The 43,520-nt window shown below is 45.1% G+C and carries 51 protein-coding genes and 4 tRNA genes; 44 read left to right on the plus strand and 11 right to left on the minus strand.

The features are described 5' to 3' along the window. The 6 genes from K0A89_08025 to K0A89_08050 form a co-directional block, all read left to right on the plus strand. Window positions 1-197 (plus strand): hypothetical protein (locus tag K0A89_08025; GenBank protein MBW6518434.1); only part of this gene is annotated, 197 nt, incomplete at its 5' end. Between the two features lie 4 nt (window positions 198-201). Beyond that, window positions 202-666, plus strand: a complete 465-nt coding sequence (locus tag K0A89_08030) for a hypothetical protein (GenBank protein MBW6518435.1) — start codon at window positions 202-204, stop codon at window positions 664-666. Beyond that, window positions 654-1,178 carry a YeeE/YedE family protein gene (locus tag K0A89_08035; GenBank protein ID MBW6518436.1) on the plus strand — a complete coding sequence of 175 codons (525 nt, stop codon included), beginning with the start codon at window positions 654-656 and terminating at the stop codon, window positions 1,176-1,178. Before K0A89_08030 ends, K0A89_08035 begins: the two co-directional genes overlap by 13 nt. A gap of 13 nt (window positions 1,179-1,191) precedes the next feature. Continuing rightward, the gene (locus tag K0A89_08040; GenBank protein ID MBW6518437.1) at window positions 1,192-1,716 is read left to right on the plus strand and encodes a DUF3343 domain-containing protein; all 525 of its coding nucleotides are present in this window, start codon (window positions 1,192-1,194) and stop codon (window positions 1,714-1,716) included. Then, complete coding sequence (locus K0A89_08045; protein MBW6518438.1) at window positions 1,710-2,582, plus strand: hypothetical protein; 873 nt, start codon at window positions 1,710-1,712, stop codon at window positions 2,580-2,582. Before K0A89_08040 ends, K0A89_08045 begins: the two co-directional genes overlap by 7 nt. Continuing rightward, complete coding sequence (locus K0A89_08050) at window positions 2,575-3,579, plus strand: DPP IV N-terminal domain-containing protein (protein ID MBW6518439.1); 1,005 nt, start codon at window positions 2,575-2,577, stop codon at window positions 3,577-3,579. The genes K0A89_08045 and K0A89_08050 overlap by 8 nt, the downstream gene beginning before the upstream one ends. On the opposite strand, the gene K0A89_08055 is transcribed toward K0A89_08050, so the two are convergent. Then, on the minus strand, window positions 3,576-5,189 hold the full coding sequence (locus tag K0A89_08055; GenBank protein ID MBW6518440.1) for a glycosyltransferase family 39 protein: 1,614 nt from the start codon (window positions 5,187-5,189) through the stop codon (window positions 3,576-3,578). The two genes, K0A89_08050 and K0A89_08055, sit on opposite strands and share 4 nt — an antisense overlap. Window positions 5,190-5,283: 94 nt before the next feature. Here K0A89_08055 and K0A89_08060 point away from each other — a divergent pair, with 94 nt between their 5' ends. Beyond that, complete coding sequence (locus tag K0A89_08060; GenBank protein ID MBW6518441.1) at window positions 5,284-6,297, plus strand: DPP IV N-terminal domain-containing protein; 1,014 nt, start codon at window positions 5,284-5,286, stop codon at window positions 6,295-6,297. Here the strand turns inward: K0A89_08060 and ccsA are convergent. Next, a complete protein-coding gene (gene ccsA, locus K0A89_08065) occupies window positions 6,227-8,185 on the minus strand; it encodes a cytochrome c biogenesis protein CcsA (protein ID MBW6518442.1) in 1,959 nt (652 codons plus the stop codon). The genes K0A89_08060 and ccsA overlap by 71 nt on opposite strands. 147 nt (window positions 8,186-8,332) lie before the next feature. Between ccsA and K0A89_08070 the strand changes: the two genes are divergently transcribed. The 11 genes from K0A89_08070 (at window position 8,333) to K0A89_08120 (ending at window position 17,436) form a co-directional block, all read left to right on the plus strand. Beyond that, window positions 8,333-9,343, plus strand: coding sequence for a radical SAM protein (locus tag K0A89_08070; protein MBW6518443.1), 1,011 nt, complete (start codon window positions 8,333-8,335; stop codon window positions 9,341-9,343). Window positions 9,344-9,507: 164 nt separating this feature from the next. After that, a complete protein-coding gene (locus tag K0A89_08075; GenBank protein ID MBW6518444.1) occupies window positions 9,508-9,978 on the plus strand; it encodes a 30S ribosomal protein S13 in 471 nt (156 codons plus the stop codon). A gap of 12 nt (window positions 9,979-9,990) precedes the next feature. Further along, window positions 9,991-10,596 (plus strand): 30S ribosomal protein S4, encoded by a 606-nt coding sequence (locus K0A89_08080; protein MBW6518445.1) that lies wholly within the window; start codon window positions 9,991-9,993, stop codon window positions 10,594-10,596. A 30-nt stretch (window positions 10,597-10,626) separates the two neighbouring features. Continuing rightward, a complete protein-coding gene (locus K0A89_08085; GenBank protein MBW6518446.1) occupies window positions 10,627-11,016 on the plus strand; it encodes a 30S ribosomal protein S11 in 390 nt (129 codons plus the stop codon). Window positions 11,017-11,028: 12 nt separating this feature from the next. Further along, window positions 11,029-11,820, plus strand: a complete 792-nt coding sequence (locus K0A89_08090; GenBank protein MBW6518447.1) for a DNA-directed RNA polymerase subunit D — start codon at window positions 11,029-11,031, stop codon at window positions 11,818-11,820. 81 nt (window positions 11,821-11,901) lie between these two features. After that, window positions 11,902-11,986, plus strand: a tRNA-Leu gene (locus K0A89_08095). 246 nt (window positions 11,987-12,232) lie between these two features. Beyond that, window positions 12,233-13,417: a PAS domain S-box protein gene (locus K0A89_08100; GenBank protein ID MBW6518448.1), complete on the plus strand. Its 1,185-nt coding sequence runs from the start codon at window positions 12,233-12,235 to the stop codon at window positions 13,415-13,417. A gap of 106 nt (window positions 13,418-13,523) precedes the next feature. After that, complete coding sequence (locus tag K0A89_08105; GenBank protein MBW6518449.1) at window positions 13,524-13,844, plus strand: DUF167 domain-containing protein; 321 nt, start codon at window positions 13,524-13,526, stop codon at window positions 13,842-13,844. A gap of 26 nt (window positions 13,845-13,870) precedes the next feature. Continuing rightward, window positions 13,871-14,296, plus strand: a complete 426-nt coding sequence (locus K0A89_08110) for a toprim domain-containing protein (GenBank protein MBW6518450.1) — start codon at window positions 13,871-13,873, stop codon at window positions 14,294-14,296. Between the two features lie 488 nt (window positions 14,297-14,784). Further along, window positions 14,785-16,059 carry a DNA primase gene (locus K0A89_08115; GenBank protein MBW6518451.1) on the plus strand — a complete coding sequence of 425 codons (1,275 nt, stop codon included), beginning with the start codon at window positions 14,785-14,787 and terminating at the stop codon, window positions 16,057-16,059. A gap of 3 nt (window positions 16,060-16,062) precedes the next feature. After that, on the plus strand, window positions 16,063-17,436 hold the full coding sequence (locus tag K0A89_08120; GenBank protein ID MBW6518452.1) for a DHH family phosphoesterase: 1,374 nt from the start codon (window positions 16,063-16,065) through the stop codon (window positions 17,434-17,436). A 12-nt stretch (window positions 17,437-17,448) separates the two neighbouring features. On the opposite strand, the gene K0A89_08125 is transcribed toward K0A89_08120, so the two are convergent. Next, window positions 17,449-18,225, minus strand: a complete 777-nt coding sequence (locus tag K0A89_08125) for a DUF128 domain-containing protein (protein MBW6518453.1) — start codon at window positions 18,223-18,225, stop codon at window positions 17,449-17,451. 221 nt (window positions 18,226-18,446) lie between these two features. Between K0A89_08125 and K0A89_08130 the strand changes: the two genes are divergently transcribed. Next, window positions 18,447-19,544, plus strand: coding sequence for a hypothetical protein (locus tag K0A89_08130; protein MBW6518454.1), 1,098 nt, complete (start codon window positions 18,447-18,449; stop codon window positions 19,542-19,544). Between the two features lie 7 nt (window positions 19,545-19,551). Here the strand turns inward: K0A89_08130 and K0A89_08135 are convergent, their stop codons facing one another. Continuing rightward, complete coding sequence (locus tag K0A89_08135) at window positions 19,552-20,220, minus strand: undecaprenyl diphosphate synthase family protein (protein MBW6518455.1); 669 nt, start codon at window positions 20,218-20,220, stop codon at window positions 19,552-19,554. A gap of 57 nt (window positions 20,221-20,277) precedes the next feature. Here K0A89_08135 and K0A89_08140 point away from each other — a divergent pair, with 57 nt between their 5' ends. Then, complete coding sequence (locus K0A89_08140) at window positions 20,278-21,654, plus strand: TIGR00297 family protein (protein MBW6518456.1); 1,377 nt, start codon at window positions 20,278-20,280, stop codon at window positions 21,652-21,654. After that, window positions 21,640-21,711 (plus strand) — tRNA-Arg (locus K0A89_08145). The genes K0A89_08140 and K0A89_08145 overlap by 15 nt, the downstream gene beginning before the upstream one ends. Before the next feature lie 107 nt (window positions 21,712-21,818). Here K0A89_08145 and K0A89_08150 read toward each other — a convergent pair. Then, window positions 21,819-22,109: a non-histone chromosomal MC1 family protein gene (locus K0A89_08150; GenBank protein ID MBW6518457.1), complete on the minus strand. Its 291-nt coding sequence runs from the start codon at window positions 22,107-22,109 to the stop codon at window positions 21,819-21,821. Between the two features lie 364 nt (window positions 22,110-22,473). Here K0A89_08150 and K0A89_08155 point away from each other — a divergent pair. Next, a tRNA-Glu gene (locus tag K0A89_08155) sits at window positions 22,474-22,548 on the plus strand. 285 nt (window positions 22,549-22,833) lie between these two features. After that, complete coding sequence (locus K0A89_08160) at window positions 22,834-23,730, plus strand: DUF362 domain-containing protein (GenBank protein MBW6518458.1); 897 nt, start codon at window positions 22,834-22,836, stop codon at window positions 23,728-23,730. A gap of 277 nt (window positions 23,731-24,007) precedes the next feature. Here the strand turns inward: K0A89_08160 and K0A89_08165 are convergent, their stop codons facing one another. Further along, window positions 24,008-24,265: a DUF4386 domain-containing protein gene (locus K0A89_08165; protein MBW6518459.1), complete on the minus strand. Its 258-nt coding sequence runs from the start codon at window positions 24,263-24,265 to the stop codon at window positions 24,008-24,010. A gap of 152 nt (window positions 24,266-24,417) precedes the next feature. Between K0A89_08165 and K0A89_08170 the strand changes: the two genes are divergently transcribed. The 4 genes from K0A89_08170 to K0A89_08185 all read left to right on the plus strand — a co-directional run bounded on the left by K0A89_08170 (window position 24,418) and on the right by K0A89_08185 (window position 25,798). Continuing rightward, a complete protein-coding gene (locus K0A89_08170; GenBank protein MBW6518460.1) occupies window positions 24,418-24,651 on the plus strand; it encodes a hypothetical protein in 234 nt (77 codons plus the stop codon). Window positions 24,652-24,925: 274 nt separating this feature from the next. Continuing rightward, window positions 24,926-25,111, plus strand: a complete 186-nt coding sequence (locus K0A89_08175; protein ID MBW6518461.1) for a hypothetical protein — start codon at window positions 24,926-24,928, stop codon at window positions 25,109-25,111. A gap of 220 nt (window positions 25,112-25,331) precedes the next feature. After that, complete coding sequence (locus K0A89_08180; GenBank protein MBW6518462.1) at window positions 25,332-25,538, plus strand: hypothetical protein; 207 nt, start codon at window positions 25,332-25,334, stop codon at window positions 25,536-25,538. Further along, window positions 25,535-25,798, plus strand: coding sequence for a type II toxin-antitoxin system RelE/ParE family toxin (locus K0A89_08185; protein ID MBW6518463.1), 264 nt, complete (start codon window positions 25,535-25,537; stop codon window positions 25,796-25,798). The genes K0A89_08180 and K0A89_08185 overlap by 4 nt, the downstream gene beginning before the upstream one ends. Here K0A89_08185 and K0A89_08190 read toward each other — a convergent pair. Beyond that, window positions 25,795-25,938: a hypothetical protein gene (locus K0A89_08190; protein ID MBW6518464.1), complete on the minus strand. Its 144-nt coding sequence runs from the start codon at window positions 25,936-25,938 to the stop codon at window positions 25,795-25,797. The genes K0A89_08185 and K0A89_08190 overlap by 4 nt on opposite strands. Next, window positions 25,919-26,056, minus strand: coding sequence for a hypothetical protein (locus K0A89_08195; GenBank protein ID MBW6518465.1), 138 nt, complete (start codon window positions 26,054-26,056; stop codon window positions 25,919-25,921). The genes K0A89_08190 and K0A89_08195 overlap by 20 nt, the downstream gene beginning before the upstream one ends. Before the next feature lie 754 nt (window positions 26,057-26,810). On the opposite strand from K0A89_08195, the gene K0A89_08200 reads away from it, so the two are divergent. The 16 genes from K0A89_08200 (at window position 26,811) to K0A89_08275 (ending at window position 38,137) form a co-directional block, all read left to right on the plus strand. After that, window positions 26,811-26,885: transfer RNA gene (locus tag K0A89_08200), tRNA-Met, on the plus strand. A gap of 106 nt (window positions 26,886-26,991) precedes the next feature. Continuing rightward, entirely contained in the window at window positions 26,992-28,035 is a 1,044-nt protein-coding gene (locus tag K0A89_08205) for a DUF21 domain-containing protein (protein MBW6518466.1), read from the plus strand. A 98-nt stretch (window positions 28,036-28,133) separates the two neighbouring features. After that, the gene (locus K0A89_08210; GenBank protein ID MBW6518467.1) at window positions 28,134-28,901 is read left to right on the plus strand and encodes a lipoate--protein ligase family protein; all 768 of its coding nucleotides are present in this window, start codon (window positions 28,134-28,136) and stop codon (window positions 28,899-28,901) included. A gap of 46 nt (window positions 28,902-28,947) precedes the next feature. Beyond that, window positions 28,948-29,241 (plus strand): hypothetical protein, encoded by a 294-nt coding sequence (locus tag K0A89_08215; protein ID MBW6518468.1) that lies wholly within the window; start codon window positions 28,948-28,950, stop codon window positions 29,239-29,241. Beyond that, the gene (locus K0A89_08220; protein MBW6518469.1) at window positions 29,242-29,988 is read left to right on the plus strand and encodes a lipoate--protein ligase family protein; all 747 of its coding nucleotides are present in this window, start codon (window positions 29,242-29,244) and stop codon (window positions 29,986-29,988) included. Window positions 29,989-29,995: 7 nt separating this feature from the next. Next, window positions 29,996-31,033: a hypothetical protein gene (locus K0A89_08225; GenBank protein MBW6518470.1), complete on the plus strand. Its 1,038-nt coding sequence runs from the start codon at window positions 29,996-29,998 to the stop codon at window positions 31,031-31,033. Next, window positions 31,030-32,007, plus strand: coding sequence for a radical SAM protein (locus K0A89_08230; GenBank protein MBW6518471.1), 978 nt, complete (start codon window positions 31,030-31,032; stop codon window positions 32,005-32,007). Before K0A89_08225 ends, K0A89_08230 begins: the two co-directional genes overlap by 4 nt. A 55-nt stretch (window positions 32,008-32,062) precedes the next feature. Next, window positions 32,063-33,019, plus strand: a complete 957-nt coding sequence (locus tag K0A89_08235) for a radical SAM protein (protein ID MBW6518472.1) — start codon at window positions 32,063-32,065, stop codon at window positions 33,017-33,019. Further along, entirely contained in the window at window positions 33,020-33,937 is a 918-nt protein-coding gene (locus K0A89_08240; protein ID MBW6518473.1) for a M23 family metallopeptidase, read from the plus strand. It begins immediately after the preceding gene. Between the two features lie 17 nt (window positions 33,938-33,954). Then, the gene (locus K0A89_08245; protein ID MBW6518474.1) at window positions 33,955-34,380 is read left to right on the plus strand and encodes a hypothetical protein; all 426 of its coding nucleotides are present in this window, start codon (window positions 33,955-33,957) and stop codon (window positions 34,378-34,380) included. A 76-nt stretch (window positions 34,381-34,456) separates the two neighbouring features. Further along, on the plus strand, window positions 34,457-34,879 hold the full coding sequence (locus K0A89_08250) for a glycine cleavage system protein H (protein ID MBW6518475.1): 423 nt from the start codon (window positions 34,457-34,459) through the stop codon (window positions 34,877-34,879). A 65-nt stretch (window positions 34,880-34,944) separates the two neighbouring features. After that, entirely contained in the window at window positions 34,945-35,235 is a 291-nt protein-coding gene (locus K0A89_08255; protein MBW6518476.1) for a DUF357 domain-containing protein, read from the plus strand. A 78-nt stretch (window positions 35,236-35,313) separates the two neighbouring features. Continuing rightward, complete coding sequence (locus tag K0A89_08260; GenBank protein MBW6518477.1) at window positions 35,314-35,667, plus strand: DUF555 domain-containing protein; 354 nt, start codon at window positions 35,314-35,316, stop codon at window positions 35,665-35,667. Window positions 35,668-35,689: 22 nt separating this feature from the next. Then, window positions 35,690-36,583 (plus strand): carbohydrate kinase family protein, encoded by an 894-nt coding sequence (locus tag K0A89_08265; protein MBW6518478.1) that lies wholly within the window; start codon window positions 35,690-35,692, stop codon window positions 36,581-36,583. Further along, window positions 36,580-37,047, plus strand: coding sequence for a hypothetical protein (locus K0A89_08270; GenBank protein ID MBW6518479.1), 468 nt, complete (start codon window positions 36,580-36,582; stop codon window positions 37,045-37,047). The genes K0A89_08265 and K0A89_08270 overlap by 4 nt, the downstream gene beginning before the upstream one ends. After that, on the plus strand, window positions 37,010-38,137 hold the full coding sequence (locus K0A89_08275; GenBank protein MBW6518480.1) for a sulfite exporter TauE/SafE family protein: 1,128 nt from the start codon (window positions 37,010-37,012) through the stop codon (window positions 38,135-38,137). Before K0A89_08270 ends, K0A89_08275 begins: the two co-directional genes overlap by 38 nt. Before the next feature lie 322 nt (window positions 38,138-38,459). Here the strand turns inward: K0A89_08275 and K0A89_08280 are convergent, their stop codons facing one another. From K0A89_08280 to ilvD, 3 genes are all read right to left on the minus strand, one after another. Then, window positions 38,460-38,834 (minus strand): hypothetical protein, encoded by a 375-nt coding sequence (locus K0A89_08280; GenBank protein ID MBW6518481.1) that lies wholly within the window; start codon window positions 38,832-38,834, stop codon window positions 38,460-38,462. Between the two features lie 21 nt (window positions 38,835-38,855). Next, window positions 38,856-39,428 carry an FKBP-type peptidyl-prolyl cis-trans isomerase gene (locus K0A89_08285; protein ID MBW6518482.1) on the minus strand — a complete coding sequence of 191 codons (573 nt, stop codon included), beginning with the start codon at window positions 39,426-39,428 and terminating at the stop codon, window positions 38,856-38,858. A gap of 86 nt (window positions 39,429-39,514) precedes the next feature. Next, entirely contained in the window at window positions 39,515-41,185 is a 1,671-nt protein-coding gene (ilvD, locus tag K0A89_08290) for a dihydroxy-acid dehydratase (GenBank protein ID MBW6518483.1), read from the minus strand. A gap of 326 nt (window positions 41,186-41,511) precedes the next feature. Between ilvD and K0A89_08295 the strand changes: the two genes are divergently transcribed. Continuing rightward, complete coding sequence (locus K0A89_08295; protein MBW6518484.1) at window positions 41,512-43,275, plus strand: glycosyltransferase family 39 protein; 1,764 nt, start codon at window positions 41,512-41,514, stop codon at window positions 43,273-43,275. The last annotated feature ends 245 nt before the right edge of the window (window positions 43,276-43,520 follow it).

The raw sequence follows: 43,520 nt of genomic DNA on the forward strand, positions 1-43,520 counted from the left end.
TGGTACATACATCATGTACGAAATACCATGCATGGAAGGATATAGGGCTATCGGCTGACATGGTCAGGGAAACATGCAGGCTTTACTTCAAAGCCACAGAGTCCCTTTTTTTCGAATTATTCCCTGATGCGAAAATGGTCAAAGAGACCTTGATACCGAATGGGGATGATGTCTGCAGGATACGGTTCAAAAGGTAGGTACATGAGCAGGATAACACCGGTCATGACAGGAACAGCCATAGGATTGCTGGCCGTGGCAGCACAGTGGTTATTTACCTGGTCAAGCCCCCAGGCTTATGGTATCTGTGTAGCATGTCATAGCCGAGATATGCTGGGGTGGATAGTAAACAATCTTGTATCTTCAACTGTTATAGAAGTAACAAGTGCAGGAGCATTTACCCCATTGTTAACTGTGGTAGGCATTATGGTCGGGGCGCACCTGGCTGCCCGCAGGCATTCTGTCCGGCCAAAAAGTGGAATTAATAGCAATACCAGGATGTTCCTGCTGGGATTTCTGGTTATGACCTTTGCCCTCCTGCTTGCCGCATGCCCCATCCGCCTGCTGCTCAGGATAGCATATGGCGACCCACTGGCATTGTTCGGCGGTTTGTGGATGGTTGCCGGCGTTATGGGAGGGATTGCAATTCTCAGGAGGTGGGGTTCATAGACGTAATGATCTCTGCCGGAACATTCATTGTCGGGATGGTTATCGGTTATATGGGACAACGCTCGGGTTTTTGCACCATTGGAGGGATAAGGGACTTCACCCTTATGCGGGATACGCGTCTGTTGAAAGGAGTTATTGCCGTTATCGTGGCTGCATTTGGAGGTTTCTTGCTGTTGCACCTGGCTGCTTTGGGAGGTGCGCAGGATTTTTTGGCCTTTAGGGGAGGGTTGAGCGGGAACATTGAAACTCTGTATAATCCATGTACTGACCTTTCAGGAAATAGCGATACTGGCAGCAGTAAAACAGTGTATGGAATTGTGTTCCTTACAATAATAGGCGGGGCTGGTGTTGGATTGTTCTCTGTCATGGCCGACGGATGTCCCTTCAGGCAGCATATCAGAGCATCGGAAGGTGATATGGGTTCACTTGTATTTATTGCAGGATTCTATGTAGCAGCTCTTACCTTTGGGTTCATAGTAAAGCCAATCATTTCTGTACTATTTGGGATATAACCAGGAAATAGCTATGAAAAAGAACAGCAGACCACAAACCAGTGCGATACTATTATTTGAACACTCACGAAGTGCAATACGTGCTGAATATATCCTGAAAAAGCACGGGTTTGAGGTGATCCTGACCACACCACCTCCCGATATCCGGAAAGGATGCGACCTGTCAGTAATGGTAGACGCCGGACAGCAGATAGACGCCATGAGACTGCTGGATAGAGAATGTATATCCTATATTGACCTGGTAGCTTTCACGGGAGGGCAAAAACCCGTCGAACTGAGCACACAAAAAGAGATTGACGGTTTTATCATGGTAAAATCTGGCAACATGAAGCTGACATTCTCAAGAACAAGTGGTGTTATCGTGAACATTTCGGGAGGGGGATGCCCGGATATACCCTCAATTTCAAAGCAACTGATAAACACCAACCTGGCCACTGCCGTCAGACCACTTGACATCGGATATTCCATGTGTGCTTATCTTCTGGACCGTGCAATGTTTGAAGCAAAAAGAAGTTTTATGGAGCAAAGCACATGCTGATAGTTACAGGTACGTATCCTGACATCGATGGCGGAATTATCAGGGGCAATGGCGAGATTATCGATGGTACGCTGGTTATTCGGGGAAAACATATTGAAGTATGTGCCGGTACACCAGCAATGGTAGCAGCTGCCATATCGGCCTGTTCAGGACCTGGTATTGACCCGCCCTATTGCATCCTTGCAGGTGATACAGGCAGAGAAGATGGCAGCATAAACCTTTACACATATCTGAGGGATGAACTATTATCCCTTAAACCTGAAGTTATCACCATGCATTATATGGCACCACGTATTGAAGGAATGGTGGATTTCGGTTTTGCTCTCGAAGATAGTGCCCAAAAACCAATACTGATAGCAGATGCCGGAGCTATGTACGGGGCAAAAATATCAGGACTTGGACATATATTTGACCTGTTCACTCCGGACAGGGGAGAACTGGCATTCCTGGCGGATGAGCATGCTGCTCATCCCATGTTCGTCAATGAGAACCTTTACGATTATGGAGATGACCGTTTACCTGAACTGATAAAAAAAACATTCGACAATGGCTTATCACCCGGTACTATGCTGGTAAAGGGCAGTACAGATTATATCGTTCGAAATGGCACTATTATCCGGAAAGTAGACTCGCCGGATATCCCTGCCATGGAAGCAGTCGGGGGTACCGGTGATACCCTGACAGGTATTGTATCAGCACTGGTATATCAGGGAGAACCGTTAGAGAATGCGTGCTATCTGGCTGCCAGGACCAATAGACTGGCCGGACAGTATGCTGATGTCAGGCCTGATTCATCAATAGTAAGCTTGATTGAAAAGATCCCTCAGGCCATGAAAGCAGTTATGGAAGGAATGGACATTGAATAGAATACTACTGGTGTGTCTCTTAGTATACCTGGGTCTTGTCGGGACGGTTTTGGCCGGATACCAGACTGAACAGCTGACCAACGATCCGGTTCCCGATTCAAAACCTGACTGGAGTCCTGACGGTGGTAAGATAGCTTTCCAGTCAGACAGGGGTGAAAGTGCTGATATCTGGATCATGGGTGCTGAGGGGGGTAATCTGACACAACTGACCACCGACCGTTCATTGGACCTGTATGCATCCTTCAGTCCGGACAGCAACAGCATTGTTTTTTATTCTGACAGGACCGGGAATTCTGAAATATGGGCAATAGAGGTAGATGGAACCAATGAACGGCAGATTACCGATGATCCGGCATGGGATGGAAATCCGGCATGGGGGCCCGACGGCAGGATCGCTTTTTCCTCGACCCGGTCAGGTTCAATGAAACTTTGGATAATGGACCCAGATGGGGCCAACCAGATACAGCTTTCCACAGGCGACGGTGATGATGATGTTGCGGCATGGAGCCCCGATGGCAGGTATATCGTCTTTGAATCCACACGGTCAGGCGACCAGCAGCTATGGAAACTGGAAATTGATACGGGAGAATATACCCGGTTGACCTATGATGCACATTATGAACGGTCCTATCCGGATAATTTCTGCCCCAACCAGATGTCTGCATCATGGAGTCCGGACGGGACTACAATAGCATACCACGCATATACCCGGGGAAGCGGTGATATCTGGATAATGGATGCAGATGGTTCCAATCAGACCGTAATGTTATCTGGCAACGCGAATATTGATTATTATTCCCCTGCATGGAGTCCGGACGGTACAAAGATAGCATTCCAGGACAAGGTAATTGACAGGGACAGCGACCGATATATGGGGTCTGACATTTGGTTATTGCATTTGAACGGGAAGAGAAGTATCCCGGCATCCAACCTGGTAATGTCCGGTCTTGCATTATTCATATCTTTTCTTTTGATGAGCAGGCGAAGAATTCCCTAGGTTCGCTCGAAAATAATAATATCCACTTCTCCGCGATATTCATCACTGGTCAATGCAACCAATCCAAACGTAATGGTTCTTTGCCGTGCAGTTTCAGTGCGCTTGAAACTCGCTACGGGTTTATAGCTGGTTCTTCCGTCAAGCACATTTTTGAAAAACAGTGACTCAACCGGATAGGTATCAGGGGAGTCAAGATATCGCTCGTAGTCCCACGAGGATAGGATAATGTAATCATACCCCGGGTTTTCCAGAAGAGCTGCATCTGTGGGAAGAAATGAAACATCAATAAATCCATCAGGTACATAGACAAAAAGGGTGGTGGCAATCTTTGCATTTACGGGAACATTATTGGTAAGCCACTCTGCAGCATAGTATCGATTATCATTCGCACTGCTTATAATACCCGAAGCTGCGTAGGTGAAAATGAGCAGGACAATGACGCTTCCTAGTATTCGCTTCAGATGAATGTTCGGTAATGCGTTCAACAGGGCAGCAAATCCATATCCTGATACGATCATGGCCGCAGGGGTCATTATCATCATCTGGTTGCCCATTTTGACCTTTATCATGAACCCAAAGACCAGCACGGTCAGAACTATCCAGCCTGTGATACAATACCAGGCAAATCTCTCTGACCTATCCGGTGTTCTCCTCAACCTTGAAATGAGCAAACCTATTCCGGCCAAGAACAGAATAAGGATAAGACCATATCCGTTCTTGCCCCAGATATTGGCTGCATCCCAGAGTCCGGTTATGGTCTGTACATGCACGAACCAGGTAAAATGTTCAAAACCCGGGTGCCCTGTTGTATAATGTCCCAGCTCACCCAGAGAGCCTTGTATGAATTCCCGAAATGATAATACTGAAAAGGGTGTGCCAATGACAAACGCGCCTGCATAGAGTACGATGGATTTGCTGATAGTCTCAAGTCGTTCTTTGACAGGTTCGGTTTGATCTGACAGGAAATACCATGCCGGCAGGAAAAAGAGCATCATCCCCGCGGGATATTTCGTGGAAACAGCCAGGCCGGCAGAAACCATCGAAATGAAATAATCTCTCCTGTCATTCTCTCTCAAATACCTGACAAAGAAGTACAGCGACAGGGTAAGGAAAAATACCATCATAGGGTCTTCTTTTGCCAGGGAAGAGAACCACAGGTAATATGGATTTATTGACATGAAAAGTGCGGCGTAGAGCCCCACCTTCCTGCCGCATATCTGATTAGCGGTAAGGTAGGTCAAAAACACCACTCCTACGGTCAGGAGGATGGTCATTAACCGCGCAATCCTGATATATTCCACAAACGACAATGGTCCCAGAATGCCTGAAGTAACTGAAAAGACAACATACATTGAATTATAGAACAGGCTTGGCTCGTCGAAAAAGTGCGGGTTCATGTCACCTGTCTGCATCATTTGAACAGGTATATGGACAAGAGTTGGTTCAATGATATGAAAGGCGCCAAGCCCGTTCATTCCTATGGTATCAGTGACCAGTCCCCAGTTTAATGTATACCATTGCAGAACAAAGGATAATACCAGGATCAACGATAATTGGATATGGTGCATTTTGATCGCACGCAATTTCACTTTTCCTGCATCCACCTGCATAAATATTTAAATGGAGTCAAATATAATATAAATGTTGTTGATACGATACTATACAGAGTATAGTATAAATCAGATAATATAATTGAGAAGGTACATGAGAACATTGTGGATTTCCAATATAACACGTATGGTCGCGATTGTATCAATATTCTTAATACTCTCAATATTCGCCATTTTAAGCGTCAATATAGTATCCGGTACTGGCATCGCTTCTGCAGCATCCGATGGTGCGCTCAGGATCACTTTTACCGATAGTTTTGAGCGGGCACCCAGTTTCAGTCCTGACGGGCAATATATTGCCTTTGAATCTACACTGGGTGAAAATGCAGACATCTGGATAGTCAATATCACTTCCCTTGAAACCACCCGGCTTACCACTCACCCTGCAGAAGATTCCCTGCCAAAAGGGTGGAGCCCTGATGGCAGGACCATCACGTTCACGTCAAAGCGTTCAGGCAACATGGATATCTGGAAAATAGATGTCGATGGCACCAATCTCACCCAGCTGACCACCAATCCGACATATGATTTTTATTCCTCGTTCAGCCCCGACGGTACAAAGATAGTGTTCACATCAGACCAGTCAGGAAATTCAGATATCTGGGTAATTGATGCTGACGGTTCGAACCGGACACAGGTCACTACATCCACAGCCGAGGATATGATCCCATCCTGGGCGCCGGATAGCAGAAGAATCCTGTTCCGCTCCCTGCGCACCGGAAACGGTGATGTATGGATGGTCGATTATGACGGGACCAATCTCACGCAGATAACAGACCATCCTGCTGAGGATTGGGGTGCATCGTTCAGTCATGATGGAAAATATATTACCTTCGATTCTGAGCGCTCTGGCAACATGGAAATATGGATAATGGATGCCGATGGTGGTAACCTCAGGCAGGTGACCCATTATAATGGTATCGATATGTGTAATATCTGGAGCCCAGATAACAGGACAATAGCATTCTGGTCAGACAGATCTGGTAGCGGTGACATATTTATCATGGATACGACCACGTCAACGCAATCCTATGACGCTATTGTGGCTGGCCTGCTTCTGGTGGCGATCCTGGGATTCCTGTTCTATCTGGGCAGGAAAAAACGATAAATGCGCCAAGACCAATGGCTGCCATCCCCGCCCATAGCAGATTTATCAACGGGACCACGCTGATGGTAACAGGTATGGTGGGTGCTTCACCTTTTTTCGGGTCCAATCCATGATATTCTATCTTGATATCATGAACAAGACCCCTGATAATAGATGGCAGGATATACTCTGTTCCACCTGCATCCCGCATATAGGTTGCATCTTTTGAGCCGATAATCCTGCCATTCTTATGGATATCGAAAGTAGCAGTCTGCAACCAGCTGTCCTTTTCACTTTCGCTCACAATGAAATGAGATACGCTCACTGAATATTCGCCAATAGTATGTCTTACCTGCCCTATCTCAGTTATATTGAATTCAAGGACATATTGTTCCTGGAACTGGGTGCTTATCACACCTCCTGTAAGTGCCAGTATGATCCCGAAATGGATGATATGTATACCGAACTGGCGGGCAGTTATCCCTTTTCCAAGGTCGAGATTTATCCGCCTGAATATGCCATATGAAGCAAAAACCAAAGCAGGGACCAGACCCAGGATAGACAGGTGATTCCCAAGACTGCTGAAAAAGGACGTTGCCTGGCCACTTCCTGGCGACATGAACTGGAAATTCGTGGACGGGACAATAAAGGCCAGAATACCTGATGTTAGTATAATTATCCCCACAGTTTTTTGAAGAACATGCTGTTCCATACTCCTGGAGAGGCTGCACAGACCCAGCAGAACAAGCAATATTATTACCAGTGGATAGCACCAGAGATTATAAAAATCAGCGGTGATGGTCAGATCAGGTGAGACCAATACGGGCAGTAACAGGCCGATCAACAATATCAGGGTAAATAGTATGAAAATGGCTGCTGAATATATGAACACGTTGTCGCCTTTTGTATATTTGGCATACTTGGGTGTTGGCCATTTTTTTATTGAAAGATACAGTATTGCAGCAGTTGACAGGACCAGGGCTCCAATTAACAGGATATTATTAGAGGTTTGGGTAAATTCATGAACAGACCCCCACAGCCCACTTCTGGTAATGAACGTCGCGAGGATGACCACGATAAAAGACGCTGACGTAAGGGGTGGCAGCAGCCTGTCAAACAGGGGATTCTGCTTCCGGGATGCGGCATGCAGAACAGTAGTTATGATAAACACCGGAATGATAGATGCTGTCTGGACCGGGTCCCATGCCCAGATCCCCCAACCAGCTTCATAGGTCCAGAGTCCACCGATAAGTCCTACACCTACGGCAAAAAAAAGCCATGACAACCTGAGCCAGGGTAATGAAAACATGATCCAGCGTCGGTCCTGGTGCCACATGTGGGCAAAGGAGAATGCAAATGGCATGGTAAGGAGTGCGTATGCAATGAAGGTCATGGGTGGATGAATGGTATTCCAGAAATTGAGCAATACAGGATCAAGTCCGTTACCTTGTGAAATCTCCATCGCCGGGTAGTAATATTTGTGATCGTATATGGATTTAAAAGGCGATGCATTCATTGAAACTATCAGGAAGAATATACCAACCAGTACCCCGGTCGTCAATACCTTTTTCATGAATTCATCATCGGTTCGATATTTCCTTGCAGTCAACAGAAGGGATAAAAAAATAATCCATACCCATAGCAGGAACGTCCCTTCCTGCCCTGACCATACACCGGCTACCCGGTAGATAAATGAAGTTGCAGAGTTACTGTAAAGCCATACATAGTAGACCGTAAATTCCCCGGTAATAAAAAAGTATGTTAGCATGCCTACTGCAAGACTCAAAAGAAAAAATACAAGGTATAGAAGCTTTAATGTCAGGTTTCGTTTCAGCAAGAACATGTCCAGAAGGATTGTTGTTGATACTATCAGACTGGAAATCAGTAGATAATCACCGGATGTGAACATTGTTATTCTATAGCTCCGTTAAATAATATCCCATATTACTAATAAGATAATGTTATGATATGTTACCTGCAATAATGGATATCCATGGAGAGTAGTATATATAAAAATGGATATACTATTCATAGCACATCATTTTCTTACAGGACCATGCCAATAAAAAAATCGATTTCCAATCCGATACTTGTTACATTTTCAATTACACAACAGTGTAACCTCAAATGCAAACACTGTTACAGCAAATCCTCAGCAACTCCCGGTTTGAACGAATTGTCTACAAAAGAAGCTTTACAGGTCATCGACCAGGTAAAAGAAGCAGGTACAAAATTGATTATTTTCGATGGTGGAGAACCTACTCTCAGGTCTGACCTGTTGCGGTTGATAGAACACGCTAACAATATCGGGCTTATCCCCCTCCTGGGTACGAATGGCACGACCTTAACACGAAAGATGGCAAAGGACATGAAAAATGCAGGTATCAGGATGTGCGCGGTCAGTCTTGACGGCGCAAATGCAAAGACCCATGATAGTTTCAGATGTGTCAACGGATGTTTTGATGATGCAATAAGAGGTATAGGATACCTGAAGGATGAAGGGATACCATTCCAGGTCAATCCATGTATCCACAGGACAAATTATCGTGAACTTTCCGGTTTGCTCGATGTTGCCAGAAATCTGGGTGCCAGGGGTATGGAAGCGTTTGAATTCGTAATGACCGGACGCGGCAGTTCCGGGTATGAGCTGGATACACCGATTCGAAAGCATGTGGTCGATGAGATGCTTGGGATGACGTCAAGTGATATGCCTGTCAGAATGATAGGTGCACCGCAGTTCGATGTACTGTTAAGAAGAAATGGGAATTATCATCGCAGCAGCAGTTGCTGTGGCGCAGGAAAGACAATTGCATGCATATTCAACGATGGGACTGTGTTCCCATGCATGCTGCTGCCAAAGTCTGCGGGAAATGTAAGGGAACAGGATTTCAACGATATCTGGAATAACTCTGAAGTATTCAATGAACTCAGGGACCGCAGCAATCTTACCGGTACCTGTGGGAACTGTTTGATGAGGGACGAATGTGGGGGGGCCAGGTGTCGGGCATATGCAGAGGGTGACATCTTCCGGGGAGATACAGAATGCTGGATATACCAGCCGGGTTGATGGGATTATTTACTGGTTGCCGTCAATGGGAAGATACACAAGGTTTTTTAAGGAGCAATGCATCTAGGGGGTGTAATCCAAATACCGCACCCTCAGTATAGTGGGTGGCGCCGGACAGATGGTTCGAGGCTATGGGAAAATCGATTCCTGTCGGAGGATAATATATGGCAAAACAAAAAGAAAATACACAAACAGATGAAATTAAACATATTGTACGCATCGCTAATACTGACCTTGATGGAAAGAAGAGCGTACAATATTCACTTACTGGCATAAAGGGTATCAATCGGCGTTCTGCGCGCATTATTTGTGACATGTCCGGCGTTGACCCCACGGCAACGATCGGTTATCTGGAAGATGAAAAGATCGAGGCCCTGAAAACAACTGTCGATGATATTGAAAATATCCTTCCTACCTGGATGATGAACAGGCGCAAGGATCCTTTGACTGGTGATGATAAACATATTTACGCCACCGATGTATTGCTTGTTAAAAGGGAAGACCTGAACACACTCAAAAAGACCCGTTCATATAAAGGTATACGGCACGAGCGCGGGCTTAAAGTGAGAGGTCAGAGAACCCGGTCCACTGGCAGAAAGGGACTCAGTGTGGGTGTTAAGAGGAAAACACGATAGGCGGTGACAAGCATGGGATATCCAGGTAAGAACACAAAATCATACGAGACCCCCAAGCATCCATGGCAATCTGTCAGGATGACGGAAGAACTTGAATATTTAAAGTCATACGGGCTGAGAAATAAACGTGAGGTATGGAAAGCCCAGAGTATTCTTCGAAATTACCGCCGTTCAGCAATGGAACTGCTGGCCGAGACCACTGAAGGCGAATTGACTGGCCATAATCTGCGCAAGAGTGAGGATATCCTGAACAGGCTTAAACGGTATGGTATTCTCTCAGCAGACGCTGAACTTGATAATATCCTGGCACTCAATACCAGGAGTTTCCTGGACCGCAGACTCCAGACCCAGGTATACAGGCAGGGCCTTGCCAACAGCCTGAAACAGGCACGTCAGTTCATTACACACGGCCATATCACCGTAGCTGAAAAGAAGATAACAATTCCCAGCTATCTGGTGACGAAGGATGAGGAACTGAACATAGGATACTATGTGAACTCACCCATGCAAAAAGAAAATCATCCGGAACGTCCGGTGGAGATCGTCAAGCGCGAGATCCAGCAGATAAAGGCAGTGCAGGATGAACGCAAAAGAGGCAGGCGCAAAGGTCGCCGGTAAGCCTTAATTTAATTATTGGAGTACGAGATTATGTCAGACGGAAAATGGGGAGTTGCCCATATACAAGCATCATTCAACAATACCATAATCACCATAACCGACGTGACCGGAGCTGAGACCATCGCCAAGATAAGTGGAGGAATGGTGGTCAAGGCAGCCCGGGATGAGAGTTCACCGTATACTGCGATGCAGATGGCGAACCAGCTGGCTGAAAAGCTTATTGACAAGGGTATATTGGGTATCCATGTCAAGGTCAGGGCACCTGGTGGTAACAAGCAGAGAAGTCCGGGTCCCGGAGCCCAGGCAGCCATACGGGCATTTGCCAGGGCGGGTATCAGGATAGGTCGGATTGAAGATGTCACACCGATTCCACACGATGGAACCAAGGTCAAAGGCGGACGCAGGGGCCGGAGAGTATAAGAGAGGCAAAGGATGGAAGTAGATATTATAGAGTTATCTGATGACAAAGCCAGGTTTGTGCTAAAAGGTGTGAATCCTGCTATTGCCAACGGACTTCGCAAAAGCATGCTCTCTGAAGTCCCTACAATGGCGATAGATTATATTAACATCTATGACAACACGTCTGTGCTTTTCGATGAGCAGCTTGGTCTGCGCATGGGGCTTATTCCCCTCAGAACTGACCTTGACTCGTATGTGTTGCCTGAAGATTGCGACTGCCATGGCGAGGGTTGTACGAAATGCCAGCTTACCCTGACGCTGAGCTCAGAAGGCCCCATCATGGTGTATTCAGGTGATATTCAATCCAGTGACCCTGACGTTGGTGTTGCAGAAGATAGGATTCCAATCGTCGAATTGAAAGAGCGTCAAAAGCTGGTGCTTGAGGCAATTGCCAAACTTGGTACCGGACGCAAACATGTCAAATACCAGGCAGGTGTAGCATGCGGTTATAAGAACATGCCTGTGATAACATTCAATGAAAGCTGTGATGCATGCGGCAAGTGCGTGGAAGAATGTCCCAGGGAAATACTGAGGCTTGAAAACAATGAGGTTATTGTAAAGGATCCATTACAGTGTATCCTGTGCAAACTTTGCGTGGATTCCTGTGATATCAGGGCTATCAATGTTGATGAAGATACTAGTGCCTACATATTTACAGCTGAATCGGACGGTTCATACCCTGCCAGAGAATTGATACTCAGGAGTGCTGATACCATCATTGAAAAGGCAATACGGTTGAACGAGATTCTCAAATCCATAGAATGAGCCATGGGTTAAACCGGATGCAGCTATATTGCATTCGAAACTCATATTTTAATACAGTTAAAGTAAAATACACACCCTAAAGCGGGGGTCGCCCAGCCAGGTCAAAGGCGCAAGGTTGAGGGCCTTGTCTCGTAGGAGTTCGCGTGTTCGAATCACGTCCCCCGCATACTTTTCATTTTATAGGACCATCTACTTAATTGCTGGAAAAGAACAATATTTTCCATCTGTAAAATATTATATATCTGTAAGGTTTTATCAATACTCTATGTCCTCAATAGGTTTAGGCAACTGTATAACTAATCCAATAGCAGGTGTTAATCAAAACCACATACCATCATACGATGAGGGCGATATTTTACGAATACTGGATATTTTTAATGAAAATTGTTTAATCTTAAATGAAGACATTACCTTGGAGCAGAAACTCACTTCTATACTCGAACAAGTCCTGATATTATCAAACATGGAGAAAGGTGGAATTTACCTTAAGGACAGGACGAACGGTGATTACGTACTTACTGTCCACAGCCCCATCAGTGAAGAGTTCAGGCAAAAACACGGCAGGATCACTCATGAATGGAAATCATTATATCCGGTCTTTATTGAAGGAAAGGTCGTGGTAGTATCAGATACCTGTACTGCCGATATTACTCCCGAAAGAAAAAGGTCGACCATCAAAGAAGGTTTCCGTAGCTATATTAGTATACCATTGAAAAGGAATAACCTGGTTGACGGTATTATTATGGCAAGTGGTTCACAGGTCAGGGAATATTCCGAATTCCAGAAAAAACTATTTTCAACCATCGGGCAGCAGGTAAGCATAGCAATGAAAAATCTCAGGTCAATTGAAGAATTGAAACGTTCCCGCGATTGGTATCGCGAGCTTTTCAGTAATGCAGCTGATGGAATGTACACCAACGACCTTGATGGTACTTTTCTTTCCATGAACCAGGCAGGTGCTGATATGCTGGGACTGACCATAGAAAAAGCTGTTGGGACGAAAATAAGGGATTATCTGACTGAGGAAGGTCTTGAGATCGCCAGTGCTGTACATGCACAGATACTGAATGGTTTGACTTTTTTCCTGCCTCCTGTACTTGAGATAGTCAGGACAGATGGAAAAAAAGTATTTTTTGAGATCAATATGAGACCCTTAATGGAAGATGGGAAGGTTGTGGGACTACACGGAGTTGCCAGGGATATTGACAAGCGGTTCAATGCAGAAAAGAACATGCTGGTATTTTCAAAGGCGTTAAGTAAATCTATTGATGGCATTAATATTTCTGATGGTGACCATACTATCACTTTCATTAACGAGGCCGGAGCTAAGATATTCGGGTATAGCAGGTCAGAATTGATCGGACAATCAGCGAGTATCTTTTATACCGAAGAGGACCTACCCGATTTTTATGAGAATGTAATTCCTGCAATAGAGAAATATGGATATTACAATGGGCTTATATTGGCCAGGAAAAAAAGTGGAACAGCATTTTCCTTAGAAGTAACGTTGACTTCGGTATTCGATAAGAACAAAAAGGCCATCGCAAATTTTGCGGTTTTTCGAGAGAGAAAACAGCAAAGACCCCCAAAACCATAACAACCACATTAACAATGTGAACTATGTATATACCCTGTATACCACGCAAACAACGTATGTACCAATCTTTTGCACTATTACAACATCAGCACCTATTGTGATAACATTGCCAGTATCTGATGCAGTTAGAAAATCTCCAGACGGGGTGGTCATTGATATTGAAGTTACTCCCGGTACCAAGACCGCCAGGGTTCCCAGTGGTTACAATACCTGGCGAAAGCGCATTGAGGTCAGGCTCTCAGAACCCGCCCAAAAAGGCAAGGCAAACCAGCAGTTGTTAGAGTTGATGGCTGTTGTGCTGGGTATAAAGATCTCTGAAGTTACCCTTATTTCGGGCCTCACATCCCATAGAAAGACAATCCATGTTAGCGGAATGGATGTGGAACAGGTGATAGAGTTACTTTCCCCGCCCGGGGATAAGGATTAACTGTGCCTGGGGCGTTTCATTAGGTGATGTCAGTAATAGAAGACATGGAACGTCTGGAACAGCTCGAAGAGCTGGTACAGGAACTCTTGCAGCAGTCTGAGGAGGGTGCCGCAATAATCGTTGAAGGGAAGCGGGACCGCAGGGCATTAAGGGAGCTGGGTATTACCGGACCGGTAAAATTGGGGACTCAAAAGTCATTGCTTGAACTCTGTGAAGAGGTGGCCAGGGAATATAATAAGGTGATAGTACTGACCGACTGGGATGAAAATGGGGATAAACTTGCACGGCTCATGGCGGAATTTTTATACAATGCTGGCGCGACAGTGAATACTGATATTAGGCAAAAGATAAAGGCACTGGTCAAGAAAAGGATAAAGGACATTGAAAGCCTGAACACACATATAGTTAACCTGAGAGTGGAACTGAAAACCACAACTCATAATAGTATATGAATAAACGTCATATTATGAGTATAATACCATAACTTTATCATGTCTTCCAAACAATTGGGGTATGTAAAAATCACGTTAATCATGAATATGATTAACCATCAATAATAATTGGTAAATAGTTAAACAAATCACAAATCCAACATTCCCATTTTCCCGGAATCAAGCATACATCACGAATGCAACAGGGTCGGGTATGGGACAGGTTATTTCGAGGGATGGATTAATAGTACATCGGTAAACCAGAGTTAAATGGGTTAATTTCATTCAATACGATAACATCACAGGATAATTACCAGATAGAGGTCGGTGTAGAGGAACATTATATATTGAAATTCCGGGTTAGTATTTATACTAACATGTAAGTATATCTGTCTGAGAGCTGGCATTAATCGGATAACAATATAAATGTGAACATTACTGACCAGGTTAAACCAATCTGGTTATAACTGATTTTTTTAGCTATTGTAAAATACGTGAGGTATACTCATATGCAAAACACAGACACTACAAAGTATATAGTTCATGCTAAAATAAGAGCCGATGGCGTTGTTGAAAGACCTGATGTGGTAGGCGCCATATTCGGTCAGACCGAAGGGTTGCTTGGCAACGACCTTGACCTGCGCGACCTCCAGAAGACCGGGCGTATTGGCAGGATAGAGGTCAATATCAAGTCAACAGCAGGCAAGTCCAATGGTATGATAGATATTCCATCGAGTCTTGACAAGGCTGAGACAGCCATACTGGCAGCTTCCCTGGAGACCATTGACCGGATAGGGCCATGCATGGCAAATATTGAAATAATCAAGGTTGAGGATATCCGTGCTTCTAAACGGCAGCATATCGTGAATCGGGCAAAGCACATCCTCACAGATATGTTCGACGAGAACGTACCTGAAAGCCAGGAGATAACTGATGAGGTCAAGCAATCCATAAGGGTGGAGGAAATGACCTATTACGGAAAGGATAATATCCCGTGTGGTCCCAATGTAATGGACTCTGATGCCATTATTGTTGTGGAAGGACGGGCCGATGTGCTCAACCTGTTGCGATATGGTATTAAGAATGCAATCGCAGTTGGTGGTACCAATGTTCCACAGGCAGTTGCAGAACTGTGCAAGAAAAAGAAGGTCACGGCATTTACTGACGGCGACCGTGGCGGCGAACTCATCATCAAGGAACTTCTGCAGGTGACAGAGATTGATTTTATTGCACGTGCTCCTGACGGCAAGGGTGTGGAAGAACTGGTACAAAAGGAAATAGTAAGGTCTCTGCGCCAGAAGATACCTGTTGAGCAGGCAATGGAAAGGTACCAGATAGGTGGGAACAGGCAGAGGTCATCTTCGCAGCAACCGGTTCGCAGGCAGGAACGTAGAGAGGTCAAGCCCAGAGTTGTGAAAGCTCCTGCTCCTACCGTGAAGCCCCGTGCTATCGAAAGGCCGCACAGGAACAGTAGAAGGGACGAATCGGTCAAGACCCTTGCCACAGAGTTCAAGGAACACATGGACGAATTGAATGGTACGTTAAGTGGAAGGTTACTGGACGACAATAAAAAAATCATTAAAGAAGTGACTGTGAAGGATCTTGCCAATTCAATAAAGGATGTGGACAGCAATGTTAAAAGCGTTGTGTTCGATGGGGTCATAACCCAGAGACTGGTGGACATTGCATCAGAAAAAGATATCAGGGATATTATCGGTGCAAAGATCGGAAACGTGACCAAGGCACCGGCAAACCTGCGTATCGCTTCCACGGGCCAGTTATAACTTATGCATCGTCTGGACAAAAGGGCAGGACTCTGTGCAGATGCCATCTCAAAAGCAGGGGATATCCATGTTGTATCCCATATCGATGCGGATGGACTCACATCTGCCGCTATTATCTGTACTGCCCTGGAGAGGGCGGGCAGGGAATATACTGTAGAGTTTGCCCGCCAGCTTGATGTATCGATCCTTGAGAGGATTGCAGATAGTAATCCTGGCCTGACGGTCTTTACTGACCTGGGCAGCGGGATGATTGACAGGATACTTGCACTGGATATAGATGCGGTCATATCAGACCACCACATCCCAGCAGGGGATTGTCCCACGCACTTGAATCCCCACGTGTTCAATATCAATGGCGCATACGAAATAAGCGGCGCAGGTACTACTTTTTTGCTGGCCCGTGCTTTAGGGGATAACAATGACCTGGCCGGGCTGGCAGTGGTAGGTGCGGTGGGAGACCTGCAGCATGTCAAGCAGGGCGAGCTCACAGGTTTAAACCGGCAGATCATGAGTGTAGGCCAAAACAGCGGTGTATTGCAGTGCCAGCGTGACCTGGCAATGTTCGGGAAGCAGACCAGGCCCATCTACAAGATGCTGCAATATTCATCCGACCCGTACATACCAGGGCTTTCAGGAAATGAAGATGCGTGTATCAATTTTTTAAAGGGCGTAGGGTTGCGTTTCCAGGGCGAAGGATGGCTCAAATGGATAGACCTCACAGATGAGGACAAAAAGCACGTTGTTTCCGGACTGATACAATATTGCATAGGCGCGGGTATCCCGGCTTATAAGATCGAGCGCATGGTAGGAGAGGTATATACCCTTTTGCTGGAGCGGGAGGGTACCGAGACCAGGGACGCATCTGAATATTCCACCCTGCTCAATGCAACAGCCAGGTATGACAGAGCAAAGACCGGCCTTGCTGTATGCATGGGTGACAGGGAAAAGGAATATGAAAATGCGATCCATTTACTGGCAGAGCACAGGCGCAATCTTGTTGAGGGTATAAACCTGGTGAAGTCACAGGGTATGGTTACCCTTAATAACTTCCAGTATTTTGATGCAGGCTCGAAGATCAAGGATACTATTGTCGGTATAGTGGCAGGTATGAGTACCAGTGCAGTAGGTAACAGGAACCTGCCTGTAATAGCCTTCGCAGATACTGATGACGGCGTGAAGGTATCGGGCAGGGGTAATTATGACCTGGTACGTAAGGGCCTGAACCTTGGAGTCTCATTAAATACTGCCGCACAGGCCGTGGGAGGTATGGGGGGAGGACATGATATTGCTGCCGGTGCAACTATCCCGGAGGCGGCAAAATCTGAATTTATCAAGCATCTTGACCAGATAATCGGCTGCCAGTTAAAAAAGTCTTGAAGAGTGTTCCGGTCATATCAACCTGTCAATGGGTACCATTTCATTAACATCCATGAGTGTGGACATGGCATGCGTATCTATCTTGAATCCCTGTTCCTGTGCCACAGCTTCTGCATTTGTGCCTCCCACGACAACAACTCCAAAGTGGTCCCGCTCCAGGCTGATGCCGAGTATATCTGAGTTGGGCTCGCCCACTTCCAGTATGCCGCCAAATCCTGCAGATACCAGTTCGTCCAGCGCTTCCTCTACTGTTTCCCGTGCTGTCATGGTAATCTCCCGCAAATTGGCGAGTATCTTGCCTGAACCGCTGGTGAGCATATCGCTTACAGAAGTGAGGGACTGGGACATAAGTATCTCAAGCGGGTCCAGGGTGGTACTGTCGTACATGACCAGGTCAGTGAAACGCAACGGTACTCCATTCCTGATCTCTACCAGACCTCCGAACCGTGGTTTAATGGGAATTCCGTGTTTCAAAAGCACGCCGTCGACAGTGATACTGCATACTGTGGCGATGCCGTGCATGCTAGGGGGGATGGTCAAATCTCCAATCGATTCTCCCGGAGACAGTAATTTTATCAGGGGGCTGACAGTCAGGCCGCTTAACATAACATCACGGAATATCGGGAGAACATCATTGATGTGTTCGCTGTTTATCAGTGAGATATTGATCACTAACTTACCAGTATACGTGGATGGATCGAAGGTCACCCTGTACATAAGGTCTTCAATACGCGATAGCGTGAATATAATAGGTTCACCTGATGGGTTTGTACCTTTTTTTATTTGCATCCTTCCACCTGAAAATGTTCGCAGATTCTTAAGATTCTAAAATATTGGATGTGGTATATAAATGTCTGCCTATTCCTTTATGACAGGATAAGAGATTGTTCACCGATACTGCTTAACACTTGTTAATACTTGTAATTAACCGGATTAATAAAATCAAATAATTATACTATTTAGTCGATTTTAAAAAAAGTATATTAACCATAAATTCATGTTTAGAAGACATGCTTCCCGCAAAGGTCAAAGACTGGATGGTGGCACCCCAATGGGGTACAATGGACGAGGCGATATATTCCACAAACAAGTTAAAACGCTTGAACGGTGGGTACTGGTTCTGGCTCATGTCAGATTATGATCCTGAAAATCCCCGCATGCTTCAGGTACTTATCAGCCAGGGAGCTATTGATTATAATCTGAACAGCAAGCGTTTTACGAACCGGTACATCGATGCGGAAACATTTTCCTGTTATTGTGGGATATGGCAGTACAGGGATGGGAAAGTATCTGACCTGGTGCATGACAATTGTACATGTACCGTGAAACCCGGCCAGTTTACCTGTGAGACCGATTCGGGATATATGATATCCATATCCGGGTCATTCCCTTATTATGAAATGCTGGTACAGGATGAACATGGTGAAGTCACCAGGTTCGGTTCCACGTCCTCAAAATTCGATTGTGAATATTTGCAGAACCCCCTGGTCAAATATCCTTCATTGATATCGTACAGTGATGAGTTTGATGCTTATGCCCGAAATAGCCGGGGATTCCAGTATTTCATTGCCAGCAAGATGAGTGACCTGTTCGGCACCTGTAAGGGTGAGGTATTTGAGCAGGATTTCTATGGAAGTTTCTGGCTGGAGAGAGCATTAGGTTTTGGTTCTACGATACCGTGGAAGATAGTAATGGTCAATTTCAACGACCGCTCGCGGATGTGGTATCGTTATTTCCCGTCAAAGATATTTAATTACGGTACGCCTCTGGAGTTCATATTTGACGATATGGTATCCAAAAAGCGGTACCATTTCTATGACATGACCTTCTTTTACACAGCGAACGGCACATCAACCAAAATGAAATTCGGCCCCCGTGTGGATACTATTCATGTGACTGGCAAGGGAAAGGAAGGTGAAACCCTGACCCTTACTGCCAGGATACTGGGCAGGCACCTGTACCAGTACGATGTGGCGAAGGTGAAGTTCAATTATTTCCAGCTGGTACTGGCTATTGAGAAGGCTGTTGTGGAAGTGAATGGTACTGACCTGGTACAGGGCAAAGAGCCGACCCTCAGTTACGGTGAGGATGCCCATTTCAGTTTGTAGAAGTCAATTATTTCCCAAACCTGCGCTGGCGTTTCTGGAAATCCCGTATCGCCCGCAGCAGGTCGAGTTTCCTGAAATTCATCCAGCTTACATCAGTGAAATAGATCTCTGAGTAGACGGACTGCCATATCAGGAAATCTGCAAGGCGTTTTCCGCCAGAACGTATGACAAGGTCGGGTTCATATTTAATAAGAAGGTTTTGCTCTATTACCGAGCCATCTATTTGTCCGGGTGTTAATTCACCCGAGTCTATCTTTGACATAATATCCCTGAATGCTTCAGTCAGTTCTTTTTTGCCTCCGTATCCCAGAGATACGTTTATGTGCATATTCCTGCCTTTTGCAGTCTTCAGATGATGATTCAAACCGTCAATGGTAATGAGGTTGATTGTGGCATCTACTTCTTTTAACGTGTCTGTTATCTTCATTTGGAGTTCACGATAAATCTTGTCAGAGATGTCGGGGTCCACATCGATCAAACTGATATAGATAGTCAGAATATTGATGCTGTATTCCCGGCACCATTCGATGAACTCATTGAGACGCCTGGAAAAGTCCGCATCCAGCAGGTCACTTTCTGTAAGGATAAGCACAATACTGGTGGGGAGTGATGTTTTGTGGTCCTTGAGTATGTCCTGTTCAAGTCTGAGCTGGTATAATCTGGAGAATAATCCCATTGCACTTAGGTTATATCTTAAGGATAAATTATTTGCCCTTATATGCTATCTTACCTTATGGTATCAATGCTTATGGTTCTTGAAAAGAATGCACATTCAGGTTATTTTTTGTTTGTTATGCTCATAGCTGTATTATTGCCGTTCATACCTGGACCATATGTGGCAGCGTTGTTTTTTGCAATAACGCTTATCCTTGCTATAGGGCCACACAAGAATATAGTACCTGCATTTTCATTATGGGGTTTTTCTTTTGCGATATTCATCATGAGTTTTTTGAGCGTTATTCTTGGATACACTGATTATGAATTTCCTGCATACATCCTGGGCGCGTCTATTTTCATCACTGCAGCTGGCAGTTTAGGGGCCGTGTCTGTTAGGAACAGAGGTGTAAGAAAACCCCGCCTGGATAGTAAGTTCATTTCAGCCACTTCAAGTATTGCCCTGATACTATTTGGTGCCCTGTCTGCTTGTGCTGCAGCTTACTGGATCACTGCCTGGATGAATATACCGATTTCATTGAGCCAGCTGTTCTTTCTCACATTGATAGGCGGAGTGACCTGTGCATTACTGGAATCTATACCATCGAGGGCTGATAAATATCTCACACTGATGATGGGCACGGGTATGGTTATGTGGTTATTTGCAAGTTTTGGCTATTATGTGAACTTTTCACATTTATCCGCAACCTTCATTTTCTCATTGTTTTTGGCGTACCTGGCGTACCGCATGGATATTGCTGATGTGTCTGCCATGCTGGCGGCAACACTGCTTGGCGTATTGATAATAGTGTTCACGAACTTGAACTGGTACCTGATCCTCATCATGTTCTTCCTGCTGGGCGGTGCTTTTACCAAATATCAGTATAACTACAAGGTAATGAGGGGGATCGCACAGGGTAAGGGTGGGGTGAGAAGTTATGAGAATGTGCTGAGCAATTCCATTACTGCATTAATACTGGCTGTGGTGTACGGTGTGTACCACGAATTATATCCTGCTCTGGCTCCTGTACTGCTGTTTGCGTACCTGGGTGCAGTAGCCACGGCCACAGGTGATACCCTGGCCAGCGAAATCGGGGAGACCAATAGGGGTAAACCTATTCTTATCACTACGTTAAAGCCGGTTAAACCGGGTACCGATGGTGGAGTGACACGGCTGGGTGAAGCTGTGTGTATAGGAGGTTCCGTTGTTATTGGGGTACTTGCACTGGTACTTGGCGTGATCGACATACATCCGGGCAGTGCTGTTACGTATGTTGTATGGCTTTTGGTAGTGGTACTGGGCGGATTTGGCGGGACTAATTTTGACAGCTTGCTGGGTGCCACGTTGCAGCAAAAGGGTTGGCTTTCCAACAGTGGTGTAAATCTTATAGCTACTATGGGCGGCGCATTTATATCAGGGGCTGCCTATTATGTGCTGTGCGGGCATGTAGTGTAGAGGATATCATTCTGGCCTCCGGAGCCTGGAACCCGGGTTCGAATCCCGGCATGCCCGTTTTTTAGTACCTTTGGAAGGAAACAATAACAAGTATCCATTCAACATGAATGGGTATTAATAAGTATTAATTTAAAAAAAAGAAGGCCCCGCGGGGCCAGATTTGATTATACTTTGTCTATTAATTCAATGTTGATCTTTTTCACATTTGGTTTTTTGATCTTGTCAGGCATCCAGCTTGGCTTGTTCTTTGGAGCTGCTACTTCTTCTCTCCATCCTTCATACACGTGAAGCTTTTTGGTGCCTCTTTCCCTCAGGATAATTGTATCTGGCTTCTTCTTGGTTCCTTTGCCCCTGTTGGCTGCCTTCAGGGCTGCCTGTCTGGGCTGTTTGCCAGTAAACACTCCATGCTCATTACCTTTTTTGTCCCTTAATACAAAGTTTCTTGTTCCTGTCATATTTAAATACCCCGTAAGAGTATACTGTTACCGATTATGTTTTCACCTAATAATATATAAACCTTTTTCATAATTTGGCTCGAAGCATACTGATTTTTCGTTATAGATTATTTTTCAATAATTCATAAATTAACCGGGTCAGTAGGGCTAAAAATCGTGTCTGCTATTGATTTTGGCACAGAATTGTTAATATAGTGTGTAAAATCTATCATTATAAAATAAAGAATAGTTTTATTCAAATATATAATCTAAGTTCATCAAAAGGCCTCCCAGGGCATCCAGTTATCAGGATTGACGGAAATCGTTCATTGAACAACAAAAAGGTTAAATGTATAAACAAGTATTTAGAACATCCTTACGAATCGCTCCGATAGTGTAGCACGGCCAATCATGCAGGACTCTCACTCCTGCGACTGGGGTTCAAATCCCCATCGGAGCACTTAACATTTTTTTATACTTTTAGCTTATAATGTTGGTTTTTATGAAAATCTCGTTAATCGTTAATACTTTTGGGCAGGTCTTAAAATACAGTTATCAAGCATCGTAATCCTGACAAAGCTTAAGGGTCTCGCGGACCATCTTTTTACATAAGGGGGATAACAGATTGGATCGTGCATTGAAGAGAAGACAGTTTCTTAGCCTGTTAGTAAGTTTATTCTCGTTTATCTTTTTAGGGTGTATTGATAAAAAAGGAAAAGATGACATAATAAAAGAAGGATTAGATTTGGCAAATTCGAAAGTATACCTTATAAAGACCAATGACCGAAGAAGTGGCATACAGGAATTGTTGCGGCAATTTGATCTTGGGATACTGTCTGGTAAAAGAATTGGCATAAAGGCTAATTATAACAGCGCTGATCCATTTCCGGCCTCCACACATATTGATACATTATCCACGATAACTGAGAGCTTGCAGGAGCATGGGGCAGAGGTAGTACTGGCAGAAAGAAGTGGAATGGGGAACACGGGAAATGTGCTTAGACAAATGGGTGTATCAGGACTAGCAGCAGAGCTGGATTTTGATATTGTGGTGCTGGACGGTGGTACCGGCGGTGAATGGGTCAGGCAGACCGGCAGTCACTGGAAGAGGGGATTCCTGTTTCCCAGGGTATTCAGGGATGTTGATGCGATCATCCAGACCTGCTGTCTTAAGACCCACAGGTATGGGGGTCATTTCACCATGTCTCTTAAGAACAGTGTGGGTATGGTGGCAAAATTCGATCCTGAGGATGGTTATAATTACATGTCCGAACTCCATTCATCCAGGCACCAGAGGAAGATGATCGCAGAGATCAATACGGCATATGAACCTGAGTTCGTAATAATGGACGCTCTACAGGGTTTTTCAAAAGATGGCCCTGATACCGGGACCCTGATCGATCCCGGGATAATGATAGCCAGTAAGGACAGGGTGGCTCTGGATGCAGTGGGAGTGAGCCTCCTCAGGATATACGGGACTACAGATGAGGTTTCCAAAGGAGCTATATTCCAGCAGGAACAGATAGCAAGGGCGGTGGAACTTGGGCTGGGTGCTTCCGGTCCTGATAAGATTGATGTGGTTTCGATCAATCCCGAGGCTCAGGAGATCTGTTCCAGGATAGAAATGATGTTGAAAGAGTGACCATGATGGATATACTGGGCACCACTTGCAGATGGAATGGGAGACTTCGACGTACCACGTCCCCTGATGTAATTGTGGTCGCATATATTCTTATCAGTACTTCATCCTCCTTGGGGTAGGCTTTTCTACCTCTTTGAGCTGATGAACCACAGGTGGTCCATATTTTTCATATATAACTGCTTTCATTTCGGGATATTCTTATCGTTTTAGATGTGTTCGAAACGGTTTGTCATTTCAATTCCTCCCAATTTACTTTGACTTGTTCATTTTATCTCGTTTATTCCTGTTTCAGCAGCCTGGAAGCGATTGCAGATGGATTGAATCCTTTGACTATAAGCCATACCGCTAGAAATAGTTCATTCGATATTACCGGAAGATGAGAGAAGATGAACGGAATTACTGTACTACCAACTATCATATGTATCAAGGTTACCACTATTATCATTGTGGAGCCAATAATACTCCATACGGATATTAATCGTGGAACGAGTTTTGATTGATACGAGCCTGTGGCAAACTTGATGATATTCCCTATTTTCTAAATATTTATGCCAGACTAACTTATATTACTAATTAATTTGATAAACTAGAGTTATATTGAAATTCGATTAAAATAATAATGATTATGCCTTATTAAAGTAATATTAGTGTTGCTAAACAAAAAACACCTCTAATGGGGGCATAACCATGATTAAGATAGTAGGCAAGGGATATAAATATTTCATCAAACAATTTGATGATTTTTTAGGTGTCAACAGTCTGACTGTAGTAAGTCTCAAGAGTGTCAATGGCGGTGTGTGGGGTTTGAAGATGGGGCGGTTATGCAGGGAAGTGCCGGACCTAGTTGATTGGGTCGCAGTGATGGGACGTTATATACAGTTGTTATGTCGGTGGAGTGTCGCCATAGCTGTTAAAATATAATTTCAATGTAATACATTGCAACAAAGAGTTCGTACTAGTTCGCACGAGTTAGTTGCTAATTTTTATTAACCCCTCACCCCTCTTTCTCTTGTACAAATACCTGTGTATGCTCCTTACCTTAGTCAACAGAAACAAGTTCGGCGAAGCGGTGGCGACCCTGGCAGACGTGAATTCCGAGCCGCAGAACTAATACATACGGACGGGAGCAAAAAGCAAGACCTGGACTGAGCGCAAGATCTATACCATCGAGTTTATCTAAAATGTAGGCCGGGATATGAAGCTGCTCCCCTGTGTCGACAAGTTGGCAAATCTACGGGATATCATCAGGGATTATGACAGGCTGGGGGAAGGTGTGTGGGATATCTTCAATGTCTCAAAGACTTCGGTTGCATGGTATTACACTTCTATGCTGGATGCTTTTGGTGATGGAGATGAGGGGATAAGTGATATGCCTGGGTAAGGAGTTCGGGAAATGTATTGGTGAGATGTTTGGGGATGGGTGAGAGGGCGGTGTGTAGGGATTTGAAGATGGTGGGGTGGTATGTTGGGAAGTGCCGGAACCAGTATATATAACAATAACTGAATAAATACAGAGCAAGTTCAGATTAACTGAGTTTAATATACTTACTACGATAATGATATTATCTATCCCGACGAAATAAAAAATGTGGAGATATTATATGCTTGAAGCTGAATTATTAGAAAAAATTGTTTCCGACCTCGATTTCTTAAAAATTAAAATAATGTCCATCGAAGAAACCATAGAGGATCTCGATAACGATTTGCATCATGTTAAGCCAGAGTATATCCGAAAGCTTGAATTAATAAAAAAAGAAGGAACAATTTCCAGTGCAGATTTTGAACAGAAATTTGGTGTCCGTCTTTGAAATACAATTACGAAGTCAGCAGGCAGCTTGAAAGGGAATTGGATAAACTCAGACGAAAAAATAAAAAGCAATATGGAATAATTTTGAAAAAGATGAGTGAAATACTGGAAAATCCTCTACATTACAAGGCGCTTCAACATGACATGAAAGGATTACGAAGAGTCCATATTGATAAATCCTTTGTACTAATTTTTGAAATTGTTGAAACAGAAAACAAAGTGATTTTTCAGGATTTTGACCACCATGACAATATTTACTAAATGACGGCGCGTTGCTGGAAAATCGATATTCCACTCTGAATTTGATTCCTGCCCCCTCCTGCGCTGCTGCCTGCGCCCCCCTCAGTACTTAAGAGAACAGCCTTCGCAGACACATCAGGATCACCGCCACTGCAGATCATGGTGCCTCTCTCCTGCCTCCCTCAGTCCCATTAACGGGATCAGATGATATTCCCTGCCGCTGGGCTTGATGGATTGCAGTTTCCGGATGTTCAGCAGCCCGGCCCACTTGTCGTTCATCTTCTCAAAATGCCGCAGGGTGGTACATTCCTCCAGCCACGCTCACGGGACACCAGGTACGTCAGGTTATCTGTCATCAACGCGTTTCGAATACCGAAAAGTATCACAGGCGGTTCGCCCGACTTTCGTGCCAAAGCAGCATGATGGTCCAGTACCTGTCAAGCCACCAGGAGCCGATTTATCATAAAATCCGTTCTGTGAGGCTTTTCTCGTCCTAGAGTTTCCAGATCACGCCGTTGTCACCGAGAACACGGATCATATCATTTAACTCACTGACATTGGGTTCCCTGAAGTACTCCATTGCGAAAATATCTAATATGGCACTGAATGTACAATGTAGCCTGTCACTTCTTAATCGTTTTGATATTCGAGTCATTTTCCCCTCAATTATCGTTTTAATTAACTGTTATTATATATCCTACAAATTATATGTCTGCAGTAATAATAATTAAATGTTTTGGTTGAGTGGAAATAAATTATGCTTCATTAACCAGTTATTCACTATCATGATGCATATTTACTCTATTCCAGGATACAAATGATATCCAAATCCTGTACAAAAGAATCAAACAGAAAATAATTCCTGAAAATGAAATCAGGATTATCCAATATGAAAAAAAGGTCCAATGACAATACATCTAACCACTACATCCATCAGAGAGGTGATAGACCTCATTATACTTTGAACACCGAAGGCTTTATGACTAATAATAACTATTTAAAGCCTTTACCCATCCGTATTTTATAACAGTCTAGCGGGGTGGGGTAGTCAGGAAATCCCGACGGGCTCATAACCCGTAGATCCATGGTTCGAATCCATGCCCCGCTATCATTTTTATTTCAATTGGTAAAGTATTGATTGTACGTCTGCAGGTAGTATGGTCGAAATATTTTTAACCCCCTCATACCCTATAGCAACTGGAGTTAACAGATAAGTGATAGACCTGATAACATCAATTGAACTAATAATAGTCATGATCCTGGTAAGTCTTTCAGCCTTTTTTTCGTCTTCTGAGACTGCTTTTATTGGAGCTAACCGAATCAAGATGCTTCACCTGGCTGAGAAAGGTGACCGGAGGGCCAGGATAATTCATGATGAACTGCAGGATCCGGAGAAGTTCATCACCACCATCCTTGTTGGCAATAATATAGTAAATATAGCATCTTCAGTACTTGTTACCGTGATCGTGCTGAGATATTTCGGCAATGCCGGCATTGCTGTAGCTACAGGAGTAATGACCGTGGTCATTCTGGTATTTGGTGAGATTGTTCCCAAGACCTTTGCAACACGTCATGCTGATTCCTATGCTCTCAGAATTGCCTTTATACTGGAGCTTCTCACCAAACTGCTATTTCCACTGGTAGTGGTCTTTGTCGAGATAACAAATATTGTGCTGCACATATTTGGCGTTAAGGAAAAGATAAAGAATCCATTTATCACAGAAGACCAGATAAAACTCATTTTGAAATTAGGGGTAGAAGAAGGGGTGATCAGACACCAGGATAAGCAGTACATCCAGAACGTGCTTGATTTCAGTGATGAAAAGGCAAAGACAGCTATGACCTATAAAAGTCACATGGTCACTGTTGAGAATTCCAAGACCCTTATTGAAGCTCTGGAAAAAATAAATGAATCCGGTCATTCAAGGCTGCCTGTGTGGGAGGGTCATTTTGATAATGTAATTGGAATGATATTTGCCAAAGACCTGCTCAGATACCGTGATGAAGAACTTGAAACAAAGACCGTTCAAGAGATACTGCGGCCAATACTGATAGTAAAAAAGGACCGCACGATCGCCTCAATTTTCAGGGAATTACAGTCTCGAAAGGTACAGATAGCGGTTGTAGTGGATGAAGATGAAAAAGTAGTTGGGTTGTTGTCTATCGAAGATATTCTTGAGGAAATAGTGGGCGAGATACTTGATGAATATGACATAGAAGTGATGAGTAGCGGTATACTGCCCAGGCCTAAACAATAACGATCATGAACCGTCAACAGTCTTATGCTCCGTTAAGAAAAACTATTTAGCTGGTCTCTTCCATGAGAAATCAGGAGACAGGTATCATGTGGCGGTTTATGGATGCAGATTTAAGAGATGGGGCGTACAGTGCTGCCCTGTTCCATTCCATCGGGCGCCATGTAGGCTCTGGCGACAGTGACGAAACCATACTTTTCTGGAGGGCCAAACGTCCAACTCTTTATGTGGGCTACCACCAGTATGTGGAAGATGAGGTCCATGAAGACTATTGCCAGGAGTATAATATTGACATCGTGCGCAGGATACTGGGGGGAGGATGCGGATACTGTGACCAGGACCAGGTGTTGTTCTCAGTCATAGGCACACAGGACGGGCTAATGCCTGGTAATGTCCAGGCTGCATACAATAAGGTGCTATCAGGCATGATGCTGGCGCTTGAAGCTTTTGGTCTGGAAGGTGAAGTGGACACGACACGAAATGGTGTCTTCGTCCAGGGGCGTAAAATATCAGGTAATGCCCAGGGGCGGTTCGATGGTGCTGTAATGGTCAATGGCAGTTTTTTGCTCGATTTTGATTTTGATACCATGGATCGTGTACTGAAACATCCTACCAGAAATCTGCGACCCGAAGTGAAGACTGCCAGGGAGGGAATGGTCACCCTGTCCGACCTGATGGAACTACCGCCAGTTGATATAATAAAACAGACACTGCGTTCAGGTTTTGAAGAGGCACTGGACATCGGTACTTATGAGGGGACGATATCGGGTGAGGAAGAACGGCTGGCTGTTGGGTTGACCCGGCAGTATGCATCATTGGAATGGACGTACCGGATGGATCAAAAGAGGGCAAAACGAAAAAAAGGATAATGAAGGTAGACCAATCATAACAATAATTGAGAAAGGAGAAAAGAGTATGGTACTGGAAGAATACCGAAAAGGCATTCACAAATCAAAGGGCGGAGTCATCCGTTCGTTTTTAAAAGTGGATGGAGGGACCATTACAGACATTACATTTTCAGGAGATTTTTTTATGTACCCTGAAGATGCGATCGATAGTATCGAAGAAAGATTGAAAGGCACGGCTGCTAACACTGATGCAGTCCTGCTGGCAGTGGAACAGGTGTATGAATCAGAGCATATCCAGTCCCCAGGCACCACTCCCGGGGATTTCACCCTTTCCATAATGCAGGCAATAGGAGGTGAGTAGATGGAACAGTGGAGATGTATTGATTTTGGCAAGGTGGATATCAGGGACATGATGGCCATCAACGAAGCTATACACCGCAGTGATGAGGGCAATACCCTGTTCTTCTGGGCGCCCACAAAATCCATCATTCTTGGTTATTTCCAGAAAGCAGCAGTGGAACTTGACCTTGAGAAGTGTAAAGATTATACCCTTGTCAGGCGCACCAGCGGCGGAGGTATTGCATTTTCAGATGACCTTGACAGGCAGATAAACTACGGTGTCGTAGGGACCATAGATGACGACAAGTTCCCGCTGGATATTGTGGAGTCATATAAGCAGATATGCGGTATGCTCATAGATACCCTGAAAGAGTACGGATTGAGTGCAGGTTTCCGTCCTATCAATGATGTGACTGTGGATAACAAGAAAATATCGGGTAATGCCATGACCCGGCGGGACAACAAGACCCTTCAGCACGGCACCCTGCTGCTTGACTTCGATATCAGGGAAATGCTGTGCATTTCCAATATTCCCAAGGAGAAGTACATGGATAAACAGATACAGTCAATTGAACAGGGTATGACATGGATGGATAGGGAACTGGGCTATCAATTGGACATTGATGAGGTCAAGGGGAATATCCGCAAGAACTTTGAGAGACGGTTCAGTGTTGATTTGACAGATTCCACATTGTCAGGGAAGGAAAAGGCCATGGTCAGGGAACTGCTGCCTAAATACTATTCAGACGAATGGACATACAAGCGATAAGGAGGAATTGGAGGTTAGAGAGTTCGACCTTGAACAGATAGTGCTCCCTCAATTACGGGAACGTATGGAGGGAGCAAGGACCCGCACTATCGCACGGTCCGGCAGACGGTTGAACTTCTATATCACATCCAACCTTTTCCCCTCTATTTCCATTACTGGCAGCCAGTGCAGTCTCCATTGTAAACACTGCGGCGGAAAACTGCTGGAGCGCCTCATACCCTGTACGACACCGGACGACCTGGTGTCTACTGCATTAGTGGCAGAGATGCAGGGGGCAAAAGGTATTCTCGTAACCGGTGGATGTGATCCAAAGGGCAGGGTACCTGTTCCTGCCATATCTGCTGCCATTGCGACCATCAAGGAACGTACAGACCTGAGAGTGATAGCGCATACAGGTTTCATAACGCCGGACGAAGCCGGACTGTTGCAGGATTCCGGTCTGGATGGTGCGGGTTTTGATGTCGTGGGCGATATGACGGTTGTTCGTGAGGTGTATGGTCTGGACCTTTCAGAGCAGGACTACATCTCAAGCCTGGATGCCCTCTCGGATGCAGGTATCATGTTATTCCCCCATGTTTGCGTAGGGTTGAATGCGGGCCGAGCAGGAGGTGAACTCCATGCCCTTGAGATGATAAGGGGACGCACGGTGAGCACTGTGGTGATAACCGGCCTGATGCCGATTGAAGGTACTCCCTTTTCAGGCGCTAAACCTGATCCCATGGACTTTGCAAGGGTGATAACAGCAGCAGTGGAATTGTTTCCTGATACGCCAATCACCCTGGGTTGCGCCCGCTCATCGGGCCGGGACCGTGAACTCATTGATTATCTGGCCATCGAAAGCGGAGTTGAGAATATTGCCATTCCCACCAGGTATGCTGTGGAATATGCAAAGCGCAATGGTTATTCGACTGATTACTACGGCACTTGTTGCGGCTTGCCGCCCAGTGACGATACCAGGATCGATACGCCTTTATATGATACCAGAGCGTCTGCGCCATTGTATGATACTGGTAACGCTTCAGCACTGCATGGAGGCGGGACATGAGCCTGGTCAGAGCATCACTGGGTACGCTGGCGGTACTGGGCATGGAACTGATGCTCATGGATGCGCCCCCCACCACTGCATACCTGCAGATATACACTGAGCAGCGCTGCCGGGCCAATTGCCTGTTCTGTTCCCAGGCTAAGGATTCGGAGGGTGAGTTGAAGCACATCGCCAGGGGCCAGTACATGCCTGCAGACCTGGAAGAAGTAGTGAGGCGGCTGGGAATCGCTTTTGAGAACGGTTACCTCCACAGGGCATGCATCCAGACGGCTATGTACCCTGGCATGTGGGAGGACACCCTGTACCTGATAGGGCGCATCAGGGAATCATGCAGCATTCCTATTTCATTATCCGTATTCCCTCTTGATACTGATAAATATCAAACACTGTCAGGGATGAGCGTGGACCAGCTGGTAATTCCCCTTGATGCTTCAACCCCGGAATTGTTCCACAGGATAAAAGGTAAGGAGGCAGGGGGTCCATTTACCTGGGACAGCCATCTGGACGGTCTTAAACGTGCAGCAGCTGTATTCCCGCATGTGGGCACTCATATTATCGTTGGCATGGGCGAGACCGACAAAGAAGTTGTGGAACTGGTGGGCAGGTTGCACGGGATGGGTATTCATACTGCCCTGTTTGCATATACCAGGCTTCCTGGAACAAGGAAGTTGGATGTTGTGGAAGCGGCGCCTGATATCGGACATTACCGCAGGGTACAGATTGCTTCATACCTGTTACGACATGACCTGGTGCGGCTGGATGACATAGAGTTCGAGGGTGGGGATCTCACTCATTTCGGAGTTGGTGGACATGAATTGGAATCAATAATAGAAAAGGGCGAGGCTTTCATGACTACGGGCTGTGCCAACTGCAACCGTCCCTATGCAACTGAAACCCACGACCCGGTGTACAATTATCCTGCTGCCCCGGGTGTCGGCGAGATAGATAAGATAAAACGGCAGATAAAGAAATAGATGCAGATGTAGATAGAGATGAAGGTGAAGATCGTAATTGAGGTGAATGGCGCGCATGAGTTTTGATATCTACAAAGTGCATCATCGCATTATGGATATGCAGGACATAAAACCCGGTCAGAAGGATGCTATGAAATCCGCTTTTGATGTACGCTTCCATAATTTTTCAAACAGGGTGCAATTTTTCCCGCAACCGTTCTTACCTGTATCGGTCACAGGTACACATTGTGACCTCAACTGCAAACATTGTTCAACCCACTATCTGGAGCACATGGCAGATGCCGCATCCAATGATCTGCAACATATCGCAGGTGACCTTGCCAGGCGTGGCGAAAACGGTATACTTCTCTCGGGAGGCAGTATGCACGACGGGTCAGTACCAACGTATGAACAGGGGGATGCCATCAGATCATTGAAGTCGGCCTTTGGCCTGAAGATAAGTGCCCATACCGGGCTGGTCAATAGAGAACAGGCATCATTTTTTCGGGAATATGGGCTGGACATGGCCCTTGTGGATGTGATAGGCAGTGAAAGTACCATTCATGACGTGTACGGGCTGGACAGGACACCTGAGGATTATGATACTACCCTTTCCTATCTTGCCGATGAGGGCATCCCACTGGCACCCCATATCATAGTGGGCCTCCATGGCGGTAAACTTGACCACGAGTTCAGGGCACTTGAGATGGTACGGCAGTATGACCCTGAAGTAGTGGTCATCGTTGTATTCATACCTACAGATGGCACAGATTATAGAACCGCCCAGAAACCTGACATCAATGACGTAGTTGAAGTGATGACCGCAGCCAGGGAGATGTTCCCGTCCACGCCTTTATCGCTCAGCTGCGTGCGTCCGGGCGGCAGGTATCGTTCACTACTTGATGAATGTGCGCTGCTCTGCGGGCTGGACAGGATTGCAGTACCCAGCAGGCACTGTTACCGCGCGGCAGGGGAGATGGGGCTGGACATCATGGAAGTGGATAGGATGTGCTGCTCGTACGGAGGCGCTTAGATGCCACAGACATCGTTAGAACCGGTAGCAGAGTCCAGGGGTGTTACTATCTTTGCACCAACGAGCGGCAAATTCTCGTTCATGAAAAGCCCGTTTGCCGCCCACACCACCTTAAGCGCCGTTGATATCTATCCGGGCGGGGCGTTCGGGGATATGGCGTTATCACCTGTGGAAGGTACCGTTATAGACATCAGGGAATATCTTACACCTACGCCGTTCAAGTCCCGGGACTTCAGGGAGTATATCACTGCTGTCAGGCAGGGGGGCAGCGTGGTCAAAATATTACATGTGAAACCTGCCGTAAAGGTAGGGGATACCATATCTGCCGGTGACCCACTGGGCACCCTGATACATAATGGGTATTTTTATTTCTGGAATGATCCACCCCTGCACGTTGAGGTCAGGCCGCAGGAAAATTATGTCCGTGCCAGTAATCATAATCCGCTAAAGTCATGTTTTGAATATTCCAGTAATGATACTTCACCTGAATCCACCATTCTATGCAGGGTGGTGTTTTCAGATGAGAGATTTGCGCTGCTTGAGGGTAGATATGAGGGACAGCAGGTAAAGGGATACAGGCTCGGAGGCTGCCTGCTGGATGGTCTGGTCCCGGTGGCACAGGTTGATGACATTGATTATTTCGGGCTTATCGGATTGCACCCGCCATGCTCTGTTATAAGGTCAGAGGGAAACCGGCACATGGTGTCAACTGACAAGGTAAAGGCCAGAGTGCAGACCAGTGTACAGGGCAAAGTGCAGACCAGGTCACAAGCAGGAGGACAAGTGGATTGCCTGGCACTCGCGTTCTCCCTATCACATTCTGTCCCTACAATTAAAGTGATACCAAAACGGTACGGCCAGAAACTTTTTAGTATGGGAGATGAAGTGATTATCAGATTATCAATATATGAGGATTGAAGAGGTGAAATTGCGAAATGCAGGTAGAAGATTTTGAATTCCCTGAAGATAGACTGTATCTGAAGAACCATGTATGGTTACTTGAGGGTGAATCATTGACCATTGGAATAACCCAGCTGGGCCAGAGCCTTTCCAAGGAGATCGTGCATATTGACCTGCCCGATGAGGGCGAGACTGTGCATGCCCATGACCTGCTTGTAGCCTATGAGACCATTAAGGCTGTAAGCCAGATATCCCTGCCTTTTGATTGTGTGGTTGAGATGGTGAATGATGTGCTCTGGGATAAGCCCAACCTGATAAATGATGACCCGTATACGGTCTGGATGGTCAAGGTCAGTGGAGAGCTTGACCGCAATGCTCTGATGGATGTTGAGACTGCATGCAATTACTACGGCAAACTGGTAAAGAAAGAACGTGAGAGGTATGCAGGTTACCGGGACTGATGAAGAGGGATTGAGAAAACAGATATACAAATATATGTGAAAGAAATAATGATAAGATACATTTGAGTGGATCGAAATGGTAGATATTGAAGGATATGAGATGCCTGATGAACTGTACTATACGAAAGACCATACCTGGGCCAGGGTAGAGGACGATGGTACGGTTATCGTAGGTATTGACGCGTATGGCGGCACAGCAGCGGGTGAGATCGAATTTATCGACCTGCCCCTGATAGATGATGAGTTTCATGCAGGAGAGGCCTTTGGTTCGATGGAGTCAGCCAAATGGGTAGGCGGGCTGATCATGCCCACATCAGGCAAAGTAATTGAGGTCAACTCGGATATTGAGGACAATCTGGAACAATTGGCAGATGACCCGTATGGTGAAGGCTGGATGATCAGGGTGGAACCTTCCAACCTTGAAACCGACCTGTCCGGGTTGTACCACGGCAATGCTCTGGTGGAATGGTTTACTAAGGATCTTGAAGAGAGGGGTTGAAATATCCTCTCTGTCATCAGGGATCTATAACAACATTTACGTATTTTCCCGACAAAACTACACTGATGCAGCCACAACCTGCTAATCTTTGTGAGAAGACAAACCGATACAGGGTCATGCTTGAAAGTGCCCTGGAAGATATCGATATCTCGATCGGGGAAAATTCCTACCTGGCTGGTGTGGCAGATGATTATCTCAATATGGCGCGGTCATATTTCAAGGACGGCGTACATTTTGTCAAAAACGAAGACCTGGTAAATGCCCTGGTCTGCTTCAGTTATGGTCATGCCTGGCTGGATGCAGGAGTGAGGTTGGGAGTATTTGCGGTAAGTAAAGACAAATTATTTGCCATATGATCATAGGGCAAAAAGTGATTGGAAACTATTAATTTGATAAATATGAAATAAAATAAATGTGAGGATAGATGTTGGATGTTGAATAATTACAGAGTAACTCTTGAAGCGGCCTGGCTGGTAAAGGATATCAATACTGTTGATGATGCCATGGGCGTGGCTGTAGCTGAAGCAGGAAAACGGCTGAATCCCGGACTGGAATATGTTGAGATAGAGGTGGGAAGCACACAATGTCCGGCTTGCAGGGAACCTTTTGACAGTGTGTTCATGGCTGCCAATACTGCATTGGTGGGTCTGGCATTGGAAATGAAGGTGTTTGATGCTGAAACAGAAGAGCATGCTGCAAGAATCGCGAAGTCGGTCATTGGAAAAGCCTTAAAGAATATCCCTCTCAATGTGGTAGAGGTATTAGAACTTGAATATTTAGAAGAGTAGTGCTGGTTCTGGGGTATTTGACTTGGATAAAACAATTTCGATAGTAGGTCATACTGCACTGGACCACCTGTTTGATGTGACAAATTTCCCGCAACCGAATGCCTCCGCCCCGATAAACGATTATAATATCTATTACGGGGGCGGTGCTGCAAACATTGCAGCCGGGATAGCCCGTCTTGGTGGCAGCAGCCAGTTGATCTCCCCGGTAGGAGGCGATTTCAAGGGGTCTGAGTACTGCCAGCACCTGGAAAGCCTGGGTGTGGATACCAGTCTTATGTTCGGGTTGGAGCAGGAAAAGACAGCATCAGCATTCATATATACTGATGTGGACCATAACCAGATAACGTATTTTTACTGGGGCGCGTCAAAGCATTTCCCTGAGCTGGAACCCCCCTACCTTGATTTTGTCCACCTTGCCACGGCCGACCCCGTATTCAACAGCCGGGCAGCAAAGCATGCGGATTTTGTGTCATTTGACCCCGGGCAGGACCTGGTGGTATATTCAAAGGAATGCCTGGAGACCATACTGTCACATACTGATATTCTGTTCACGAACCGCCATGAGATAGAGCGGCTGAGCCAGATGACGGGCTGCACCCGGGAAGAACTGGAAGAGGAAATAGGGGTAGTGGTGGTCACACTGGATAAGGATGGCAGTGAAATATACAGGGATGGCGAGCGTATATTCATTCCTGCCATTCAGGTTGAGGCATCAGATCCCACCGGTGCCGGAGATGCTCACCGTGCAGGTTTTTTGCTGGCATATACCAGGGGGTATCCCCTGGAAATATGCGGGCGGGTAGGGTCTACGACTGCATCCTTTGTTGTTGAGAAAGTGGGATGCCAGACAAACCTACCCACCTGGGAACAAATGCAGCAAAGGTTTAATAAATATTTCAAGGATTTTGAACTATGAGCTATAAAGGGAAATCCTGGACATTAACTTTACTGGCCATACTTATTCTGGTTTGCATAATCGCGGTGGTAACAGTTTTGGTGGTGTATTCCGGGCAACCGGGTACACATAATGGATCATATCTTAAGGTGGATAGCCAGCAGGCTGTGGAAATTGTAACCCAGGATTCGGTTGCTCAACAATATTTATCTGAAAATTTCAAAAGACCTGAATGGCGGGTAGTGAAAACTACATTGGTAAATGACTCATCACATGATTTGAACGGTAGCATAATACAGGAAGATGAGCCTTACTGGAAGGTCGAAATGATGGAGCGGACATGTTCCTGCAGTACGGTAAAGGACCTGTTTGTGGTTGAAGGCCATGTCTCCACCCAAACCGGTGAATTAATGAACCTGACAACCGCTCAGGTGATAGAGAGCCAGTATGACAAACAAACCTGCACATCCACAATATGCCATTAGCAGCCTGGCTATTATCATTGTAGTATTGTTCCTGATTTTATTCATAGTCCCCTCAACCGGGCAGCCCGACATAATTGAAATTGAGTATTTTTATGAGGATGGCTGCTCCAAATGTGCCCGGACTTCTCCGGTCCTGAATGTAGTCTCTGCCCGGTACACGAATCTAACCGTGTACGAATATGAGATTTTAACAGAATATGACGGAGTCGCAGGCTATGACCGCATGAAGGTTTACGGAGTATACATTGTACCGGCTATTGTTATCAACCGCCGGACGCTCATAACATACTCTGATTACGATGGCAATACAAGTCTGCTGGAAGCATTGCTGGTGGATGGTATTGAGAATGCTCCTCCCTTGATAGATAACGGTTCATCACAGCCTGGTGATGGATATGGTCCGCTGCCTGAACTTTCTCTGATGGTGGTGCTAATTGCTGGCCTGCTTGCGGGCCTCAATCCGTGCCTGCTTGCAGTAATGGCATTTATGGCATCTATCACGTTATCTTCAAAGGGTAACCGCCGTGACCTGCTGAAAATCGTAGTGGGATTCTGTGCAGGTATCTTTGCGGTTTACATGGTAGTGGGTATGGGGCTGCTTAGTTTAGTGAAACAGCATCCTGAGATACAGGAAAGTATAACACTGGTCTTGTTAATACTTATTGGACTTTTGGGGTTGTGGCATTTTTATGATGCATATTACATGAGAGTTCATAACAGGTCTTCTTTAAAGACCCCCCGTTCATTCTCGAAGTTAGCAAGGGGGGTTAGCGGTAAGAATACGCTGGTACTATCTATCCTTGCAGGAGGGCTGTTCTCAATGATAAAAGCGCCCTGTGTTGGAGCGGTATATTTTGCCATACTGGATATGTTGATAGGCAGGGGGGAAATTGCCGGGGGCGCGGTGTATCTGGCAGTCTATAATCTGGGTGTGGTATTGCCGGTACTGGCACTGGGTATATTGCTGGCCTTCGGGCTCAGTCCTGAGCGAGTAGATGAGTTGAGGGAGAGAAGGCGTATCGAGATACGGCTGGTGACCGGGGCAGTGTTGTTGTTGATTGTACTGCTGATGTACCTGAACATCATTTAAGCTTCAGGTCAGGGCAGGATTAAATTATATTACGGCAAATATTTTTATACTTTAAATGCAATTATGGTGTAATCGTGTTGTATAGGTCCTTGCGTGAGTAATTGACAGAGTCTATCGATGATCGACAAGACAACCCCAACACGGAATATCGCGATATTGCCTGGCACAGAGGGTTACTGGAGTAGACAACGGAATCGACCAGTGGGTGAAGCTCCGGAGTTAGTGCGTCAGGCAACAGCACACTTCCTCTTATAGCGAGCTGTGAGATTTTGCATATTGCATATTGCATAAACGTGTTCATTTGATATTGGGGTACAGGTTATTATAATACCTTGACATCCTCTGCTTCTTCCACTACAATCTCTTTCTCATCTTCGTATTCATCAAGGATACCTGTGATTTCCACGGTATCTGCTACATTGACGGATTTATTGACCGCTGATGCGCCATTGTTCCTGTTAACGAACACCTTGACAATAGTACTCTCGCTATCAATGGTCAAAATAAGGTGGTTCCCCGTGAAAGTACCCCTTTTATCTACCACCTGGCCATGCAGTATAACTCTATCACCTACATTTGAGCTCTCAGAATATTCAGATGGGGTCGTGTCGCCTGCAATGAAACCAAAATACGCGATAATTATCACGAGCAGGGCCATGACCATCAGGATGACGGTTATCTTTTCATCTTTGTGCATAATGAAATGTGCCCCCGCTGGCTATGTATCCCGAAGGATGGACCGGACGGTTATTTCCAGAATAATGGTCTTACCTGTATAGGGGTAGTTGAAATCCACAAGGATGTGGGTATCATTGACCTGGACAACCCTGCCTTTCATATAGGGGTCAGGTATCAATAGACCGGTATAATTGCTTAAGGTCGCCTCATTCAATACAATTTGTGACCCTACACTTGGGACCCCTCTGGAAAATAACTGAGCCTCTGACAAGGGGATGTGGACGAAAAGTTCTTCCATCGGCATTCCTGCCCCCTTCTCAGGGGGGATTGTGATGGTCTTTGTCACTCCAATAACCATCCCGATCATTCCTTCGTTAAGTCCCGGGTAAACATGCTCATCACCCACGGTGAACGTATATGGCTGGTAGATGTTGCCCAGGACATACAACTCTTCTTCTTTCGCCGTGTTGATATCAGTAGTCATTACCACAGTGTTGTTTTCGTCTTCGAGCCAACCTGTAAAGTCAATGGTTACCGTATCTCCCTGATGTACCGTTGTCTCCTCATCCCGGGTTTCTTGCCGGGTGCATCCGCTTGAAAACATTAGAACCATGATTATCAGACACACCAAAATTTTGTTCATCATATCAAAACCTGACCATTATGCTACATTGAATAAACATTAACAGGGAATTATCCTTATTCCACGACACTTCCCTTCGATGCCGTACCAACCGATCTCTGGTATCGTACAAGGTAGCCGTTCTTTACTTTGGATTCTGGTTCGGTCCATCTCGACCTTCGCTCTTCAAGCACAGCAGGCGGTACATCTATGTTCAATAACCTGTTGGGGATGTCTATCTGTATAGTATCGCCTTCCTGAACAAGTGCAATTGGCCCGCCATCAGCAGCTTCCGGTGTCACGTGCCCTATACAGGGCCCCCGGGTGCCACCTGAGAACCTGCCGTCTGTGATGAGGGCGACCGATTCGATCAGTCCCATCCCGGCTATTGCTGAAGTGGGTGAGAGCATCTCCCTCATGCCCGGCCCGCCCTTTGGACCCTCATAGCGTATGACAACCACATCGCCAGCTTTTATCTTACCATCCATTATAGCATGCATGGACGCTTCTTCACTATCGAACACTCGTGCCGGGCCGGAATGAACCATCATATTCGGATGTACGGCGGACTGTTTGATGACCGACCCTTCAGGGGCCAGGCTGCCTTTCAGTATTGCAATTCCGCCTTCCGGATGCGCGGGGTTGTCCAGTGTCCTGATGATAGTAGCATTGGTTTTTGGATTTACGACCACGAAATTGGCCAGGTTCTGGCCCCATGTCTTGCCGGTTATGGTCATGGCATCAAGGTCGAGCATATCACCCAGGCGCTGCATGACAGCGGGGATGCCGCCTGCCCGTTCCAGGTCAAGCAGGAAATGGCTGCCGCCCGGTCTCAGGTTGGTGAGGTGCGGTGTGGTCCGGCTCATCTCATCGAACCGCTCAAGCAGCAGTTCAAGGCCGAACTCCCTGGCTATGGCAGGCAGGTGCAGGGCCGTGTTGGTACTGCCTCCGATTGCCATGTCGACTTTGATAGCATTTTCAAAGGCCTGTTTCGTCACTATCTGTCGTGCTGTTATGCCTTTTTCTACAAGTTCCATTATCTTCATACCGGTTTCTTTTGCCAGCCTGAACTTCTTTGCATCCACAGCATGAGCTGTCCCGCAACCAGGCAGGCTCATACCCAATGCTTCGGTAACACAGGCCATGGTGTTTGCAGTGAACAGACCGGCACATGAACCTGCACCGCAGCATGAATAATCTTCCAGTATCTTGAGTTTTTCATCTGTGATATTGTTGTTCTGCCGCTGTCCCACACCTTCAAAAACCGATATCAGGTCACGGTTCTCATCATCCACAAATCCGGGTAGCATTGGGCCGCCAGTAACAACGGCTGTCGGGATGTCAAGCCGTCCTGCAGCCATCAGGTGTCCCGGAACGATCTTGTCGCAGGTGGGTATCATTACCATGCCGTCGAAGCGGTGTGCCTGTACCATCAGTTCGATAGTGTCTGCTATGAGTTCCCTGCTGGGCAGTGAGTATTTCATTCCTTCATGTCCCATGGCTATGCCGTCGCAGATACCTATTGTTGAAAATTCAAAGGGCACGCCCCCGGCCAGCCTGATACCGGCTTTAACGGCCTCTGCCATCTTATCCAGGTGGATATGACCGGGTATCACTTCGTTCCAGGAATTGACCACGCCGATGAACGGGCGGTCCATTTCGTAGTCAGTCAGTCCCACAGCCTTGAGCAGGGAGCGGTGTGGGGCTCGCTCCAGTCCTTTTTTAACTTCATCACTTCTGAGTGTCATATTATGTCTCCATGATTTGCGAATCAAGTTTTAATGATTACAAATATATTTGAACATATATTACGGAGGTTATTTATACTGTATTCGATGAAATGGTAATTTGTGAATGTTGTATTAAATGTACTGGCATTTTATATTGGATTTTCGAACAAAGTTAAAATTTATTAATATGGGTGTTATTAATAATGCCAATCCCGTTAAAACGATGGCATATGGAGAGTTACTTCGAGCAATTTGCTTGTGTGGTCCAAATTGGAATGTGATGAAGGATGTTTTAATGACCTCATGAATAAGATGGAATTAAGGAATGCTATGGTTGTGTGCTATTGAGTCGGGAAAAATCTAAAAAAGAAACTAGAAACGGAAAAAATTCAAATATTAAGGATGTGAATCATATTTTTTCATTCTTTAAGACGATTGACTTTTTCCTACCTGTAATTTTCATACTGTCATTCATTAATCCGCTTAAATCAGCAACATCTCAATATTATCTTCTTTCATACGAGGATGATATTGCCTGGATTTATTGGGTAAGCCAGCATGTAAATCAACCATTGACATTATTGTCTGATGCTACGGGAACTGGATATCGCCCCATCATAAACCTGTTATTTGCCTTTGGCTATTCATTATGGGGTGCCAACGAGGTTTATTATTATCTACTCAATGGAATAATTTTTGCAGGGTCTATGGTGTTTTTATACAGTTTGATAAAATTATTATCAGATAGGACATCTGGGTTAATTGCTGTCCTTTTATATCTCTTTTTAGATTCTACTTTTCTTCTTGTATGGAAAATCAATTTCCTCACTACTATAGGTGAAATCTTCTTTATCACGTCCAGTCTCTACTTTTTCATACTATTCTTTGAGAAAAATGATATTCGGAATTTATTCATTGCACTTCCATTGGCTTTAATGGCATTTTTTTCAAAAGAACCCAGTATATTAATAATTCCGGCAGTAAACTTACTATATCTATTCCATAAATGGAATTCATTACAAATTGAAAGGAAAATAAAAATTGGGATAGTCTTTTTCAATGTAATTCCAATTATGTCGTTGGTTTTTGCCTTTTTATTCTTTTCTGTCGATGTCGGGCAATCAAAAACAACTCCTCTGCTTGAATTATTTCAATCGCGTTTACAGTTTTATATGGAACATGAACTTCGAGGTCAATTAAAAAACCCATTTATTGTCCTATTGGCATGCATAGGTACATTTTATTTCCATAATTTTGGAAAAAATACATACAGAAAAATGTCAATTGTTTCTATAAAAAACATTGTTGCTATACTATTCATGGCAAGTGCTTTTTTTGCTTCTATATATCTAGAAATATATTCATTGCTGGGTTTAATAATTATTTCATTGTTGCTGGTAATGGCTTTCTTTTTTGGGGACATAAATCAACGAATAGGTATCATGTGGTTTGGAGTAGGCATTTTCCCCCTCCTTATCACCGGGTTAAGGGAACAAGCAACATATTTAGCTGAACCTAATTTAGGAATGTGTTTATTTATCGGGGTAACTTTATCAAAGTATTTATCATATATAAAATCAGAGATTGTTCATCCACAAGACCCAAAAGTAAAAAAAACAGCATCGTACTCGAGAACTAACAAATTAACAGTAATATTTATAATCATAATTTTATTAAATATATTACTCCAGATTTCATTGGTTCCGGCACAATTGGAAACCACTAGTTCTTATCAGAAGGAATTAGGGAACAAGCAGACAAGCTTCAAAGAACTAGTTGAATATTTATTATCATTTGCTCCTGAAAATGCAATAATTTATTACATATCAGTCAATCAACGTGAAAAGGTGGGAGTCGGGCAGATTGATTCATCAGACTTCCATGAATTACTTTGCCTTAAAGGGCGTTGCGATATATCTGTAAAATCATTAGATCGACTAGACATAAATAACACCAATCCAGACAGCCATGAATATATCGCCCTTTTGAGTAATCAAGACGTCTCTATTTTCATCAATGAATATTCCCAGTTGGACGACAGAGGATTATTCACTTCTCAGCATGTATTTAAGAATGGTAATCGAGTTTCAATTATATTGGAAATTTGAATGCGAATTTTTACGTTCAATTTGGCCTATTTACCTTAAAATATCATGCTGTGAATAGTCGGATTTTTACATTTGATATCAAAAGTAGGAACATTCATTGATATTTACAGCCTCCTAAAACCACTGGTCAAGTGTCTGTTGTCCTGCATCAGAAGCCTCTATCAACCGGTTCACGGCCCCCTTCACCCTTACCTCTGAAAAATCATGTTTACGGCAGAGAAAATCAGTTATTTCCGCCTCCTTCG

This window comes from ANME-2 cluster archaeon (assembly GCA_019429385.1).
GTDB lineage: Archaea > Halobacteriota > Methanosarcinia > Methanosarcinales > Methanocomedenaceae > Methanocomedens_B.

Bases quoted from the DNA above. Each gene is read 5' to 3' on its own strand.
- K0A89_08275 (MBW6518480.1), top strand. From the start codon at position 37,010: ATGACAAACAAACCTGCACATCCACAATATGCCATTAGCAGCCTGGCT.
- K0A89_08270 (MBW6518479.1), top strand. From the start codon at position 36,580: ATGAGCTATAAAGGGAAATCCTGGACATTAACTTTACTGGCCATACTT.
- K0A89_08190 (MBW6518464.1), bottom strand. From the start codon at position 25,938: ATGATCTGCAGTGGCGGTGATCCTGATGTGTCTGCGAAGGCTGTTCTC.
- K0A89_08215 (MBW6518468.1), top strand. From the start codon at position 28,948: ATGGTACTGGAAGAATACCGAAAAGGCATTCACAAATCAAAGGGCGGA.
- K0A89_08085 (MBW6518446.1), top strand. From the start codon at position 10,627: ATGTCAGACGGAAAATGGGGAGTTGCCCATATACAAGCATCATTCAAC.
- K0A89_08180 (MBW6518462.1), top strand. From the start codon at position 25,332: ATGCTTGAAGCTGAATTATTAGAAAAAATTGTTTCCGACCTCGATTTC.
- K0A89_08125 (MBW6518453.1), bottom strand. From the start codon at position 18,225: ATGCAAATAAAAAAAGGTACAAACCCATCAGGTGAACCTATTATATTC.
- K0A89_08230 (MBW6518471.1), top strand. From the start codon at position 31,030: ATGAGCCTGGTCAGAGCATCACTGGGTACGCTGGCGGTACTGGGCATG.
- K0A89_08235 (MBW6518472.1), top strand. From the start codon at position 32,063: ATGAGTTTTGATATCTACAAAGTGCATCATCGCATTATGGATATGCAG.
- K0A89_08110 (MBW6518450.1), top strand. From the start codon at position 13,871: ATGTCAGTAATAGAAGACATGGAACGTCTGGAACAGCTCGAAGAGCTG.
- K0A89_08255 (MBW6518476.1), top strand. From the start codon at position 34,945: ATGCAGCCACAACCTGCTAATCTTTGTGAGAAGACAAACCGATACAGG.
- K0A89_08060 (MBW6518441.1), top strand. From the start codon at position 5,284: ATGAGAACATTGTGGATTTCCAATATAACACGTATGGTCGCGATTGTA.
- K0A89_08070 (MBW6518443.1), top strand. From the start codon at position 8,333: ATGCCAATAAAAAAATCGATTTCCAATCCGATACTTGTTACATTTTCA.
- K0A89_08140 (MBW6518456.1), top strand. From the start codon at position 20,278: ATGGTATCAATGCTTATGGTTCTTGAAAAGAATGCACATTCAGGTTAT.
- K0A89_08195 (MBW6518465.1), bottom strand. From the start codon at position 26,056: ATGAACGACAAGTGGGCCGGGCTGCTGAACATCCGGAAACTGCAATCC.
- K0A89_08040 (MBW6518437.1), top strand. From the start codon at position 1,192: ATGAAAAAGAACAGCAGACCACAAACCAGTGCGATACTATTATTTGAA.
- K0A89_08055 (MBW6518440.1), bottom strand. From the start codon at position 5,189: ATGCAGGTGGATGCAGGAAAAGTGAAATTGCGTGCGATCAAAATGCAC.
- K0A89_08210 (MBW6518467.1), top strand. From the start codon at position 28,134: ATGGATGCAGATTTAAGAGATGGGGCGTACAGTGCTGCCCTGTTCCAT.
- K0A89_08285 (MBW6518482.1), bottom strand. From the start codon at position 39,428: ATGGTTCTAATGTTTTCAAGCGGATGCACCCGGCAAGAAACCCGGGAT.
- K0A89_08030 (MBW6518435.1), top strand. From the start codon at position 202: ATGAGCAGGATAACACCGGTCATGACAGGAACAGCCATAGGATTGCTG.
- K0A89_08075 (MBW6518444.1), top strand. From the start codon at position 9,508: ATGGCAAAACAAAAAGAAAATACACAAACAGATGAAATTAAACATATT.
- K0A89_08280 (MBW6518481.1), bottom strand. From the start codon at position 38,834: ATGCACAAAGATGAAAAGATAACCGTCATCCTGATGGTCATGGCCCTG.
- K0A89_08115 (MBW6518451.1), top strand. From the start codon at position 14,785: ATGCAAAACACAGACACTACAAAGTATATAGTTCATGCTAAAATAAGA.
- ccsA (MBW6518442.1), bottom strand. From the start codon at position 8,185: ATGTTCACATCCGGTGATTATCTACTGATTTCCAGTCTGATAGTATCA.
- K0A89_08170 (MBW6518460.1), top strand. From the start codon at position 24,418: ATGATTAAGATAGTAGGCAAGGGATATAAATATTTCATCAAACAATTT.
- K0A89_08245 (MBW6518474.1), top strand. From the start codon at position 33,955: ATGCAGGTAGAAGATTTTGAATTCCCTGAAGATAGACTGTATCTGAAG.
- K0A89_08090 (MBW6518447.1), top strand. From the start codon at position 11,029: ATGGAAGTAGATATTATAGAGTTATCTGATGACAAAGCCAGGTTTGTG.
- K0A89_08080 (MBW6518445.1), top strand. From the start codon at position 9,991: ATGGGATATCCAGGTAAGAACACAAAATCATACGAGACCCCCAAGCAT.
- K0A89_08220 (MBW6518469.1), top strand. From the start codon at position 29,242: ATGGAACAGTGGAGATGTATTGATTTTGGCAAGGTGGATATCAGGGAC.
- K0A89_08175 (MBW6518461.1), top strand. From the start codon at position 24,926: ATGAAGCTGCTCCCCTGTGTCGACAAGTTGGCAAATCTACGGGATATC.
- K0A89_08240 (MBW6518473.1), top strand. From the start codon at position 33,020: ATGCCACAGACATCGTTAGAACCGGTAGCAGAGTCCAGGGGTGTTACT.
- K0A89_08045 (MBW6518438.1), top strand. From the start codon at position 1,710: ATGCTGATAGTTACAGGTACGTATCCTGACATCGATGGCGGAATTATC.
- K0A89_08120 (MBW6518452.1), top strand. From the start codon at position 16,063: ATGCATCGTCTGGACAAAAGGGCAGGACTCTGTGCAGATGCCATCTCA.
- K0A89_08150 (MBW6518457.1), bottom strand. From the start codon at position 22,109: ATGACAGGAACAAGAAACTTTGTATTAAGGGACAAAAAAGGTAATGAG.
- K0A89_08130 (MBW6518454.1), top strand. From the start codon at position 18,447: ATGCTTCCCGCAAAGGTCAAAGACTGGATGGTGGCACCCCAATGGGGT.
- K0A89_08135 (MBW6518455.1), bottom strand. From the start codon at position 20,220: ATGGGATTATTCTCCAGATTATACCAGCTCAGACTTGAACAGGACATA.
- K0A89_08250 (MBW6518475.1), top strand. From the start codon at position 34,457: ATGGTAGATATTGAAGGATATGAGATGCCTGATGAACTGTACTATACG.
- ilvD (MBW6518483.1), bottom strand. From the start codon at position 41,185: ATGACACTCAGAAGTGATGAAGTTAAAAAAGGACTGGAGCGAGCCCCA.